Raw genomic sequence first — 56328 nt, forward strand, 5'->3', positions numbered from 1 at the left:
CCCGCATTCATCCAGAAGTTTGACAGAGTTACAGACTACCGGCAGTAGTTGGGATAATTCAATCAATAGGCAACTATTGGAAAGAAGTGCTTCACATTGGAGGCAAATAATCCCCGGTCGAGCACCAAGAAGGTGCTTGACCGGGGATTACCCGAAGAAATTTCGTGGCTTAGTCGCGGGCAGCCAGGGTAACCATGATGGCTTCCGGCGGGCAGGCGAAGCGAATCGGAGCGAAGCGCGAGGTGCCCACGCCAGCGGAAACATTCAACGGAACGGTGTTGCCGTTGTATTCCCAATCGCTCAGGCCGCGGGCGCGCCACGTAGGCAGATCGCAGTTGGAGACCAATGCGCCATAGCCCGGGATGCACACCTGGCCGCCGTGGGTGTGGCCAGCGAAAATGACATCAGCCTTCGCCTCGGTGAATTGGTCAAGAACCCGCTGGTAGGGCGCGTGGGTGAGCGCAATGCGCACGTGGGGCGCCTGGCTGCTTGAGGAGGAACCACGCGGCCAGCCAGCGAAGAGGTCCCGGTCGATGTGCGGATCATCCACGCCGGTAAGATCCAGGCGCAGGCCATTGAGCACCGTGGAATGCGCACGGTTGGACATGTTGATCCAGCCGGCTCCGCCGAAGGCCCGGTGCATTTCTTCGAACGGCAACTGGTCGCGCGGGGCAGGGTTGGGAGTTCCGGTGGAAGAAGCCAAATACCTGAACGGGTTCTTCAGCTTCGGAGCGTAGTAGCAATTGGACCCGGGAACGAAGGCGCCAGGGAAAGCCATCAGCGGTTCCAGCGCCTTGATCAAAGCCGGCACGGCCTTGCGGTGGCTGAGGTTATCCCCGGTGTTGATGACAAAGTCGGGCTTCAGATCAGCCAGACCGCGCAGCCACTGGGTTTTGGCTTCCTGCCCTGGAACCATGTGGATGTCCGAAAGGTGCAGGACCTTGATGTCGCCGTATCCGCGGGGCAGGACCTTAAGCGATTCGTGGCGCAGCCCGAACTTCTGGGCCTCCAGCATGCCATAGCCCACCAGAGCTCCGCCGATGGCCAGAGCGCCGGTGGCGGCAAGGGCCGCAGTACCGCTGGCATGACGTAATGCCGAAGCGAAATTATTCTGTTCAACCATGACTTCTGTGCCATCGTCCTTTCAAGCCCGGAGGCAACTTCTGGTGGAGTTCTCCTATGCCAATCTAAACCGAAAGGCCGCGTCCAACCAAAGTTGAACGCGGCCTTTCGAATATTCAGCTAGTCATCGGACTTCTTGCCGTTGCCGTTTCCATTGCCGTTTCCGTTGCCCTTGTTATCGGAGTCGGGCTTCGGCGAGGATTCTTCCTTAGGCTTGGAATCTTCCTTCGACTCTTCCTTGTCATTGTCCTTCTCATCCGAGTCGGACTTGGAATCGTCTTCTTCCTTCGGCTTTGGCGGAGGCGGCTGGCGACGGGCCGAACCGAAGTTGTTCCGCTCGTATTCGTGCACGGCCTCCTCCATGAAGTCCACCCACAGCGGGGCGGCGAAGGTCGAGGAATCGACCATCCAAGGGGCCTTCTTGTCGTTGACCATCGCGCCGTGCATCTGGTTCTTCTCTTCGCCGGCCTTGCCCTTGAGTCGGCCGACCCAGGTGGCGGTGGAAATTCCGGTGGTGTAGCCGACGAACCAGGTCGAGGACGCGTAGTTGTTGGTACCGGTCTTGCCAGCGATTGGGCCGTCGACGCGGCCCTTGGAGACGCGGTTGGTGGCGATCTTCTTCAGGGTGCCGTTCAGATCGGCAACGTAGGTCGGGTCGATTTCCTGGGAGCAGGATTCCTTCTTGACCTTGTACTCGTTGCCGTCCTTGTCGGTCACGCTGTTGATGGCGCGTGGTTCGCAGTACTCGCCCTTATTGGCGAATGCAGCGAATGCGGCGGCCTGGGACAGCGGGGTGATTTCTGCCGAGCCGATGATGAACGAAGGGTTCGAAGGCGAGATCGGGGCAGGGCCGCCCTTGGCTCCCTGATCCAGTACGCCAAGCTTCTTGGTGTAATCGGCGATGGTGCACAGGTCGGTCTTGTAGGCCTCCTGCACGGTCGCGGTATTGATCGACCAGTACAGGCCGGTATCCACGGTCATCGAGCGGTAGAAGCCTGGCGATGCATTCTTCGGTTCCCAATTAGAACCAACAGTTGTCGTTCCTCCGGGAAGGCAAGATGCCCGCCACTTGGAGCCGGGTACGAAAACCTGCTTCTTGGCATTGATCTTGTCGTACATGCGGTTGCCTTCGGACAGCCAGCCCAAGGTGGTGTACGGCTTCATGGTAGAACCACCCTGGAACCCGCCAGCGCCACCCAGGGAACGCTCGACAGCGAAGTTGTAATAGGTGTTCTCGCCCGAGTTCTTGACTTCCGGACCGTAGGTGGTGTTCTGCGCCATGGTCAGGATCTTGCCGGTGCCCGGCTCGACCGAAACGATCGAGGAGTAAATGTCGGTGTTGGACTTGGCCTTTGGATCGATAGCCTTCGCTGCGTCCTTGGCGGCCTTCTTGTTCAGCTTGCTGTTCAGAGTGGTCTTGACGGTCAAGCCGCCACGGTACAGCAGGCCTTCGCGATCTTCCTTGGTCTTGCCATAGGTGTCATCGGAAAGGATCAGATTGGTGACGTAGTCGCAGAAGTAGGCATTTTCCTTGGCCGCGGTGCAACCGGAAGGGGACGTGCGCGGATCCAGTTCCAGGTCCGACTTCACCGCCTTGTCGTATTCCTTCTTGGTGATTGCGCCGGTGCGGTACATGTTGCCCAGCACCTTGTTGCGGCGGTCGATGGATCGCTCAGGGTTGTTGATCGGGTTGTAGACGTTTGGCAGCTGGACCATGCCGGCAAGCATGGCCGACTGCTGCACGTTCAAGTCCTTGGCATCGGTTGAGTAGAAGTGCTGAGCGGCAGCCTGCACGCCGTACTCGCGACCCGAGAAGAGCACCAGGTTCAGGTAGCCCTCCAGGATCTGGTCCTTGGACATTTCCTTCTCGATGGCCACCGCGTACTTCAGCTCGCGGATCTTATCCGAGTAGCCCTTCTGGCCGGAAACAGTGGATTCGTCCGAACCGGTGAGCACCTGGTTATTCACTAGCAGGTTGTTCACGTACTGCTGGGTCAGGGTGGAAGCACCAGAGCGGCTCGAAGAGGTGAGGTTGCCAACTACTGCACGGGCGATGCCCTTGGGGTCGATGCCCTTGTGCTCGTAGAAACGCTCATCTTCCACCGAGATGATCGCCTTGCGCATGTTTGGCGAGATGTCATCTAGCTTCACAGGCTGGCGATTTTGCTGGTAGAAGTTCGCAATGGCCTTGCCATCAGCGTCAAGGATCGTGGAAGGCTCCGGGATGGGGAGCTTTTCAAACGAGCTCGGGAGCGCGCTGACGATGTTGTTACCGGTGGTCAAACCGGTTTTTGCGATAGCGGCAATGGGCACGAGCATGCCTGCTGCGAGCACACCACACAGGGCGCTGATTCCGAAGAATGCAACGACTTTTCCCAGGGTGGTAGCGGTATCAAAAAAAGGGGACTTCTTGGCTGCCATACCCACTAGTTTACAAGGACGCGCTAACGTATCGAGTATGACTAAATGGGAATACGCCACTTTGCCGCTTTTGATTCACGCTACGAAGCAGATTTTGGACCAGTGGGGTGACGATGGCTGGGAGCTGGTAACCGTGGTTCCAGGCCCCAACGGCTCATCTCCAGTGGCCTACATGAAGCGTCCGAAAGCGTAACTAGCAACAACATTTACTGAAGGAGAAATCCCATGCAAGAAGCTACTTCCTCGCGTGTCGAGGCTCGTCTGGCCGAGCTCGGTCATGCCTTGCCAGCTGTGGCAAAGCCGGTAGCCGCCTACCTGCCAGCCGTTACCACCGGCAACTATGTCTACACCTCCGGCCAGCTTCCGCTGATTAAGGGTGAACTCACAGCCGTTGGAAAGGTTGGTGCCGAGGTTTCGGCCGAGGAGGCGAAGGCCCAGGCGCAGACCGCTGCGCTTAACGCGCTAGCCGCCATCAAGGCCGAAATTGGTGATCTAGATCGCATTAAGCGCATCGTGAAGGTTGTCGGTTTCGTGTCGTCGGCACCGGACTTCACCGGACAGCCAGGCGTCATCAACGGGGCATCGGAGTTCTTCGGCGAGGTACTCGGCGATGCAGGCTTGCACGCACGCTCGGCCGTCGGCGTTGCCGTTCTGCCGCTGGATGCACCTGTCGAGGTCGAGGTCATCGCCGAATTTGAGTAATTCAAGCCAGATTCCTGCTGCGCGGTCCCGACGGGCATTCCCGGCGGGGCCGCGCAGCGGTATGGTGCGCCGGCTCTTTGATTTGCCGCCGCATCAAATTGCCACCGCCGAAAACTGGTTCTCTTTCGGTTCGCGCACGCCGCGCACCCCGCGGCGCGCGTCCTCCATCTGCCTTGTGAGGGATTCTTCCCACGGCGTGGAGACCTATCTGACTTATCGCCCCGGGGGCTCCCCACTGGGCAACGTGGCCTTTCCCGGCGGCAGCCACGAGGCGAGCGACCGTGCCACCTACCAATGGTTCGGTCCAAGCCTGTCCCAATGGTCCAAGCGCATGGACATGCTGGACCAGCAGTTGGCGCAGGCATACATCGTTTGCGCCATTCGCGAGCTTTTCGAAGAGACCGGAATCCTGCTGGCCGGCACCGATGAGCAATCCGTGGTCGAAATGACCGATGCAGAAGACTGGATGACCGCCCGCGAAGCAATCGCCGGACAGGACCTGGCCTTCGACGAATTCCTGCGCCGCCGCGGACTGGGCTTGCGCACAGACCTTTTGCGTCCGGTATCCCACTGGCTCAACCCGAACTTTGCCCTGCGCCGCTTCGACACCTGGTACTTCACTGCCACCGTGCCCAACCGCCAGGAGGCTGCCTTGCTGCGCGGCAAAGGCAAATGGGGGCGCTGGTGTGCCGCCGGGGAAATATTGGCCAAACGCAGCACCAGCGAGCTGGGGGACAGCGTTGGCCAACCCAACACAGTGAACCTCGCGCTCTCGGAGATTAGCTACCCGGCGGTGGAAATGATCCTGGAAGCCATGGCGGAGGCCAATGGAGTGGTCGCCTACCTTTCGCGGGCCCGTTCGTTGAATCTCAAGCATCCGGACCTGCTGGTGCGCGATGGCATTTACTATCTGGAAGTCCTTGGCTCCATGAGCGCTGAATCCTCCCGCCCATGGCAGACTACTGCCGGGCACTGAGAGCAGAACTTAAACAAAGCAGGCCGGGAATCCTTGAAGGATTCCCGGCCTGTTTGCATCACTGCGGTTTAGCGCGAGCGCTGGCGCAGACGCTGGATATCCAGGATCACGACGGCGCGTGCTTCCAGGCGCAGCCAGCCGCGCTGCACGAACTCGGCCAGAGCCTTGTTCACGGTTTCGCGGGAAGCACCAACGAGCTGAGCCAGCTCTTCCTGAGTCAGTTCGTGGGCAACCAGGATGCCGTCGGTAGCTGGGCGACCGAAGCGGTCAGCCAGATCCAACAGAGCCTTGGCAACACGGCCAGGAACGTCAGAGAAGACCAGATCGGCCAGGGACTCATTGGTACGACGCAGACGTGCAGCCAGAGCCTGCAGCAGCTGGATCGAGACCTCAGGGGAGTTCAAGATAGCCTTGCGCATGTTCTCGTGGCTCAGGCCCGCCAAGCGGGTCTCGGACACGGCGGTTGCAGTTGCGTTGCGTGGGTGTGGATCGAACAATGCCATCTCGCCAAACAGTTCGCCTGGGCCAAGAACAGCAATCAGGTTCTCGCGACCATCCGAAGAGGTGCGACCCAGCTTGATCTTGCCCGAAACGATGAAGTACAGACGGTCACCCTGATCGCCTTCACGGAACACCGATGCGCCGCGGGAGAGATCAACCTCGGTCAATTCTTCGGTTAGCGCGGCGAATACTTCATCACCAAGCGACGCAAACAGTGGCGCGCGACGCAGTACCTCGATATCCATTAAATCTCCTGTCAACAGTAGTAGGCGCTTACTTCATTGTGCCGTATTCGGTAACAATGTGACAGTTTCCACACGTGGTTTAACCAAGAAAATGTTGAAAATCACGCACATTCGACTAAAACTCGCGAATCTGCTCGCAGAAATCCATCAGCTTCTAAGGGTACCTTGGGTCTATACGAACTTTATGAATGAACTGGGGTCTTGGTGCTCGGAATTTTCAGCTGGCTCGACGTAGTCATCTGCGCTGTTTTGCTGACGTTTTTCGTTGTTGGAGTTCGTCGAGGTTTTCTGCTGACCATTGGCGACATGCTCGGCCTGATTGTCGGCGGCGTCGCCGCATTCTTCGCCATCCCGCTGGTTTCCACCTTCGCCACGAACCCCTGGTGGCGGGTCGGCCTGATGATAGCTACCGCAGCCGTGCTGATCATTCTCGGGCAAGCTCTGGGACGGGTGATTGCAACCCGCATCCGCCACTGGATGAATGTCGATTTCCTGCGTGCCGCGGACCGCATTGCCGGTGGCGTGCTGTCGGTGTTCATTACCGCCACAATCATCGGTGGCTTGGCCTTTTCCACTTCAAGCATGGGTATTCCAAGGCTTTCGCTGGAGATCAGCAAGTCCAAGATGATCGACTCGATTCGTGGCCTGACACCCGAGTTTGTCGATGCCGCGATTTCCACCGCACGCTCCAAGGTGATCGCCGAAACCCTCCCCGCATTCCTGGAGCCTTTCGCGCCCCCGGTCCAGGCGCCGGCCAACACCGAATGGGCAGCTAACGACCTGCAGCTGGCCGCTGCCCAATCGGCCGCCAAGATCTCCGGTACCGCGGTGCAATGCGGTGTGAACCTGACCGGCTCAGGCTTCGTTGTCGACCACGAGCTGGTCATGACCAACGCGCACGTGGTCGCCGGATTGAGCGCGGCAACCGTGGAGGTCGGCGGTGACGAAGTTCACCGCGGAAAGGTTGTTTATTTCGATCCCAAGGCCGACATCGCGCTGCTTTACGTCGAAGGGCTGGAGGCAGAGCCTATCGACCTCGCCGCTGATGACCTGATGCGCGGCGACTCGGCAACCTTTGTCGGGCACCCAGCGGGCGGCCCGCAGCAGATCCGCGGAGCCTTGATCGCTTCCCGTGCCTTCGTTTCCATTGCCAATATCTATGGCGCGGACCCATCTCGAATCTCTGTCTACCAGCTCACCGCGGAAGTAGCCCAGGGCAATTCCGGCGGACCGCTGCTGGATGAATCCGGCGACGCGGTGGGCTTGATCTTCGCCAAGTCGCGCAGCGATGACGAGGTCGGCTTCGCCCTGAGCCTCGAAGAGATCGAGAACGCCATGGAGCTGGGCGGCGATCGGCGCACCAGCATCAAAACAGGCGACTGCGTCACCGGCTAGGGCTTGCGGCTATTTGCCCAGCAAATGCGCGAGCTGCTGAACCGCCAGCTTGTAGCCGTGCACGCCCGCACCGATGATGATCGAGCTGGCTACCGGCGAGATGAAGGAATGGTGGCGGAACGCTTCACGCTTGTGCACGTTCGAGATGTGCACCTCGATGGCTGGCAACTGCACGCCGCTGATGGCATCGGCAATAGCCACAGAGGTATGGGTGAATGCGCCGGGGTTCATGATGATGCCGGCTGCGGTAGTGCGGGCCTCGTGAATCGCGTCGATGAGCACACCCTCATGGTTGGACTGCAAGGCGCGCAATTCGAAGCCGAGGGCCGCAGCGGTTTCCCGGGCCAGCTGCTCAACATCGGCCAGGGTGTCGTGGCCATAGATTTCCGGCTCGCGGGTGCCCAGCAGATTCAGGTTGGGGCCGTTGAGCAGCAAGATGGTGTTCGATGCGTTCTCAGTCATGAACTCAAATCTATTACACAACCGGGAAATTCCCGCCCGAATTCTTTGGCCCCGTAATACAAGAAGCCGCCGTTCGTCCACACCAGCGGTGTGGACGAACGGCGGCTTGCTGCACTGGGGCGTGCTGAGGCTATTTGCCCATGGACTGCGCGATCTGGCTCATCACCGTTGAATCGGACAGCGTGGTGGCATCGCCGACCTCGCGGCCCTCGGCCACGTCCTTGAGCAGGCGGCGCATGATCTTGCCCGAGCGGGTCTTAGGCAGTTCCGGAACCACCAGCACATGCTTCGGCTTGGCGATCGGGCCGATGTCCTTGCCCACGTGGTTGCGCAGGGTCGCCAACACATCCTCGCCTTCCGCCGGCTCGGTTTGCAGGATCACGAAGGCCACCACGGCCTCGCCGGTGGTCTCGTCCTTCGCTCCCACCACGGCGGCCTCTGCCACGTATGGGTGGGCGACCAGCGAGGACTCGATCTCGGTGGTGGACAGGCGGTGCCCGGAGACGTTCATCACGTCATCCACGCGGCCCAGCAGCCAGATATCGCCATCGGCGTCCTTCTTCGCACCGTCGCCAGCGAAGTACATGTTCTCGAACCGCGACCAGTAGGTGTCCTTGTAGCGTTCCATGTCGCCCCAGATGCCGCGCAGCATCGCTGGCCACGGCTCGCGGATGACCAGGAAGCCGCCCTCGCCGTCGGCCACGGATTCGCCAGCTTCATCCACCACGTCAATGGCGACGCCCGGCACGGCCACCTGGGCCGAACCCGGCTTGGTTGCGGTGACGCCCGGCAGCGGAGCGATCATGTGCGCGCCGGTTTCGGTCTGCCACCAGGTGTCCACGATCGGGGCCGGGTGTTCCTTGCGTTCGCCGTTCTTGCCGTTGTTGGTGCCGATGGCATCGCGGTACCACATCCATGCTTCCGGGTTGATCGGTTCGCCCACCGAACCCAGCACGCGCAGGGAAGACAGGTCGTAGCCATCGGGGATCTCGCGGCCCCACTTCATGAAGGTGCGGATTGCGGTGGGCGCGGTGTACAGGATGGTGACGCCGTACTTTTCCACCAGTTCCCACCAGCGGCCCTGGTGCGGGGTATCCGGGGTGCCCTCGTAGATCACCTGGGTGGCGCCGTTGACCAGCGGCGCGTAGGTGACGTAGGAATGGCCGGTCACCCAGCCGATGTCCGCGGTGCACCAGTACACGTCGGTTTCCGGGTGCAAATCGAAGGTGTCGCGGTGGGTCACGGCGCCCTGGGCCAAGAAGCCGCCGGTGGTGTGCACAATGCCCTTGGGCTTGCCAGTGGTGCCCGAGGTATACAGCACGAACAACGGGTGCTCGGAGTCGTGGGCTACCGCAGTGTGCTCGGTGGCGGCGGTGCCGACGACGTCATCCCACCACTTGTCCAGTGCGCCGAATTCGGTGGGCTCGCCGTTGCGCTTGACCACCAGCACGTTTTCCACGGTGTGGCCCGGTGCTTCCAGCGCCGCATCCACTGCCGGCTTCAGCGAGGACGGCTTGCCGCGGCGCCAGGTGCCATCGGCGGTGACCACGAGCTTGGCGTCCGCATCATCGATGCGGCTGCGCAGCGCGTCGGCGGAGAAGCCGCCGAAGACCACCGAGTGGATGGCGCCGATGCGGGCGCAGGCCAGCATGGTGATGACGGCTTCCGGGATCATCGGCAGGTAGACGGCCACGCGGTCGCCCTTGGCCACACCCAGGGATTCGAAAGCGTTGGCGGCCTTCTTGACCTCTTCGGTCAGCTGCGCGTAAGTGTAGGTGCGGGTATCGCCCGGCTCGCCTTCGAAGTAGATTGCGACGCGGTCGCTCAGGCCGTTTTCCACATGGCGGTCCAGCGCGTTGTAGGCCGCGTTGAGCTTGCCGCCGACGAACCACTTGGCCACCGGTGCCTGCGACCAGTCCAAGGTTTCAGTAAAATCGGTGTCCCAGGTCAGTACCTGGCGTGCCTGGTCCGCCCAATAGCCCAAGCGGTCTGCCTTGGCTGCGTCGTAGCGGGCCTGCGTTGCGATGGCCTGATCGCTGAAGTCCTTGCTCGGGGCAAAGGAACGGGTTTCGGTCGACAGGTTATCCAAGGTTTTCGAATCACTCACTGTGTTCGCGTCCTTCCGCGTAGTCACAAATATTTCCCTGTGATCAAAGTTACATCCTCCAGCAGGGCCGGTGTGCTTTGTGTCACCGGGAAAGGGGAAATGGGGTAATTTGTGCGCCGAGCGGTTAGCTGCACGCGATGAACAGCACGCCAAGATGGTGTCCAAGGGTGAAAACTTCACGCCCTCATGACACGATCTAAAGCGTGGCGAAGAAATTGGACAACGAAACCGAGCTGGGGCTGAAGCGCCGGGCACGCAAGATCAACCGGGAACTGGCGAAGGCCTACCCCTACGCGGTGCCCGAACTGGACTTCGAGAACCCCTTCGAACTGCTGGTAGCCACCGTGCTCTCCGCGCAGACCACCGACGTGCGGGTCAATGCCATCACTCCAGCGCTCTTCGCCCGTTTCCCGGACGCCCACGCAATGAGCCAAGCCGAACGGGGCGAGCTTGAGCAGCTGATCCGCCCCACCGGTTTCTTCCGCGCCAAGACGGACTCCCTGCTCGGGCTATCCGCCGCCTTGGTTGAACGCTTTGACGGAGAAGTGCCAGCCAAGCTCGAAGAGCTGGTGAAGCTTCCCGGGGTGGGACGCAAAACCGCCAACGTCGTGCTGGGAAATGCCTTCGGTGTTCCCGGAATCACCGTGGACACCCACTTCGGGCGCCTGGCCAACCGCTTTGGGTGGACCGATGAAACCGATCCGGTCAAGGTCGAGCACGCGGTGGGGGAACTGTTCGAAAAACGCGACTGGACGATGCTCAGCCACCGCGTGGTCTTCCATGGCCGCCGCGTCTGCCACTCGCGCAAACCTGCCTGCGGGGCCTGCGCCATCGCCAAGCTTTGCCCCTCGTTCGGCATCGGCGAGGAAATACCTGCCAAGGCCACAGCGTTGCTCAAGTATGAGCTCGCACCAGGACGGGAAGAATTGCTGGCGAAAATGATCGCCGGCGCAACCCGCCGCGAGCTGAGGGCTGAAGGATACGGATTGGACGCATGAGCGCGCGCTTGGAACTGGAAAAAGTAATTGCCCGCCACACGGCACAGGTCGGGGCAACGCAGAAACTGCCCAGCGAATGGGTGATGAGCGATATCGAGCTCGGTGCTGCACGCCGTGCCGCGGTACTGATCCTGTTCGGTGCTGCCGGCGAAGCGGCCCTGGAGCCGCACTCCCGGGCCGGCGATCTGGACGTGCTGTTCGTGGAGCGCGCCGCGACCCTGCGCAAGCACGCGGGCCAGATCGCTTTCCCCGGAGGCGGGATCGACCAGGAGGATTCGAGCGTTGCCGACGCCGCCTTGCGCGAGGCGTGGGAGGAAACTGGCGTGGACACCTCCGGGATCGAGGTCCTGGGCACCTTGGGGGAAACCGAATTGCCGGTTTCGAACTTCCTGGTCACCCCGGTGATTGGCTGGTGGCATACCGAATCCAGGGTTTATCCGGCTGACCCGGCCGAAAGCGCCGGCGTATTCCGCGCCCCGGTGGCGCACCTGCTGGAGCCGAGGAATCGCCTGACCGGCGTGGTGCAGCGCGGCAATCAGAAGTTCAAGTCCCCGGCCTTCGATTTTGAAGACCGGATCATCTGGGGCTTCACCGCGATCGTGCTGGACAGGCTGTTCAACGAGCTGGGTTGGACCCAGCCGTGGAACAACCGCCGTGAACTGCGCATGGCCTGAAGCCGGCTACTTCGCATCCGCGTAGTTCCCGGAGATCGCAACACTGACCGGGAAGCGCGGCGAGGCCTGGCCGAACAGGGAACGCCCGGCGAGCATGGCCGCATGCCGGATGAGCTCCTGCAGTTGCCCAGCCAATTCGGTGGGGCATTCAAAGACGATTTCGTCATGGACAAAGAACACCTGGCGGCAGGTCCGGCTCCACCCGGCCTGATGGATCAGGTGCCGTGCGTGGCCCATCCACACCAAAGCCCACTCCGCGGCGGTCGCCTGTACGACAAAGTTCCTGGTGAACCGGCCGCGGGCTCTCGCCGCGCCGTCAGCAGCCCGCTGCGATGCTTCATCGTTGGTAGCTTTCTGCGCCTGCAGCCACTGCTCATCGGCTGGCGGGCAGCCGCGGCCGAGGAAACTGCGCACGCCTTCACCTTGCTCGCCGGCAAGAGCTGCCTGTTCGACAAAACGCATGGCGGTGGGAAAACTGCGGGTCAGGGCCGCACCCACTGCACCTGAAGCACCGCCGCCACCGCCGTAGATGACCGAGAGCATGCCCAGCTTGGCATCATCTCGGGAAGCCACGAGCTGGGCATCGAGCAGCCACTGGTACAGGTCATCTTGCTGGCCTGCTTTTTGCAATTGCTGGTCATTGGAAATAGCTGCCAGGATTCGAGGTTCCAGTTGCCTCCCGTCGGCCACCACAAACGTCGAGCCGGGACGGGTGCGCACGACCTGCCGGATGGAATGCGGCAATTGGAGCGCCCCGCCACCAGAAGCGGCCCAGCGTCCTGAAGTCACCGTTCCCAGCACATAATGCGGATGGAAGCGGCCGCCTTTCACCCATTGATCCAACCACGCATCACCATGGGTGCTGGCAAGGCGCGAGAGTTTCTTGTATTCAAGAGCCTCAGAAATCAATGGATGCTTGATCTGCTCCAGTTCCCAGGCCCGCACCGAGCTCACCGCAAAACCGGCCTTATGCAGGGCGCGCAACAGCTCCTGCGGCGAATCCGGGTTGAGCCCGGGACTGCCTAATGCCTTGGCCAATTGCTGGGCCTTGGCCGCGAGTTTCGGCGGCCGTCCATAGTCGGATACGCGTTCGCCCAATTGCTCGCGCAGCAGGGCGCGGTGTCCGGCTTCATCCCACGACAAACCGGCCGCTTCCATCTCGCAGGCAATCAACGCACCTACCGATTCGGCGTGGATCAATAATTCCAGACGCTGACGGGTGCTGGGATCCTGCGGCAACGCCTTGCGCTGGGCAACGTACATGGCTACGAGCTCGGAAAGGGATTCGCCGGAGGTCGGGGCGGCAAAGAGCGCATCCTGGTTGGCCCTTTCGTGAGCCTGAACTGGTCGTTCAAGATCGAAGTCTTCGAGCTTTTCCTCACTCAGCGGCGAGCGGTGCAAGATGCGTTGGGCCAAGGAGAGAATGCAAGCCTTGGCCAGATGAACACCGGCAGAAACAAGCGGCTGCATCCACGGGGTGGTGCGGAGCATGGCCCATCGGGGCGAATGCCGTGCTTCGATTTCGGCAACAAATCCGGCAAAATCATCCCGGGATACCGAGGCGACCGGCTGCAGCGAGTTGCCAGAGTACTGGTCGCGAAGATCGATCAGGGCATAGCCATCAGGATCGGCAGCAAGGAAAGCGATGGCACTCATGGATCTATTGTGCCGTGCCAGCGGCCGATATCCCCAGTTGGTTGGCGAGCGGCACGCAAATGATTGGGCAGATGCCACGCTCGATGCATGAAATGGCTATCAGAGTCCTCATCGGCTAAACCGCTGAAGAACACCCAACGATTCGTGATGACTGAACTGGATTTCGCGCAGGCGCCTCCGAACAGCACCAGGAGGCCGGCAGCGGCTGACCGCACGGCGGAAGATGAACCGATCTGCACCATCGTGAGCAACGATGCACGGATTATTGAGCGATGCGCAGTGATCGCGGTCGGCGCGGCGGTGAGAATCAACAAATGCACCGACCCGCAGCTGCTGCCCGCCGATGGTTCTGGGCCGGTGCTGTGGGGCAGCGACATGGCAGCACTAGCCGAAAACACGAGCCGGCCGGTGGATGTCCTGGTCGGTCTGGAAGATGGCGAGGCCATCGTGTGGAGCTTGGCCAGCAGAATTCCCAAGGCAAGGGTGGCAGTTTTGCCCTCGGCCAGCCAATGGCTCGGCGAGTACCTGGGTCTATGGGCCATGAGGGCAGGGCATGGACACACACTGGCACTGCATTCCACAGCAGGCGGGCTGGGAACAACGACCCTGGCCCTGTTGCTGGCGCATGCCGGGACATTAAGTGGTCTTCGCAGCGCCATGATTGATCTGGATCCGCATTCCCAGGGCGCTTGGCCGCTGGTTTGCACCCAACCGCCAACGGGAATTGGATGGGAAGAATTGCGGCAATCCGGTGGCGCGCTTGCTGCTCATCAACTGGCTGAAACGCTGCCGAAGCTTCGCGATACCGCGATCTTGACCTGGTCCCAGGCAAGCAGAACGCATGAGCTGGAGGACCAGCTGGTGATCCGCCTGCTGGCCGCCGCCCGGCAAGGATTCGATCTGGTCGTAGTGGATGCCGGGCGCGCACCGCATCCGCAACGGCTGGCACTGAACCAATTCATAGACCGGAATATCGCCACTGCCAGTTCGTTGACCGTGCCAGCCTCTGGGGAAGTGGTGCTGTGCGGGGAACAGAAACTACGCAGCACCCCTGCGGGTTTTCCTCAGATTCTTGGTGCCTTCCCCGATTTTCCCCGGATCAGCAAAGCGATCGAGCGCGGCCAATTATACGACAGTTTCAAATCCCGGGCATTGCGCCAGCACCTGTCCAACCTCTGCCTGATACCGCAAATGAAGGAGCAGCACCCATGAGCCCGGGCCGGCATAGCCACAACGCCAACCCATCAACGGGCGGGCCTGTGCTGGATGCCAAAATCCTTGAATCCGTGCGTGAACGCGCATTGCTCACCGGCGGGCAGCTTGATGCGATTGCCTTGGCAGGAGCTGTTCACGACTCCGGCGCGGCTCTGGGTTCCCAAGGTGCCGCACAATCGCTGGAATCGCTGCAGAACGAAGTGGCAGGAATATCAATCCTCGAGCCTTTCGCACAGCGGCCCGAGGTGACCGATGTCCTGGTCGACGGGCAAGGGATGGTCTGGACGGATTCTCCGGCCGGCCTGCAGCCCACCGAATTCCGGTTTTCTTCCCCAGAGCAGGTTCGGACCCTGGCCGTCCATCTTGCAACCCTTGCGGGCCGACGGCTCGATTCAGCTAGCCCGTTCATGGACATGAGCTTGAAGAATTACCGCGTCCACGCTGTACTGCCTCCAATTGCCACAGCCGGACCGCTGATCTCGATTCGCGTCAAGCGCAGTGCCCAGCTCGAACTGGGCACCGTCCTGGAAGGATCGAACGGGTTCTGGCTACCGCTGCTTCAAGCCATCGTGGAACGCCAGATGAACTTCCTGATTACCGGAGGAACCGGCAGCGGCAAAACTACCCTCCTGCAAGCCATGCTTGCCGAAGCCAATCCGCGGCACCGTCTGGTCATCGTGGAAGACTCGCAAGAACTGCATGTGCCGCACCCGCATGTTGTGTCCTTGCAAACCCGGTCGGCCAACGTCGAATCTGCCGGCCAGGTGCGGCTGAAGGACTTGGTTGTCCAAGCCCTGCGCATGCGCCCTGACCGACTGGTCGTTGGCGAATGCCGTGGGGAGGAAATACGCGATTTTCTTGCAGCCATGAACACGGGGCATCAGGGAGCCGCAGGCACCATGCACGCCAACAACCCGCAGTCAGTTCCGGCCCGCTTGGCGGCGCTGGGTGCGCTCGCCGGATGGAGCGTGCAGGCGACTTCGTTGCAGGCCTCCAGCGCCTTGGATCTTGTCATTCACATGAACAGGGGGAGCCAAGGGCAGCGCGGACCGGTGGCCCTTGGACGCTTGGACACCGGTAGCGATGGCCAGATGCACATGCGGCGCCTGATAGACCTGGACGCCGCCGAACCGCTGGCCGACTACGGGCAAAGCTTCCTGGCGAACAGATTTGGCCCATCGCTCACGCGCACCATTGCCAAGGCGCTAGGCGATGAGCACGCCAAGGAGCGTTGACCAATGCTGATCCTCATCTTTGGCGCACTGGCCTTGTGGCTGTGGATCCCCGCGCACCCGGCAAGCAAAATCAAAGCGGGTTCCCTGCGCAGGCTCCGGGATCGCGGGGCGGAACGCCACACGGACGATGACCAGGTACTGAGCACCGATGCCCGCATCATTCGTGAACTCTCGGCGCTGCTCCGAAGCGGATTGGATTTCCATCCCGCAGTTGATGCGTTGCTGGAGGCCGAGGACGACAGCGGGAACATCATCCGAGCGCTCAAAGACCTCCAAGCAACGCATCGGCTAAACAACAGCGCTCCCGGACCCGGTCTTCCGGCGGAGCAGGGACAAGGTCCAGCGGTGCGACGACTGCACTGGTGCCTGGAACTCTCCGAACGCAGCGGCGCAAGCCTTGCCGATGTGCTGGAACGGCTAGCCGAAGACCTCGAATGCGCCCTAGTAGCCCAGCAAGCATTCGAGGCGGCTATGGCTGGCCCGAAAGCAACGACTAAGTTGCTGACATGGCTTCCACTAGTCGGGTTTGGATTCGGTCTGCTTGTGGGCATTGATGTTCTGGGCACGATAGGCCGATCATGGGCGGCGCAACTCAGCGTGCTCATTGGAGCATTGCTGTGGATCGCCAACCGGATCTGGTGCCGGCGGCTCATGCAGGCAACCACTAGCCAGGCACTGTCATGATCGTTCTGATTCTGCTTCTAGGGGCGCTTTCCATCGCTTTGGCATTAGGACGGCCCAACTCGAAAAGTCGAGAAGGCAAGGCGCCGCAGTGCCTTGGGAAAAGACGGCAGGAAGATGAAAAACCTGTCGAGCTGATCCTGGATCTGAGCGCCAGCCTGTTGGACTCGGGGATGCCCATCACCGAGATCCTCGATCTGCTCGGTCACAGCATTGAACAGTGCGCGGTGCTGCGCAGCGTAGCGCGCTGCTTGGAAATGAACATGGCGTGGGACAAAGCCTGGGAAGCCGCTCCGCCCTGGCTCGACCCGCTGCGGAGAGCACTGCACTTTGCCCACATGACCGGAGCGCCGGCAGCCAATCTGCTACGAAATACCGCGATTCTGCAACGCCGTGAACATGCACAGAAAGTCGCGCGCCTCGGAGCGCAATTCGGTACCAGGCTCGTACTGCCTCTAGGGGCCTGCGCACTGCCGGCTTTCATCGCCCTGGGCGTGGTTCCACTGATCATCGCGCTATTCCCCAGCTACCAGTAATCCCCGGCCGAAGGTTATGCCCAGCTCGTAGGAAACCCATGTTGCTGCCCGCGGCGCTCGCCGATGGTAGAAGCACAACATCCACGGTATCGACGCCGGGGATGACAGTCTAGAAAGGACAACACAATGAACCGACGGTTCCGGGAAATCAGGGATCTGCTGCGAGAAGAGCAGGGATCCACCACCGCCGAATTTGCTATGGTCACGCTGGCTGCCGTGGCTTTTGCCGGCTTGCTGATCAGCATCCTGTCCAGCGGCGACGTACGTGGCATGCTGATGGGCCTGATTACTAAAGCGCTGTCGCTGTAGGCCATGAGCTTCAGCGACGAATCGGGTAGCAGCACCGCCGAATTTGCGGTGCTGCTACCCGCGGTTGCCATGATGCTGTCCTTGGGTTTGTGCTTGGGTGTCGTCGGGATCCAGCAGATCCAAGTTCAGCAGGCAGCCGGGGCCATGGCCAGGGAATTGGCCCGCGGCGAGGACGATGCAACCGCTCGCGCCAGCGGCGTGAGGCTGGCAGGAAGCCAAGCCCGTTTCTCGCTCTCAACAGCCAACGGCTACTGGCAGGTTCACGTCAGCAAATCGGTGAGCCTTCCAATCGTTGGCAGCCTTCAAATCCATGGACAAGCCAGCGTGGCCGTCGAATGAAAAAGCGGCGGAGCCTTCGAAGCGAACAGGGTAGCGGAACGGTCATGGCAACAGCGCTCGTGGTTGTTGCACTGCTAATTGCCGGTGCCGTCTTGGCATGGGTTGCAGCAACCCGAGCCGCGATGCAGGCTGCCAGCGCCGCCGATCTGTCGGCGCTGGCTGCTGCGGATACGGCCCGCGGGTTGCGCAGCGGGGACCCCTGCACAGTTGCGGCGTTGTTGGCCGAATCCAACGGTGCACTGCTGGCAGCATGCATGGTGGAACCCGACGGCCAGTCGGTGCGCGTTACGACGAACGTTCCTGTCGGATTCCGTGCCATGGGCATAGAACTGTATCTGGCCGAAGCCCAGGCACGGGCGGGAGCACCGCCACTGGATGCACCGGGGCGGTGAGCATGGCGGAAGCGGTTAGCGGTGGTGCGCTGGCTCCACGTCGTCAAGCACGGCCGTCAACAGCAAGATCGCTCCAGCCTTGTCCAATGGATTATTGCGGTTACCGCACTTGGGGGACTGCACGCAGCTTGGGCAGCCGTGCTGGCATTCGCAGGCCTCGATGGCATCCCGGGTGGCCCGGATCCAATCGGTGAAGCGCTCGAAACCACGCTCGGCGAATCCAGCACCGCCAGGCTGCGCGTCATAGACGAAAATTGTCGGATGGCCGGTATCCATGTGCAGCGCAGTGGATACTCCGCCGATATCCCAACGGTCGCTGGTAGCAACCAGCGGCAGCAACCCGATCATGGCATGCTCGGCAGCATGCAAGGCTCCGGGGAACTGATCTACCTCCAAACCAGCTCGAAGCAATCGCTGCTCGGTCAGGGTGAACCAAATGGACTTGGTATTCAGATCCCGGGCTTCAAGCTCCAACGGTTCTTCGGACAGCACTTCATTAGAAGCCACCGACTTCCGCTGGAAAGACACGACCTGGGTGGTCACAGTGACTTCACCGAAATGAATCGTCAGTTCTCGGTGGTTACGGCTGCGTTCCTCGGAATCAATGGCAACCGTGGTGAGATCACGCGCCGTGGTGTAGTAATCCGGATTCACCCGAGTCACGATCACCACGTGGTTCTGCTCATCAAGTTCTTCCACATGGTAGCTGGCACCCTGATGGACGTAGATGGCCCCGGGATGCGCCTGATAATGCGTTTGCGGGGAATCCATCGTGCCTAGCAGAGCGCCGGTTTCCGCATCGATGATGTCCACTGGTCCACCGCCATCGGCCCGAATGGAGAACATCCCTGCCGCATGTTGCGGATGCGTCCAGAACCATCCAGCCGGGCGCCGGCGCAAGTAGCCGCGTTGCACCAGCGAATCCAGAAGCTGTTCGGTCTGCGGACCGAAAATTTCCAACTCCTCCGGGCGCAGGGGAGATTCTTGCGCGGCGGCGCAGAGGTGGCCGCTAAGCACATACTTATTCTGCGGATCAAAGACTGTCGCTTCGACACCCAAATCGAAGATGGCTTCGGGATGATGTGCCAGGTAGGTGTCCAACGGATCTTCAGCTGCGACAAAGATCGCCAGCGCATCCTGGCCCGAACGTCCGGCACGGCCGATTTGCTGGAAGAACGATGCGCGGGTGCCTGGCCACCCAGCCACCACTACCGCGTCCAGCCCCGCAATATCGATGCCCAGTTCCAGTGCCGAAGTTGAGGTGACACCCAGCAGCTCGCCACTGCGCAATTGCTTTTCCACCTCACGGCGTTCATTAGGCAAGTAGCCCGAGCGGTACGCTGCAAGCCGGACGGATAGATCCGGTGCAAATTTTTCCAGATGCTTGCGGGTGAGCGTTGCGATTGTTTCAGCACCGCGGCGGGACTTGATGAAGACAATGGTTCGAATATGATCAGCCATCAGATCGGTGAGGATCGAAGCGCTCTCGGCGATGGCGGTACGCCGTACCGGCGCACCATTTTCACCGCGGTGATCACTCATCGGAGGTTCCCACAAGGCCATCACCAGTTCACCGCTGGCGGAGAAATCGTTGGTCACCGCTTGAGCTGGCGCCCCAATGAGACGCCCGAAGGATGCTTCGGGGTCTGAGCTCGTCGCGGACGCACCGATCAAGACCGGGCAGCTGCCGTAATAGGCGCAAATGCGACGCAACCGGCGCATCAGGTTGGCTACGTGTGCGCCAAAGACCCCACGGTAGGAATGGGCCTCGTCGATAATGATGTAGCGAAGGCGCTTGAAGAATCTGGACCAGGCCGGATGGTTGGGCAGGATGCCGCGGTGCAGCATATCTGGGTTGGTGAAGACGAAGTTGGCGTGCTGGCGTACCCAAGCACGGGTGGCCTGGTCGGTATCGCCATCGTAGGGAGCGGCTCGGACCCCGGGAACGCCTAGGGACTCCACAGCGGAAAGCTGGTCGGCTGCCAGTGCTTTGGTTGGGCAGATATAAAGCACCGATGAACCGGCATCAGCATCGTTGAATCCGCTGTCCTTCGCCTGGTACAACTGTTCCAGACTTGGCATCAGGTAGGCCATGGACTTGCCTGAGGCGGTACCGGTGGAAACTATGGTGTGGTGGCCCTCGTGGATGAGGTTGGCTGCTTGGGCCTGGTGCAGCCAAGGCTGCTGGATGCCCAGTCCCTGGAATATCCCAACTAGTTCAGCGCTGAGCCACGCTGGCCATTGGCTGGTGATCTCGTCTTTGGCAGCCCTGGTGCGGCGGTGCACCACAGCATCGGGATCATTGGTCCGGTCATAGGGATCTAAGAGAGAACGCACTGACTTCACGAGGACGCCTTCCGGACCGAGAACTGCTGGAGTTAAAGACTATCGCCGTGCTTGACGCGGAAGCGTCAAGCACGGCGATAAGAGTAATCTTGGAGGCCCTAGGCCTTGAACATGACAACCTTGCCCAGCGAAGTCCAGCCCAGCGAAGCGTAAAGCTGCTGGCCATCGACCGAAGCGATCAACAGGCCTTCATCAACATCGTGTTCTTGAGCCAGCGAAGCCAGCGCACGCATGATCAGGGTACCTAGGCCCTTGCGGCGGAAATCGGCGCCGGTGATGATGCGGTCGAAGATTGCGTATCCGCCAACTGCTGAGACATGGCCGGATGCCGCAACGACTTCCTGGTTGTCCTCGGGATGCAGCGACACGTAGGCATGAGTGCCATCGCGTTCAATCTGGAAGACGAAGCCGTCTGCAGGCAGTGGGACCTCGACGTCGTGCACGGCTAGTTCGGTGACCATCAGTGCTTCGTCATCGGCAGTGACCTGCAGGCCTACTTCAGCCGCAATGGCAACCAGATTCTCGGCGGAGTCGTCGAAAGCCGTCAGCCGACGGTTCGGGTGCTTCGTCAGGGTCTCGGCTACTGCTGCGAGTTCCTCTTTGGAGGGACCATAGATGACGTATTCCCAGTCTTCAGTGGTGTCGTGGCGCAGCGCAGCGTGGACCCGTCCTTCGTTGCGGGTTTCATAACCACGAGCCCCAGCCCAGCCTGCTACCCAGGTGCCAATCAGTTCATCGCTTGCGTTTGATGCCATAATTTGACCCTACCTTGTCTTTCCTAGGAATTAGCTGACATTGAACTAATCGTTGCCTACTTGGAACTATTGCACTGGCCGAGAGCTCGATATTTTCGGGAAAGATCAATGTGACATTGCTCTTTTCCTCGGCGTTTCGCGGCCAAAAGCTACTAACATTGTAGGGTGGCCATTCATCGTATTGTTCTGTATTACGCTTTTACTCCGCTCCCAGACCCGGAGGCAATCCGCCTTTGGCAGCGCTCGCTGCTGGAGCGCTGGGGCTTGCGCGGACGCATCATCATCTCCAAAGACGGCATCAACGGCACCGTTGGTGGCGAGATCTCCGCAGTCAAGGCCTACGTCAAGGCCACGCGAGAACTGCCAGCTTTCAAGAAGATGGATATCAAGTGGTCGGAAGGTTCGGCAGAAGACTTCCCGCGTATCTCCGTCAAGGTTCGCGACGAGATCGTGACCTTCGGCGCTCCTGGCGAACTGGAAGTTGACGAGAACGGTGTTGTCGGCGGTGGCACCCACTTGCGCCCCGAAGAACTTCACGAGCTGGTTGACAACAAGAAGAAGACCGGCGAGAAGGTCCATTTCTTCGATGGCCGCAACGCATTCGAAGCGCAGATCGGCAAGTTCAAGGACGCGATTGTCCCCGAAGTGGACACCACCCGCGATTTCGTTGCCGAGCTGGATTCGGGCAAGTACGACCACCTGAAGGACCAGCCGGTGGTCACCTACTGCACCGGCGGCATTCGCTGCGAAGTGCTTTCGGCTTTGATGGTCAAACGCGGATTCCAAGAGGTGTACCAGATGCAGGGCGGCATCGTCCGCTATGGCGAGAAGTACGGGGATGAAGGCCTATGGGAAGGCTCTCTCTACGTTTTCGATAAGCGCATGCATACCGAATTCTCCGAAGACGCTGTCACCATCGGTGAATGCGTGGGCTGCCAAGGTCCAACCAACAAGTTCGAGAACTGTTCGGACCCGGCCTGCCGCAACCTGCGCCTGTTCTGCGAGGACTGCGCAAAGGACGAAGCACTGCGCCGCTGCCCAGACTGCAGCACCGTAGACGCCTAACTTCAGCTTTCACCAACCGCGGCCTGGACTTTCCATAAGTCCAGGCCGCGTTTTCTATGCGGTCACCTTCGGCCACATTCCGCGCGACGCATCCTTGACGTCGACCTGTTCCACCTCGGTCCGGTAGATTCTCAGCCCTCGCGCCTGGTAGTTCGGTAGCGCCGCCGGTCCGTCCAGTGAGCAGGTATGCAGCCATACCCGGCTGACCTCAGGCAGCTGCGGCCATCGTGAACCCAGGGCCCAGGCCTGTTGCAGTGCTTCGCTGAGCAGCACCCCGCCAAGGCCGCGGCCGGTAGCTTCGGGAAATAAGCCGAAGTAGAAGATCTCGACCTCGCTGCCGGCGTCCGCGACTTCCGTGACGAGCTCCACGTACCCCTGGGGAGCACCGTGCTGGTAGAGCACCCAGGTTTCTGAGCCCGGGCGTCGGAGCACTTCGTCCCACTGGTCTCGGGTCGAACCCAGGCGGTCAGACCAGTTCAATTCGCTGCCCACGCTCTGATACAGAAACCGCGAAAATTCCGGGGTGATCTCCTTGGCCAGCTCGATCCGGGCGTCCTCGGGCAAGGACTTGGCCGAGCGAATGACATCAGCGGAGTCGAGTTGCTGGAGATAGGTCACCGTTACTTGGGTCATGCCCACATCATAGGTCGCCGTAGTTTGCCTGGCCTAGCTATCGCCCGTTGAGTTACTCGGTAGACTTGGAGGTGTGAATGCTGCTGAATTTTCTTCCATTGATGACGCTCCCCAGAGCTACAATCAACTGCTCATCGACTCGCTAGCCAAAGACCTCACTGATGTCGGGTACAACTATGAAAATGTTGCGGGGCTGCTTGGTGAGGAAGCTGCGGCAGCATTTGCCCGCGACCAGCTCCACCCTGCCTTGCGAAACCTGGATCGTAGCAGGCCAGATAGCTCGCTTGCCTGTGTGGTTCGCCTCTTCCAAATGGGCCAGACCCAGGAAGACGCGGCCATCAATGCCGCCTTCCCGACATTGAAGACCGACGGATTGCTCAAGCTGGGCCTGATCGAGTCCTGGGCTACCGGTTACCGGGCCAAGATTGCCCTGGCGCTGCATTCCTCCGATGCTGACGGTGAATTGTGGGTGGCCCACGACCTGGGTGCCCACCAGCGTCCCGGCGTGTTGCGCACCGACCATGTGCTGGGCATTGGCCAGGCGTCCCTGACCCTGGCGCAGATCACGATCCGCGAAAAGGTCGAGCGCGCACTGGACTTGGGTACCGGCTGCGGCATCCAGCTGTTCCATCTGCTATCGCACGCGGAGCATGTTACGGCCACAGACCTGTCGGCCCGAGCCCTGGGCTTCACCCGCTTCAACCTGATGCTCAACTACCAGGCCCTGGAGCTGGATCCGGATAACCTCGAATCGCGGGTCACCCTGCTCCAGGGAAGCCTGTTCGATCCGGTGGCTGGATCCACTTTCAACCTGATCGCCAGCAACCCGCCGTTCGTGATTACCCCGCGAAGCAGCAACGAGCGCGCCAAGGACCGGTTCACCTACCGTGATGGCGGGATGGCCGGCGATACGCTGGTGAGCACCTTGATCGAGCAGGCTCCTGGCTTCCTGGCGCCGGGTGGCTGCATGCAAATGCTGTCAAACTGGGAGATTCCTCGCCTAGATGATGAATCCAACCAGCCGTGGGATGCCCGCGTGCGCCAGTGGTTCGGCGACCAGCTGGACGTATGGGTGATCGAGCGCGAGCAAACAACGCCAAGCGGCTACGCCGAGACATGGCTGCGCGACTCTTCCCAGACCGAGGACAGCACTTCATACATCTCCGCCTACAACGCATACCTCGATGACTTCGAGTCCCGCGGCGTGGGTGCCATCGGCTTCGGTCTGGTGTACTTCCGCCGTCCAGCCGCAGGCCATCCGGTACTGCAGCGCTACGAGCAGATCTCGCACCAGGTGGAACAGCCGCTGGCCCCGACCCTGCAGCGGGACATTGCCATGTCCGACCAGCTGGCCGCCGCCAATGAAGGGTTCAAGGATTGGCACCTGCTGGCGGCCGAGGATGTTACTGAGGAGCGCCATCAGCGTCCGGGGGCGGAGCACCCCGGCGTGATCTTGCTGCGGCAGGGGGCAGGGCTGCGCCGTACTGAATTGCTTGATACCGCGCAGGCAGGATTTGTTTCCGCCTGCGATGGTGATTTGTCGGTATCGCAACTAGTCAACGCGTTGGATTCCTTGATTGGAGAAGGGCAAGAAGACTTCGCGGACCTGCTTTATGAAGCAGTGAAGCGACTCTTGCGACATGGCCTGCTTCAGAAAATGTGAAACAAGCGCTAAAGTTTTTCCCTATGACACGGAACACAATTGAGGAACAAGGTGGGGCCGCCTCGCGCGATGAGGCGGAAATCCCACAAGTTGTCTCGATCACTGACCCCCAGGCGATTCGAGCGTTGGCCCATGACGCTCGACTGATCGTCTTGGATGAGCTCTTTGCTTCGCAGACCACCCGCACCGCTACAGAACTTGCATCCTTGTGTGCGCTGACACCTAGCGCCATGAGCTATCACCTCCGGGCCCTGGAGAAGTACGGGTACGTGATTCGTGCTGCCAGCGAAGGAGACGCACGCGAGCGGCGGTGGCGAGCGGCTGGTGAACGGCTAGAGCTGAACACGCAGATCGACTCGGCGAACGCCAAAACTGCGTACTTGAACGTGCAATTGAACGCATTCCGCACCCGGCTCAATGCTGAAGTCCAGCGGCGCGAGGCAGAAGCGAAGACCGGAATCGCTCCGGACCCGGATCGTCCGCCGATGCTGACTAGCGGTTTGGTCTTCCTCTCGGAAGCCAAGCAACGCGAGTTCAACCGCAGAATGCTGGATCTGGTCTACGAATACGAGGCACAGGCAACAGCCGAGGAACGCAGTATTGATTCGCGGCGTATGTTCTACTTAATCTCATTGCTTCCCGAATACCAGAGCATGGGGGAGGCATCATCATAAGTATGCCCGGCTCAGGGAGCGCAGATTCTTCGGTGTAAGATCATCGGGAAATGTGCTTATAGAGTAGGCATGAAGAACGAAGCTGCGATGGCGGATCGATCAGGGCCCGGAAATGGGTGTCCAAGGTCCGTGTTGTCTAAAGGAGTGCTGTGCCCCCCAAGGCCAAGGAAAAGACTGGTAAGAAACTCGTAATCGTGGAGTCTCCTGCCAAGGTGAAGTCGATCGCCAAATATTTGGGTGAAGGCTTTGACGTGGATGCCTCAGTGGGCCATATCCGCGACCTTCCGCAGCCCTCAGAACTGCCAACCGAGCTGAAAAAGACCTCAGTAGGCAAGTTCGCTGTCGATCTGGACAACGACTTTGAGCCTTACTACATGGTCTACCCGGACAAGAAGAAGCGCGTTTCCGAACTGAAGGCGAAGCTCAAAGAAGCTGACGAACTTTACCTCGCAACCGATGCGGACCGCGAAGGCGAAGCCATCGCGTGGCACCTGCTGCAGGTCCTGAAGCCAAAGGTTCCGGTACGCCGCCTGGCATTTACCGAAATCACCAAGGAAGGCATCGCCCGCGCACTGGAAAACATGCGCGAGCTCGATACCGACCTCGTCGACGCCCAGGAAACCCGCCGTGTCCTGGACCGCCTCTATGGTTACGAAATTTCACCGGTGCTCTGGCGCAAGGTGGCTCGCGGGCTGTCCGCAGGCCGCGTGCAGTCCGTGGCAACCCGTTTGGTCGTCGAGCGCGAACGCGAACGCATGGCCTTCATCCCCGCCGGATACTGGGATGTGAAGGGCAACTTCGCCACCAGTGAAGGCGAAGGCTTCGCAGCGAAGCTCTCGGCAGTGGACGGCGCCCGTGTCGCCTCCGGCCGTGACTTCGATGACCGCGGCCAGCTGAAGACCACCCGCAATAAGCTGGCCCACCTGGATCAGGAGTCGGCCCAGTCGCTGGTGGCGAACCTGTCGGACACCGGCTTTGCGGTGACCTCCGTCGAGGACAAGCCGTACACCCGTCGTCCGGCCGCCCCTTTCACCACCTCCACGCTGCAGCAGGAAGCATCCCGCAAGCTGCGCTGGAGCTCCAAGATCACCATGCAGATCGCTCAGCGGCTGTATGAAAACGGCTACATCACCTATATGCGTACCGATTCGGTCTTCCTCTCAGGCGAGGCAGTGAATGCCGCGCGCAAGCAGGCAACCGAACTGTATGGCGCGGATTCCGTTCCAGCCAAGCCGCGCGTCTACAAGGCGAAGAACGATGCCGCGCAGGAAGCCCACGAGGCAATCCGCCCGGCCGGTGACATGTTCCGCCGCCCGAAGGACGTGCGTTCCTCGTTGTCCAAGGACGAGTACGCATTGTACGAGCTGATCTGGAAGCGCACCGTCGCCTCGCAGATGGCCGATGCCAAGGGCTTCACCGCCACCATCAAGCTGCAGGGCACCGCCAGCGATCAGCGCGTGGCCGAGTTCTCGGCCTCCGGCACCGTAATCACCTTCCGCGGTTTCCTTTCCGCCTATGAGGAGGGCAAGGACGAACAGGCCCTGGAAGCCGCGGCAGAGAATGCCGAAGCCCGCCTGCCGCAGCTGGCTGTGGGCCAGCAGCTGGCCGGCGATGAACTGACCGCTCTGGGCCACGAAACCTCCCCGCCGGCTCGTTACACCGAAGCTTCGATCGTGGCCGAGCTGGAAAAGCGCGAGATCGGCCGCCCGTCGACCTACGCGCCAACCATCTCCACGATCATGGACCGCGGCTATGTCACCAAGCGAGGCGGCGCCCTGGTGCCGAGCTGGATCGCCTTCTCGGTGATCCGCTTGCTCGAAGAGCACTTCGCGAAGTACGTGGACTACGATTTCACCGCCCGCCTGGAAGATGATCTCGATGAGATCGCCAAGGGCCATCGTGCCCGCACCGACTGGCTGAACCTGTTCTACTTCGGCAAGGGCGCGGAGACCGAATCCGAAGGCTTGAAGCATGTGGTCGATAACCTCGGCGACATCGACGCCCGTGCGATCAACTCGATCAAGGTCACCGACGACATCACCTTGCGTGTGGGCAAGTTCGGCCCGTACCTGGAACGTGCCATCCCGGAAGGCGCCGAGGAAGGCACCGAGCCGCAGCGCGCCAACGTGCCTGAGGATCTGGCCCCGGATGAGCTGACTGCCGAAAAGGCAGAGGAGCTCTTTGCCAACTCGCAGGTCTCCGAAATGCACTTGGGCATTGATCCGGAAACCGGTCGCCAGATCGTAGCCAAGGATGGCCGCTACGGCGCCTACGTCACCGAGATCATCCCGGAGCCAACCGAAGAGGAATTGGCGGCCCAGCCGGTCGAGTACTACAAGAATGGCAAGCCGAAGCCGCCGAAGAAGCCAACCAAGGTCAAGCCGCGCACCGCGTCGCTGTTCAAGTCCATGACTGTCGAATCAGTGACCTTGGAAGATGCCCTGAAGCTGATGAGCCTGCCTCGTGTACTGGGTGCTGACGCTGACGGCGAAGAGATCACCGTGCAGAACGGCCGCTTCGGTCCGTACCTGAAGAAGGGCAGCGATTCGCGCTCGATCGAGAGCGAAGAGCAGATCTTCACGATCACCTTGGACGAAGCGCTGGCGATCTACGCGCAGCCGAAGCAGCGTGGCCGTCGTGCCGCGGTACCGCCATTGGCCGAGTTCGGAGTGGACCCGACCAGCGAGAAGAACATCGTGGTCAAGGATGGCCGCTTCGGTCCATACATCACCGACGGCGTCACCAACATCACCGTTCCGCGCACTACCTCCCTGGAGGAACTGACACGCGAGCAGGCTATCGAGCTGCTGGCCGACAAACGTGCCCGCGGACCGGTGAAGCGCACGGCAAAGAAGGCGCCGGCCAAGAAGCCAGCAGCCAAGAAGACCCCGGCGAAGAAGGCTACGGCCAAGAAGACGACCGCGAAAAAGACTGACTAGTCTTTCTTGCCAGGCCTAACGAGGAGCGCACCATGAGACTCGGTGTATTGGATATCGGTTCGAATACCGTTCACCTGTTGCTCGTCGATGCATATCCGGGAGCCCGCCCGGTTCCCTATGCCTCGCACAAGCGACCCTTGTCCTTGGTGCGCTACCTCAATGAGTATGGCGCCATAACTGAAGAGGGCCAGCGCGAGCTGATCTCCTTCATCAAGGAAGCCGCCAAGTTCGCCGAAAACCACCAGGTTGAGGACTTCATGGCTTTCTGCACTTCAGCGATTCGCGAATCCTCCAACGGTGCTGCCGTCCTGGAACGCGTCGAAGTCGAGACGGGCGTGAGCTTGATGGAACTGACCGGCGAAGAAGAAGCCGGCATGACCTTCTACTCCGTACGCCGTTGGTTTGGCTGGTCTTCGGAATCCATCCTGAACCTGGATATGGGCGGAGGCTCGCTGGAGCTGGCCTTGGGCGTTGACGAGTTCCCGCAAACAGCCTTTTCCGTGCCCCTGGGCGCCGGCCGTCTGACCCGCGAATGGCTTCCTAACGACCTGCCGTCCATTAAGGAAGTCAAGGAACTGCGTACGTACGTGCGCGACGTTCTCACGGACCCGACTACCGAGCTGCGCCAGTATGGCAAGCCCACCTTGGCCACCGCTACTTCCAAGACTTTCCGCTCGCTGGCTCGCATCACCGGAGCCGCGCCGAGCACGGAAGGCCCCTATGTTAAGCGCGTGCTCAATCGTGACGCATTGAAATTGTGGACCAACCGATTGACCGCGATGAGCTGGGCTGAACGGGCAGAACTGCCCGGTGTCTCGGAGATTCGCGCCCCGCAACTGCTTGCCGGGGCGATTGTCGCTCACGAAGCGATGAATGCCTTGAAACTGAAATCTGTGCGGATTTGCCCTTGGGCGATTCGTGAAGGCTTGATGCTGCGACGTTTTGATCACGTGATGTTTGACTCTGCGACACCGCTCAGTAGTAGCGTTGGAGTTGGGGAAGTAGCTCTGGATAACGAGAAGTACAAATTTCTCGCCAAACCCAGCAGCTAACCTTCTTGGCTAAGCGGTGCCCGCACAGTGGACACGGTAACAGGAGGCAAGAGCATGGAAGACCAGAAGAGCACAATGAAGGTGCCAGTCACCCTCTCTAGCGCGTCAGTTTATCCGCTGACCGTCCATGACGCCTTCGCGATGGCCAAGGACGTGGGATACGACGGGCTGGAAGTGCTGATTACCGGCAACGCAGCCAGCCAATCTGCGACCGCGCTCAAAGCCTTGATGGACAAGTACCAACTGCCGATCATGGCCATCCACGCACCGACATTGCTGCTCACCCAGCAGGTGTGGGGCTCTGCTTGGGCCAAGATCGAACGTTCGGTCATCCTGGCCCAAGCGGTCGGCGCAAATGTGGTTGTCGCCCATCCGCCATTCAGGTGGCAGGGCGCCTACGCCGAAGAATTCGCCGAAGGCGTGCAGCGATTGGTTGAGACCACGGGGATGAAAATCGCCGTGGAAAACATGTACCCATGGCGTGCCCGGGGCCGTGAAGCGAAAATGTACCTTCCGCACTGGAACCCAGTCCCGCAGCACTACCAGCATGTGACCTGGGATTTCTCCCATGCGGCGATTGCCAATATGGATTCGCGCCAAGCCGTCGAGGACCTGGGCCAGCGACTGGCGCACGTTCATCTGTGCGATGGTTTGGATAACGGCAAAGACGAGCACCTTGTGCCAGGCCTGGGCACCCAACCGGTGGCCGAAACGCTGCAATATCTGCGTGATGCCAATTGGAGCGGAACCGTAGCGGTCGAGGTCTCCACACGCAAAGCTCGCAACACCGGGCAAAAAGAAGAATGGCTGGGAAAGACCCTAGAATTTGCCCGCCAGCACTTAACAGTCGGCAGCGACCCCAAGCCAATGACACAATAGCCATATGAGTGAAGCAACAAAGAATCTGTCCCTGTCCTTCCTCGGCGCCGGCTCCATGAACGGCGCCATCCTGCGTGGCATTATCGCCTCGGGCCATGACCCGCAGCTCATCACCGCTACCGTGCGAAGCGATAACCGCGTAGCGGAACTGCGCGAATTGGGCATCAACGTCTTGGTCAGCGAGGAAGATCCCGAAGCCAACCGCCGGGCTGCCGCCAGCGCAGACATTATCTTCCTGGGCGTGAAGCCGGTAGGCATCACCGAACTGTGCGAGGAGATTTCCGGATCGCTGGACGCGCAGAAGGTCGTTGTTTCCGTAGCCGCCGCTATCACCCTGAGCAGCATGCAGTCTCATCTGCCAGCTGGCCAGCCGGTCATCCGTTCCATGCCGAACACCCCTTTGATGGTCGGTGCCGGCGTGGTGGGAATCAGCCCGGCGGCAAGCGTGAGCGACGAGCAGACCAAGTTGGTCACCGATCTGCTCTCCGGATCCGGCGACGTGCACGTCATCGACGAAGAGCAGCAAAATGCGCTCTCGGCAATTTCCGGGTCCGGTCCGGCCTATGCTTTCTACCTGGCTGAGGCCATGGCCAATGCCGGTGTGGCCATGGGCTTGGATGAAAAGCTTTCAATCGCGCTGGCACGTGCCACTGTGGCCGGTGCCGGCAAGATGCTCTCGAACCCTGACGCGGATCCCGCGACCCTGCGCAAGGCGGTAACCAGCCCGAAGGGCACCACCGAGCAGGCTATCGCCACCTTCGATGAGCAGGGAATTCCAAAGATTATTGCTGCGGGCACGCAAGCGGCAGCCGCCCGTGCAGCGCAGCTGAGTGAAGAGCTCGGCTAGGAACGAGCATTCAATACGGCGGTGGCCGGCAACCGATTGGTTGCCGGCCACCGCCGTATTCACGATCCTCGTGCCCTACGGGCGTGCTGCGAAACGCTCGAGCAGGTCCACGTGCCCCGAGACGATCAGGACATCTCGGCGAGTCACCATGGTATCCGGCATGGCGTAGGTGAAATCCTCGCCCGGGGACTTCACACCAACGATCGTCACCCCGTACTTGGAGCGGACTTGGGACTGGGCCAAGGTGAAGCCCTGGGTCTCCTTCGGAGGGTACATCTTCACGATGGCGAAGCCGTCATCGAATTCGATGAAGTCGAGCATGCGGCCACCGACCAGGTGCGCGGCACGCACACCGGCATCGGCTTCCGGGTAGATGACGTGGTTGGCACCAATGCGGGTAAGAATCTTGCCATGGGAGGGCGTAATGGCCTTGACCCACAGATGCTCAATGCCCAGATCCACCAGGTTCACGGTGATCAGCACGGATGATTCGATGGAGGTACCCACGCCCACGACGGCAGAGGAGAATTCCTGGGCGCCGAGCTGGCGCAGGGCGTCAATATTGGTCGCGTCGGCCGCGACCACGTGGGTCAAGGTGCTGGCCCACTGCTGAACGAGCTCCGGGCTGCGCTCAATGGCCAGCACTTCGCGCCCCTGCTTGACCAGCGTTTCAGCGACAGATGCACCGAAGCGGCCCAGGCCGATAACCAGCACCGGGGCATTGTGGTCTATGTTCTTGTCAGCCAATGAGCGGCCTTTCTTCTGGGAGTCTGAACAGCGTATTGCGGTGGCGCATGGTCAACGCGCTGGCGAGCGTAATACTGCCGATGCGTCCGGCAAACATCAACGCGCTGAGCACATACTTGCCGGCCGGAGGCACTTCTTGCGAAACCCCGCTACTCAGGCCCACGGTAGCAAAGGCCGAGATCGACTCGAACAGGGCTCGCGAGAAGCCCACCGATTCGTCGATGGTCACGAGTGCGCCGGTAGCGACCATCACCAGCGAAGCACCCATGGCGACCACGGAGATGGCCACGCGCATGGTGCCTTGCGGAATCTGCCGGCCAAAGGCCTTCGCGTCAGTATCGCCACGGACCTCGGCCAAGATCGCCAAGAACATCACGGCAATGGTGGTGACCTTGATGCCGCCAGCAGTAGAAGCTGAACCGCCACCGGCGAACATCAATGCGTCGGTCAACAAGATGGTCACCTGGTGGATGTCGTTCTGATCCACCAGGTTGAAGCCGCCAGAACGGGTCATGGTGGAGGCGAAGAAGCCATGAATGAGCTTGTCGCTGATGGATAAGCCACCGATGGTCTTGGGATTGGCCCATTCGAAAATCAGCCACAGGAAGGATCCGGCAAAGAGCAGGATGGTGGTGGTGAGCATGGTCAGCTTGGTGTGCAGGTTCCACTTCTTCATATTGAACTTGTGCGCCAGCAGCACCATGATCACCGGGAAACCCAAGGAACCGGTGAACACGCCGGCCATCAATGGGCCCAGGATCCACAGGTCGGTTTCGTAGGGAACCAATCCGTCGGAGTGCGGGGTGAAGCCTGCATTGTTGAAAGCCGAGACGGCATAGAAGATTCCATGCCAGATGGCGGACAGGACGCTTTCACCCAGAATGTAGAAGCGCGGGATCAGAAAGAGCGCGATGACCGCCTGCAGGCTGATCGCTGTGAGGATCACGATGCGCAGCAATGAGCTTACTTCACCCAGCGCTGAGGCTCCAGAACTGTTCATCGAATTCTGCGCCATCAGCTTGGCTCGCACGCCCAGCTTGCGGGATACCGCCAGGGACATGATGGAGGCCAGGGTCAAAATGCCCAGGCCGCCCATGAACGTTGCGACCAGCATGATCAGCTGACCGGCGAATGACCAGTGCACAGCGGTGGAGACGGTCGTTAGGCCAGTAACGCAAACTGCCGACACAGCGGTGAATAATGCGTCATGCAGCGCGGTGGCTTCCCCTGTGGCCGAGGAAAACGGCGCCGCGAGCAGGGAGGTGAACAACGTGATAGCCAGCAAGAAGGCGCCAAGAGTCAAGCGCGCGGGGGAGCGCACGGTGAAGTCCGCAACTGCGATGCGAACGGTCAGCCATTTCTTGCGTCGCTGTTCGCGCATTTCAGCTGCCCGGGCGCTGGGGCCCGATGCACTGGCTGTGCTCATTTATTACTCGCCGTTTCCTGGGGAACAGTTCTTTGCCATGAGGATTTGAAGTCCTTCTAGTAATTTACGCGTTTCCACCGCTAAACGCTTGTGTTGCCCGGCTAAAGACCCGACAAGCCGCGCAAACTGCCATGAATTCATGAGTTGGGTCACTATCGGGTAGCCTGAAATCGTGTTAGATCCGCAGCATGCCCCACGGCCCACCATGGTGATGTGGGATGAAGAGTATCTGAAGTACAAATTCAGCGACTGGCATCCCATGCACCCTTCACGGCTAGAACTGACCTATCGACTCAGCGATGAGCTGGATATCTTCGATGCGCCGAACGTCACGATACAGGCTCCGGATATTGCCGACGATGCGGTCATCGGCTCCGTCCATGACCAGAGCTATATCGATCAGGTGCGGCGGGTGAGCCAGGATCCAACACTCGTTGCCGAAGAATTCGGCTTGGGCACCGAAGACGACCCGGTATTCGCCGGGATGCATGAAGCCGCCGGGCGCATTGTTGGCGGTTCGGTAGCAGCGGCCCAAGCCATCATGGACCAAGAGGTGGTCCGTGCGGTGAACTTCGCCGGCGGCATGCACCACGCCGCGAAAAGCAAGGCCAGCGGTTTCTGCATCTACAATGACGCTGCTGCCGCGATCCATCGCATGCTGGAACAGGGTGCCCAACGCGTGGTCTACATCGATGTGGACGCGCATCACGGGGATGGCACCGAGTCGATCTTCTGGGATGACGAACGCGTGCTGACCATTTCCATCCATGAATCCGGGCTGTCACTGTTCCCCGGTACGGGATTCGCCAATGAAATTGGCGGCAAGAACGCCGAAGGCAGCGCAGTAAATGTTGCTCTGCCGGCAATGACCGGGGACTCCGGGTGGATGCGTGCCTTCCATGCGATCGTTCCGCAGCTGGTACGCGCCTTCAAGCCCGAAATCATCGTCTCCCAGCACGGTTGCGATGCGCACCGTGATGATGACATGACCAACTTGAAGCTGTCTGTTGATGCGCAACGCCAGGCGGCCCTGGACATATCCCAGTTGGCAGATGAGCTGTGCGAAGGCCGGTGGCTGGCTACCGGAGGCGGGGGATACAACGTCACCGCCGTCGTGCCGCGTACCTGGACCCATCTGACGGCGATTGTTGCCGGCAAGCCGGTGCCGTTGCGTACCTATGTTCCCGAGACCTTCCGCCGCTACGTTCTGGAAAGGTACGGCCGTGCCATGCCTTACCTCATGGGCGATGACGCCCAGCTGTGGTGGCGCAATTGGGAAGTCGGCTATGATCCGGCCGATCCGGTAGACCGAACCATCATTGCTACACGCAAGGAGATATTCCCGCTTTTCGGGCTCGATCCATGGTTCGACTAGCCTCGCATGGCTGCGGCCAACGGAGACAGAGGCGAGACCTCACAGCATTTTAGGCATGGAAATCGATTGCCAACCGTTCATATGCCGTTAGGGTTATGTGTGTGGCAATTGATGAAGTGTTTTCGGCGTTGGCTGAACCAACCCGACGAAAGATAATAGAAGCGCTCAAGAACGAGCCGAAAGCAGTGGGCACTCTGGTCACTGAACTGGAGATCTCGCAGCCGACTGTTTCCAAGCACTTGAAGGTGCTGCGCGAAGCTGAACTCGTGAGCATGGCCGCTGCCGGGCAGCGGCGCATCTACAGCATTGATACCTCAGCGCTGGAAGATCTCGTGCGCTGGTGCGCCGATTTGGTACCTGCCCAACCGGAGGGCCAGGAGCTGGCAACCACGCAGGCCGAAGCCGAGGGGCAGCTGGCAGCGGTATCGAATCCAACGGCTCAGCAGATCGGGCGGCGCGTTGGCCAAGGCCTGGAACAAGTTACTGGACGTGCGCAAGAGTTTTTCGAGAAACTTCCGCGGTTCGGGCGTCGGCGCTAGCTCTTGTCCAGTCTTCGGCGCTGCAACCGTGCAATATGGTCAATCTTTTAAGTTACGCGCGCAATCCTGTTTTATAACATGAAAATTTTGTTCAGAATGCCCAGCATGGCATTCTCGTGTGCGGGGCAGTGACGCCGGCAATGAGGCCCCTTGTGCGCCTGTGCCTGCCCCAAGTGATGAGGAGAAAAACTTGGATAAGCACTTAGCGACGATTCGCGACGAAGTCTTCCGCCGCAATCCCGGCGAAGCAGAATTCCACCAGGCCGTCACGGAAGTATTCGACAGCCTTGAAGCTGTATCGGTCAAGCATCCTGAATACGCCGAAGCCGCAATCCTGCAGCGTTTGTGCGAACCTGAACGCCAGATCATCTTCCGAGTGCCATGGGTTGACGACGAAGGCCGCGTGCAGATCAACCGCGGCTTCCGCGTTGAATTCAACTCGGCTCTGGGCCCATACAAGGGCGGTCTGCGTTTCCACCCATCGGTTTACCTTGGCATCGTCAAGTTCCTGGGCTTCGAACAGATCTTCAAGAACTCCCTGACCGGCATGCCCATCGGCGGCGGCAAGGGCGGCTCGGACTTCGACCCGCGCGGCAAGTCCGATGGCGAAGTCATGCGCTTCTGCCAGTCCTTCATGACTGAGCTCTACCGCCACATTGGCGAATACACCGACGTGCCAGCCGGCGATATCGGCGTTGGCGGCCGCGAAATCGGTTACCTCTTCGGCCAGTACAAGCGCATCACCAACCGCTACGAGTCCGGTGTGCTGACGGGCAAGGGCTTGAGCTGGGGCGGTTCCCTGGTTCGCCCGGAAGCCACCGGCTACGGCGCAGTGATCTTCACTGAAGAAATGCTCAAGACCCGCGGCCAGACTTTCGATGGCCAGCGCGTGGTCGTTTCCGGTTCGGGCAACGTGGCAATCCACGCCATCGAGAAGGCGCAGGCACTGGGAGCGAAGGTCGTTACGGCTTCCGACTCGGCCGGCTTCATCGTTGACGAGGGCGGCATCGACCTGGATCTGCTGCGTCAGATCAAGGAAGTTGAGCGCGGCCGCATCTCCGAGTATGCCGAACGCCGTGGCACCAAGAAGGTGAAGTACGTTGCCGGTGGCAGCGTCTGGGACGTTGCAGGCACCGTGGCGCTGCCCTGCGCAACCCAGAACGAATTGGGCGCTGAGGCCGCAAAGAAGATGGTTGCTGCTGGCACCATCGCAGTGGCCGAAGGCGCCAACATGCCTACTACCGCTGAAGCGACCTCGATCTTCCAGGATGCAGGGGTGCTCTTCGGCCCGGGCAAGGCAGCCAACGCTGGTGGTGTTGCTACCTCCGCTCTGGAGATGCAGCAGAACGCCAGCCGCGATGCATGGAGCTTCGAGCACACCGAGCGTCGCCTGACTGAGATCATGGTCGGCATCCACACCAGCTGTGCTGCTACTGCAGACGAGTACGGCATGCCGGGGAACTACGTCGCCGGCGCCAACATCGCGGGCTTCGTGAAGGTCGCAGACGCAATGCTCGCACAGGGCGTCATCTAATAATCTGCAGCGCTGCAATCCGCGTGAATTCATTGGGGACCCGGTGAAATCACGCGGATTGTCTCGTTCAGGCATCAAAAAATGTGATTCAGATGGTCACGTGTGTGTTTCGTGATGCAAAAGTTACAAAAGTGCGATTAGACTAGTACAAAGCGAACGTGAACCTGAACCGCCGATGTTGATCCAAAGTCGTGTAAGTTCATCTTCGCTAAATTAACGCGACGAATAAGAGATCAGCGTCAGGAGAATATCCCGCATGACGGATAAACAGAATTTTGCCGGAGCCCGTTTCATGACTGTGGCCGAAGTGGCCGACATGATGCGCGTTTCCAAAATGACCGTTTATCGGCTGATCCACGCCGGTGATTTGCCTGCTGTTCAGTTCGGTCGCTCCTATCGCGTTCCGGAAAACGCCGTGGAATCATATCTGAATGCCGCGGCCATTGATCCGCAGCACGGTACCGGTTCTTACGGTCGATAGTCCGCGCGATGGTCAGAGCATGACCGAAAAGCGGGTAATCTGTTAAGGAACGTTTAACGTCCGGTCAACCTTGTCCTTGGGCTCGCGCGCAAGCAGGCATTTGGGGTTGACGCATTTATTTAGTTTGTGAGGAACCACTATGGGCTCTGTTATCAAGAAGCGCCGCAAGCGTATGTCGAAGAAGAAGCACCGCAAATTGCTTCGTAAGACCCGCCACCAGCGTCGTAATAAGAAGTAAATCTACTTCTGAGCATTTGCCGCTTGGCAATCATCGCCACCGCTTCACAGTGAAACTGTTGAACGGTGGCGATTGCTTTATCCAAAGCCGCCCAGCGCCGGCCTAAGAGCCGGAACGGCGCAGAATGGACCGTCGCGCCGCCCAGAGCGCACCAAGCACTCCAGCGGCCTTCAGGCCTAGTTTGGCAGCTCGCTGGCCGGTGCGGAAATCGTAGACCTGCCAGCCGCGGCGCTTGGCGTAGGCGCGAAGCCGCGCATCGGGATTGATGCATACGGGGTGTCCCACAGCTTCAAGCAAGGGAACATCATTGTAGGAATCCGAGTATGCCCATGATTTCGACAGCGAGATGCCGCGAGCCTTCGCCAGGGTGCGCACCGCTTGCGCTTTTTCCGCAGCGTGCAGGATCGGGCTGGCCAGCGCTCCGGTGTAGAAACCGTCTTCGCTGGCCACTACAGTGCCCAATGCACCGGTAAGTTCGAGACGTTGCGAGATGACATTCGCCACTTCCAGGGGAGTGGCAGTGACTAGCCAGACTTCACGGCCCACCGTCCGATGCTGGCGAGCAATGGCTACCGTACCGGTCCATAGCTTGGGTTCGATGTATTCGTCATAGATCTCGTTGCCGATCTTCTCGATCTCGGACACCGGGATCCCTCGGACCATCATCAACGCACGGTCGCGAATCTGGTGAATGTCCCCTAGGTGCTCACCGCGCGCGGCGAAGCGCAACTGCTTGAGCGCGAACCAGAGGATTTCGCGGAATTGGAAGAAGCGGCGCTCATGCAGTTTCCGGGCCAGCAGATACAGCGATGCACCGCGCACAAGGGTGTTATCTACATCGAAGAAAGCGGCGACCGTGTCCGGAGCCAGGGCGGAATTCGGGCTGGGGTGATGATCGATGGAAGACATTTGATCCAGTTTATTTCATTGCCAAGTTTAAGGGCGGTTACGGCTCGTGAGATTATAGGCAGGTGAGTACTTTGAATCAGATCCAGCTGTTGGTTCGAGAAGGCTGCCACCTGTGCCAGGCCGCACGCGCAACCGTGGCCGAGGTGACTGGCCGGTTGAATATGGAGTTTTCCGAACTGGATATTGACCAGCACCCTGAATTGCTGGCCAAGCACCACGAGGAAGTGCCGGTTCTGCTGATCAACGGAGAAGTCCGCGACTTCTGGCACATCGACGCACAGCGTCTGGAACGACTACTGAGCAGCTAGCCGCTGCCGAATAAATGAAAATGCGTTGTGCTCTTCAAGAGCACCGAAAAGTGCGGGAGAACGAAGATGTCAGAGCTTGAAGCCCGGGTCCTGCCTGAGGCCACGCTGGCTCGACTGACCCAGTACTTGCGCGCGCTGAACGCCTTGGAAGCCCAGGGCCTGGAACGCACCAGTTCCGGGGTGCTGGCCAAGGAAGCTGGAGTGAACCCCTCCATCCTGCGCAAAGACCTTTCCTGGTTGGGTTCCTACGGAACCCGCGGGGTGGGCTACGTGGTCCGCGAACTGGCAGAACATATCAGCCGCACCCTCGGCCTGAACCAGGACTGGCGTGTGGCCATCCTCGGCGCCGGTAACCTGGGGCGCGCGCTCAGCGGATATGCAGGCTTCAGGACTCGTGGCTTCAACGTCAAGGCGATCCTGGATATCGACCCCGCACTGGTCGGCAGCCCGGTCGGCGAGCTGCACGTGGAAGCGATCGCGGACTTGGCCGCAGTGGTTGAACGCGAAGAAATCAACATCGCTGTTCTGGCAATTCCGGGCGATGCTGCGCAGGACCTGGTCTACGAACTGGCCGCGCTTTCGGTCCGCTCGGTGCTCTCGTTCGCACCGATGCCGCTTCGCGTACCCGCGGGCATGAACCTGCGGCGCGTTGATCTTTCCACTGAATTGCAGATCCTGGCATACCTCGCCGTTCAAGGCTGAAGCCGCGCAGACGAGAAAAGGCGTAGCCGCGTCATCCCTTGGGTGGATGGAGCGGCTACGCCTTTATTGTCCCTGCAGGGCCTCGCGAAGAGGCTCGGCCATGCGTTTAGCGGAAGCCGGCCAGGCGAGCCTGGCGGCGCTGCGCAATGTATTGCGAAGAAGGGCGCAACCAGGCGAAGACCACGCCTGCAATGCCCAACAAGATGCCCACAACGTAGACAGCGTTGATAATTCCGGCTTGAGTGTCAGCGAACATGCTGATCATTGGAACGATAGTCACCAGATTCAGCAGTGAAAGCGCACCGAGGATCGTGGCGATAATTCGCATGGCGCCCACGCCGCGGCCAACGAAGAAGCCCACCAGGAAATACAGGGCCAAGGTGATGATCATGGAGATAATCACGAAGGTCGACATCATGGAATTGACCTGGGCCATGAAGGCCTCAGGGCTTGCCATCATCTGTTCAACCAGTGGATCCTGCTCCATGCCCGGGGTGCTCTGCATCTGGTTCTGGAACTCTTCTTGCACCAGCGACCACTGCTGGCCAATCATGTTGGCCATCATGTTGGAGTTGGTCATCAGCCAGCTGGCGAGGGCACTGAAGATGCCCGCGAGCATGATCAAGCCAAAGGCGATAGCCAAGGTCCGTGGCCGCTCGGTCGGCGGCTGCACGCCGGCGTAACCTCCCTGCTGGGCATACTGGTCGTAGCCCGGTGCCTGCGGTTGCCCGTAAGGATTCGGATTCTGGCCGTACGGGTTCTGGCCGTACGGCGAGGGCTGCTGGCCGTAGGGGTTTTCGCCGTACGGGTTCTGCGATGAACCCTGGCCGGAAGGGCCCGGGTTGTAGGGCTGGCCCGGCTGGTTAGGATCGTTGTCGCTCATGATGCGTCCTTCTGGTCGAACTGTCTTATTGACTAAGCGTAATGGCAGTCGATTGTGAGAAACCCCTCCGAAAGGATGGTTTTTCCATATGGGATTCCAATGCGTGTCCTGTGAATAGTTGACGGTGGCCACAATATGGCTAATTTGCACCGAATATTTGAGACACTGGAGGCATGCCTTTATCGACCGTCCATTTGTTGCGCCACGGGGAAGTTTTCAACCCTGACCGTATGCTCTACGGCAGGATCCCCGGCTTCGGGCTCTCGGAACTCGGATTCCAGATGGCCGATGGGGCAGGAGAATATTTTGCCAAGCGCCAAGCAGAAGGCGGCAACGTGGTGCGTCTGGTGGCCTCACCGCTCCTGCGAGCCCAGCAGACAGCCGCGCCGACCTCCAATGCTCTGGATCTGCAGGTCCACACCGACGAGCGGGTTATCGAAGCCGGCAACAAGCTGGAAGGGCTGTCCAAGGTTGCGGAGCACCTGCGTCAGCCGAAGTACTGGCCGCTGCTGGTCAACCCGCTGAAGCCTTCATGGGGCGAACCATATGCCCAGCAGGTTGCTCGCATGCGCCTGGCCATGGATGAGCACCGCAAGGCCGCCCTCGCCGAGCACGGCGAAGGAGCGGAAGTCATTATCGTCAGCCACCAGCTGCCGATCTGGGTTACGCGCCGCGCCGCCGAGAAGAAGCCGCTGTGGCACGATCCGCGCCAGCGCGAGTGCACCCTGGCTTCCATCACCAGCTTTGATTTTGAGGGAGACGAATTGGTCTCCGTGCGTTACACCGAACCGTGCCCCGAGCTGCTTGCCGGCGCGGCGAATATCCCTGGAGCCTAAAGCAAAATGACAGATCCTGTGCCTAATCCTCGCCACTTGAGCCGCCGCACCATGTTGCGTTCGCTCATGGTTGCCGCCGCCGTGGTGCCCTTGGCTGCCTGCAGCGGCAAGGAAGATGCGCTGACCGCGCAAGCAAACAGCGGCGACGGCAAGAACTACATCGCTGGCGACGGCGCCGTGGAAGAGTACGAAGTTTCCAAGCGCAGCGAACCGGTTGCCCTCAAGGCCACCACCTACCATGGCACCGATATCGACTTCACGCAGTGGCAGGGCAAGCCCGTAGTCATGAACTTCTGGTATGCCGCCTGCGCTCCGTGCCGCATCGAGGCACCGGATCTGAAGGAAATCGCTGAAGGCTTCGGCGAGAAAGTCGAATTCATTGGCGTCAACGTACGCGATGAAGCCGAAGCGGCGAAGGCCTTCGAGCGCACTTTCGAGATTCCCTATGAGTCGGTACAGGATACCTCCGGGGACATCCAGCTGGCGATGACCAAGTACGTCCCGTTGCAAGCGGTTCCATCCACCTTGGTGCTGGACCGCCAGGGCCGTGTCCGTGCCCGCGTGATCGGTGCCGTAGAGCCTGGCACCCTGAAGTCATTGATCGACTCCGCTCTGACCGAAGAGTTGTGAGCTGATCAGTGACCACTAATCCCTTTGCCGACATCGTCCTGGACGGGTCGTTGCTGCTGGCTGCCCCAGTAGCACTGCTGGCCGGGCTGGTCTCCTTCCTTTCGCCTTGCGTCCTGCCGCTGGTGCCGGGCTACCTCGGTTACGTCACCGGGTTGACTGGTGCGGATCTGAAGGAGCACCGGCGCGGCCGCGTGGTCTCCGGCGTACTGCTCTTTGTCCTGGGATTCTCCGTGGTCTTCATCGCAGCGGGCGTGCTTTTCAGCCAGGCCTCCGCGTGGCTCAGGTTCAACGGCTCCTGGGTCACCCAGGCATTGGGCCTGGTCGTGGTCTTCATGGGCATCGTGTTCATGGGCGGCTTCTCCTGGATGCAGCGTGACCGCAAGATCCACAGGAAACCGCCTGCAGGCCTGTGGGGTGCCCCGGTTCTGGGGCTGACCTTCGGCCTGGGGTGGGCACCGTGCATCGGCCCCACCTTGAGTGCGGTACTGATCATGTCCACCGGTGTGGACGCGAACGTAGGGCGTGGAACGCTCCTGACTGTGTTCTATTGCCTCGGATTGGGTTTGCCCTTCATCCTGATTGCAATGGGGTTGCAGCGCGGCATGCAGGCGCTGGCGTTCTTCCGCAAGCACCAGGTTTTCATCATGCGTTTGGGCGGGGTACTACTCATTGCCTTGGGACTGGTCATGGTGACCGGTCTGTGGGGAACATGGGTAGCAGAACTGCAAAACTGGTTTGCCAATGAAGTGAGGTTGCCAATTTAATGGCGAAACAACAACGGAATTCCAAGGGAACTGGCGACGCGCCTGCTCTGGGATTCATGGGTTCCATGCGTTGGATCTGGACCCAGCTGACATCGATGCCAACAGCCTTGTTCTTGCTGTTGCTGCTCGCCGTCGCTGCGGTACCGGGATCGATCTTCCCGCAACGCGACGCCAACCCCGAATCTGTAGCCCAGTACCTGGAACAGCACACCACCGCTGGTCCATGGCTGGATCGCTTCCAGATGTTCGAAGTGTATTCATCGGTGTGGTTCTCCGCGATCTACATCTTGCTGTTCGTCTCGCTGATTGGCTGCATCATCCCGCGTGTGAAGAAGCACGCCAAAGCCTTGCGCACCCCGCCGCCGAGGACCCCGGTGCGCCTGGAACGACTTCCCCAGTACAGCTCGCATGAAATTCTGGAAGGCGAGACGGATACGCCCGATGACCAGCAGGTCATCGAGGATTCGTTCAGGATCCTGAAGAAGCGCGGCTATCGTGTCGAGCGCCGCGAGGATGCCACCGGGGCCTCGGTTGCCGCAGAGCGCGGGTATACCCGCGAAATCGGCAACCTGCTCTTCCACATCTCGCTGATGGGCGTACTGGCTTCGGCCGCGATCGGCGGAGCCCTGGGCTACACCGGGCAGCGCGTGGTTGTCGAGGGGGAGACCTTCGTGAATTCGCTGGTGGCCTACGACTCCTTCACCCCGGGCACCGGCTTCAATGCCGATAATTTGCCGCCCTTTGCTGTGACGCTGGACAAATTCGACATCATCTTCGACCGCGAATCCAAATCGCATTTCGGACAGCCGCTGGACTTCACCGCCCACGTCAAGGTGCGCGAATCGCCCGATGCCGAGCCAGTGAAGCAGGAGCTGAAGGTCAACCATCCGCTGCGGATCAGCGGCGGTGACGTGTACCTGGTCGGCAATGGCTACGCCCCGGTGATCACCGTCAAGGATGGCAACGGCAATGTCTCCTATTCCGGCCCGGCGGTTTCCATTCCGCAGGATTCGGTCTACACCTCGATGTTCGTGCTGAAGGTTCCGGACGCCGAGCCATCGCAGCTGGGCTTCCAGGGCTTCTTGCTGCCAACCGCACTGGTGGATGAGAACGGCTTCGGCATCTCGGGCGATCCCAACGCCATCAACCCCCAGCTGCACCTGAACTCGTACTTCGGGGATCTGGGCCTTGACGACGGCAACCCGCAAAACGTGTTCGTGCTGGACACGGAGAAGATGGAACCGCTGAACAGCCGTGATTTGGATGCCGGCGGCATCATCCTCGAAGCGGGGCAGACCTACGAGCTGCCCGACGGCAAGGGCTCGATTACCTTTGACGACCTCAAGCGCTTCGTTGCATTGGACATCAATCATGACCCGGGCAAGCTGCCAATCGGCATTTTCTCAGGTCTGGCGCTGATCGGCCTTGCAGTCTCGCTGTTCACCCCGCGTCGCCGCGTCTGGGTGAAGCTGAAACAAGAAAATGGCAAGCGCAGTATCGAGTACGCACTGCTGGCACGTGGCGAGGATCCGCGTCTGGAACGCGAAGCTGCAGAACTACAGAAGATCTTTGACAAGGCTTGGCCATTGGCAAGCCAGGAGCAGAACCAAGGAGCAGTAAATGGATAACGCTGGGGCATTAGCGCCAATCAATGAAACGCTGGGTGAATACAGCCAGTTGTTCATGCTGCTGGCCGCCATGGTCTACGGAGTGGTCTTCATCATTTTCGCCTTGGACCTGGCAAAGACCAACAAGTCCATCAGCGAAATGGATTCCGAAGCGCTCAAGCGCGACGAGGAACTGCTGGTTAGCGCCGGCGGCGCCGTGGGCACCAAGCCCCGTTCGCGCCGGGGTGCCGCTGTGCGTGCCGACAACGTCGGCGAGCATATCGTGACCGACAAGATGGAGTACACGCAGTTGTCGGCCAAGCGCCCCACGGCTCGCATTGCCGTGGTGCTGATGTGGCTGGCCGCTGCCCTGCACGGCGGTGCCGTGGTTTCCCGTGCGATAGCCGCGCACCGAGTGCCCTGGGGCAACATGTACGAATTCCTGTCCACCGGTGCATTCCTGGTGGCTCTGGTCTTCTTGCTGGTGCTGATCTTCAAGGACCTGCGCTTCATGGGATCCTTCATCTCCGGCCTGGTCACCTTGATGCTGTGCGGTGCCACCATCGGCTTCCCGACACCGGTTGGCCACCTCGTTCCTGCCCTGCAGTCGCCATGGATCGTCATTCACGTCTCCATCGCCGTCCTGGCGTCGGCACTGTTCGCCATCAGCTTCGCCATGAATGTGCTGCAGCTGGTACAGCATGCTCGCATGAACCGGCTGGCCGCTGGCCAGGACGACAAGCTGCCCTTCATGCGCGTGGTGCCAGGTGCCGGCGCATTGGAGAACTTCGCCTACCGCATCAACACCATCGGCTTCGTGATGTGGACCTTCACTGTCATCGCTGGTGCGATCTGGGCTGAGGCCGCTTGGAGCCGCTACTGGGGCTGGGATCCAAAGGAAGTCTGGTCCTTCGTGATCTGGGTTGTCTACGCAGGCTACCTGCACGCCCGTGCCACCGGTGGCTGGACGGGCCCACGCTCGGCCTGGTTGTCGATCATCGGCTTCCTGTGCGTGGTCTTCAACTTCACCATCGTGAATATCTTCTTCGACGGTCTGCACTCCTACGCCGGCGTCTAGTTCCTAAGAATCCAGCACTGCGAGCGGTTTCCCTTTAGCGGGGAGGCCGCTCGCAGTACTTTAAGCGTTCGTTGCAGGCCCTGGTACTCAAGTGCAGGGGCACAGACCGGCGCCTGCCCCCGTCCGCCCCTCCAGCGCCCGTAGAGGAAGCCCCGCGTCCCTGGCCGCCTGCAAGAGTGCCCGAAGTTTCCACGAGGCATGAAAAAGCCCAGCGGCGCTGGTACGCGTGCTGGGCTGGTTGCCGGGATCCCGGCAGTACTAGGGGGTTATTCGGTTTCAGACGAAGAGCTGTCGGTGCCTTCTGGCTTGTTCTTGCGTTCTGCACCTGGCTTCGGTTCCTTGGCCTCAGGCTTGGCTGGTTTCTCGCCATCGGCCTTCTGCACGTCTTCACGTTTAGTGAGGTCTTGCTCACGCGCTTTCGAGTCGGCTTCACGCTGTTGCTGGCGGCGCCAGACCTCCAGCTGGCGCAGGAAATCCTCATCGTCGTCCGGAGCCATGGACTTCTGCGCAGGGGTGCCATTTGACGCAACAGGGCGACCTAGGAGGAACCACAAACCGGCTCCGATTAGCGGAAGGAGGATGACGACCGCAATCCACGCAGGCTTAGGCAATGAACGAATGCTGCGGCGCTCTGCACGAGCGCATTCGATCAGGGTATAAATCGTCAAAGCAACCGAAACCACTGCGGCGAAAATCAATAAGCGGACCATGCTTCCATTCTAGTGATAATCCTGTTCACAGGTTCACCGGTAGAATTGAGACTATGCAGTTTGTGAAATATACCGTTATCCGCCTAGGCATATTCCTAGCCGTTTTCTTGGGCCTCTGGTTAGGTATGAAGTGGCCAATCTTCGTTTCCGGAATCATTGGCCTGGTCGTGGCCTTCGCGGTGGCCTACCTTTTCTTCAATAAACTTCGGCTAAAGGCGAACGAAGATATCCGCAACGCTTTCAGCAAGACCTCGGCAAACAAGACCAGGATGCAGCTAGCTGATGAAGCCGTTGAGGATGAATTCGACGAATCACAGCGCAAGCAGACCCCTGGCGCCGAGTAAATTTCCCCACGCAGGTTCACCTCGAACTGCATAGCCAGCCATTCACGCATGGCCGGCAGAACAATTAACGAGATGGGCTGGCCGGATCAATTGATCCGGCCAGCCCATCTCGTTTTTCCTTCTGCAGCGGTGGCTAGGCCAAAACCTCGATGGCGATAGCCAAGGAGAAGAGCACCGCATATACGACATTGACCATGCCGGTCTGCTTGAGCACCAGCACCAGCTTTGGCAGCTGCTGCTCGCGAAGCATCAGCAGCGATGGAGCCACTGCAGGAACGAAGGTGAGCAGGATCAGCCACATCCACGGGAAGGCGCTGGTGGCCAGCAAGGGGAGCAGGATGGCTACCGTCAGCATCAGCACGTAGCTCAAGCGGGCATTGTGTTCGCCAAGGCGCACAGCCAAGGTAATCTTTCCCACCTCTTTATCGGTAGGAATGTCTCGCACGTTATTGGCCATCAGCAGGGCGCAGCCAATCAGGCCGGTGCCGATGGCACCCCACAGCGAAGCCATGGTCAGCTGGTTGATCTGGGTGAAGGTGGTACCCAAGGTGGCGACCAAGCCGAAGAAGATGAAAACGTAAATATCGCCCAAGCCACGGTAGCCGTAGGGGTTCTTGCCGCCGGTGTAGCCCCAAGCGGCGAAGATCGCGGCGACGCCTACCAGCAGCAGCGGCCACGAGGAAGAAATGATGACCAGGACCAGACCGAAGATGGCGGCTAGCCCGAAGCAGCCGAAAGCGGCATTGCGCACGTTCTTCGGCTCGGTGAGCTTGGAACCGGTCAGGCGCAGCGGGCCGACGCGTTCGTCATCGGTGCCTCGGATGCCGTCCGAGTAGTCGTTGGAGTAGTTCACTCCGACCTGGAGCAGCAGGCCCACCAGCAGAGCCAAGACGAAACGGAACCAATGAACGGTTCCAGTTTCGCCCAGCGCGGCTGCGGTACCGATGACAACCGGGGCAATGACGATAGGCAAGGTGCGCAAACGCGCCCCAGAAACCCACTGGGAAAGTGTGGCCACTTTCTGTCCTTTCAGGGCAAGCGGAAACTCGTACCCTCTAGTTTCCCGCGATTAGGCGTGCAAGGCGAATCGAGACTAGTCGCGAACGCCTAGTTCTTCGATGACCAGTTGTCGATTGAACTTGCCATTAGGCAGCTGCGGCAAGCCAAGAGGGTAGTGGCGCACGTGCTTGGGCACCGCTTCCTTGCCCAAGGTCCGGCGCACCGCTTCGAAGGCATCGGCGGTATTGGTCGGGCCCGCATAGGCCAGGCCAACGCTGTGGCCCCATTGCGGATCGGGCACCGGGACCACGATTGCCTGCGTGAAGAATTCTTCCAGCAGCCCTTCAATCTTCGATGCCGAAAGCTTGATGCCCCCGGTATTGATCACATCATCGATGCGTCCAATGATCTTCAAGCGCTGTTTTTCAACGGTGCCCAGGTCATCGGTGACGTACCAGCGGACACCATCGCGTTCAATGAAGTGCTCGGCGGTGGCTTCGGGGGAGTTGGCGTATCCGTCGGCGAGCATGGGGCCGGCGACCCAGATGCGCCCCTCATGCGCTGCCAGCTGCACGCCGGGAAGGGCCGTGCCGTTGTAGACCAGGCCGCCGGAAGTTTCCGAGGACCCATAGGTCTGGAAAATCTTCAGCCCATGGTGTCGGGCGCTAACCAGCAGGTCCTTGCTGGCTCGCGCGCCGCCCAAGAGGATGGCGTCGAAACGCTTCAGCGCCTGCAAGGTTTCCGGCGCCGGGTTATCCAGCAGCCGGGCAAGCTGGGTTGGAACCAGCGAGGTGATCCGGCGGGAGTCGATCATTTGATTGGCGGCTTCGGTGAATGCCGTGGCCGAGAAGCTGCCCTCGGTGTCCATCACCACGGGCTTGGTGCCGGCGAACAATGAACGCGTCAGCACGCTCAGTCCCGCGACATAGTGCACCGGCAAGGCCAGCAGCCACTGGCCTTCGAAGCCGAGGAACTCGGCCGTGGCCTGCGCACTGGATGCCAACGCCGAAACGCTGAGCACCGTGCGCTTGGCCCGGCCGGTGGAACCGGAAGTCCGCACCACTGCCATGGGCTGCTCGAAACCTGGCAGGTCCTGTGGTGCCAAGTACTCGATGCGCCAGCCGTTGGGGTTGCTCTCATCGAGCAATACCTCAACGGCCGGCCCCCCGTCATTGGCCGCCGTGGCCAAGGCTGCGAGCAGTTCAGAGAGTTGTCTGTCCATATCCGGTCCTCGTTCCGTCGCGGAAGATTAGAAGTAGTAAGGGTAGTTGGACCAATCCGGGTCGCGCTTGCCCAGGAACGCGTCGCGTCCTTCTACTGCCTCATCAGTCATGTACGCCATGCGGGTGGCTTCGCCAGCGAAGACCTGCTGGCCGGCCAAGCCGTCATCGGCCAAGTTGAAAGCGAACTTCAGCATGCGGATGGCCTGCGGGGACTGGCGGGCGATGTCGGCTGCGTACTCCAGGGCCACCTCTTCGAGGCGTTCGTGCTCTACCGACTCGTTGACGGCGCCCATGCGGACCATGTCATCGGCCGAGTACTCGCGGGCAAGGAAGAAGATTTCGCGGGCGGTCTTCTGCCCGACCTGGCGGGCGAGCAATGCCGAACCGTATCCGGCATCGAAGGAACCGACGGTAGCGTCGGTCTGCTTGAACTTGCCGTTCTGCTTCGAGGCAATGGTCAGATCCGAGACCACGTGCAGCGAATGGCCGCCACCGGCAGCCCAGCCGTTGACGACGCAGAGGACAACCTTGGGCATGGTGCGCATCAGGCGCTGGACTTCCAGGATGTGCAGGCGCCCGGCACGCGCCGGGTCGATGGATTCGCGGGTCTCGCCTTCGGCATAGCGGTAGCCGTCACGGCCACGGATGCGCTGGTCGCCGCCGGAGCAGAATGCGTGTCCGCCGTCCTTTTCCGAGGGGCCATTGCCGGTCAGCAGGACAGTGGCCACGTCGCTGGTCATGCGGGCATGATCCATGGCGCGGAACAGCTCGTCCACGGTGTGCGGGCGGAAGGCGTTGCGCACCTCGGGGCGGTCGAAAGCGATGCGCACGGTCGGAAGGTCGCGCACGATGCTTCCATCCGCCGCTCGCTGGACCTGGCGATGGTAAGTGATGTCGGTGAAGTCGAATCCCTCGACCACGCGCCAGCGCGTTGGATCGAAGACATCGGAGACCTTCTCGGGCAATGCGGAATTATTCAGGCTACTCACCCTATGAATGCTAGTCGGTTTCGTCCGGAACTCTAAGAAAGGAGGAGTAGACTTTTCACGGCCCGACTCGCGGTTGCGCGTGGAATCCCCGCCCGTACGGCTTGGACCATCCAGTGAATCACCGGATTCATTTCACGATTTTTGCACGGATTCATTGAACGCGTCCGTAGGTCAGGAGTTCATCTATGCCATCTGGTCAGCATCGCCCGGCAACCCCGGAAATCAGTGCCGAGGGCTACAAGAAATCCCTGAGCCGCCGCCACGTCCAGATGATCGCGATCGGCGGAGCCATCGGTGTGGGCCTGTTCATGGGCTCCGGCGGGCGCCTGGCCTCGACCGGTCCGGCGCTGGTGCTGTCCTATCTGGTAGCTGGCGCATTGGCCTACCTGCTGATGCGGGCACTGGGCGAACTGATCATGTACCGCCAGACTTCCGGTTCCTTCGTCTCGTATGCGGCTGAGCTCTTCGGCCCCAAGGGCGCCTTCATCTCCGGATGGATGTACGTGCTGAATTGGATCATGACCGGCATTGCCGAGCTGATCGCCATCGGCCTGTACTTCCAGTATTTCTTCCCGAATGTTCCGGTAACCGTTTCCGCGTTCTGCGCGTTGCTGCTGCTGGTGGCCATCAACCTCTTCAGCGCCAAGGCTTTCGCAGAATTCGAGTTCTGGGCAGCTTGCATCAAGGTGACCGCGATCGTCCTGTTCCTGGCCGTGGGTACATACATGGTGGTGACCAACGCACAGGTGGGAGACCATACCGCGTCGGTGGCCAACCTCTTCATCGGCGATGAGAACGGCGAGGGCGGAATGTTCCCCCGTGGTTTCTTCGTCAGCATCCTGGTCCTGAACTCGGTGATCTTCGCCTATAACGCCATTGAACTGGTGGGCATTGCCGCCGGCGAGATGGAGAACCCGGAAAAGGAAGTTCCATCGGCAATCCGTGCGGTGGTCGTTCGCATCCTGGTCTTCTACGTAGGCAGCGTCTCCCTGCTGGCCATGGTGCTGCCATGGAACGAATACGAATCCGGGGTCAGCCCGTTTGTCACGGTCTTCGAGAAGATGGGCCTGGGCTGGGTTGGCAGCGCGATGAACCTGGTGGTGATTACCGCTGCGCTGTCCTCGTGCAACTCGGGCCTGTATTCCATCGGCCGCATCCTGCGCACCATGAGCGGCAATGGGCATGCTCCGCAGTGGCTCGCGAAGATGAACAAGCACTTTGTTCCCTCGACCGGCATTATCACCGTGGGCGTGGTCTATCTTGCCGGCGTCATCCTGAACATCTGGCTCGGAGATTCCTTCGCCTTCGACCTTGCCTTGAATACCGCATCCATCGGCGTGCTGTTCACCTGGGCCTCGATTTTCGGATGCCAGCTCATGCTGCGCAAGAAAAAGGGCTCTGTTTCCTCGCTGCCCATGCCCGGGTCGCCCATTACCGGTTGGGTCGGATTGATTTCCTTGCTGGTTATCACCGTCCTGATTTCTTTCGATACCTTGACCGGGGAAAACGGCGAGGTCTTCCCGGTGGGGCTGTACACGATCGCCACAATTCCGGTGTTCGCCTTGCTGCTGTGGGGCGGATGGCATTTTGCTCGCAAGCACGCCCGGCCGGGCATTGATTTCTAGGCCGCCAGCGATTATGCGCCAGCCGCCAAGGGGAGCAGCTCAACTGATGCGCCCCCTTGGCGGCTGGATGGCTCAGGACGTTCGGTTTTCATCGCGCTGCACCGCAGCGAGGATGCCGGTGTCCAAGGCATCGGGAATCGCGGTGCCGCGCAGCGAAGCGCCGGCGGTCTCCGGCATGAACTTGATGGCGATCGCACCAATCACGCACGCTGCCATCATGTAGATGGCCGGGAAGAGCAGGAAACCGGTGGCATTGATGGCCGCTTCATTGACCATCGCGGCGGTGCCGCCGAAGACCGCCGTAGCGATGTTGTAGGTAATCGCGAATCCTGCGAAGCGCACCTGCGAAGGGAACATCGCCGGGAACGTCGCGGTAATCGTGGCCAACTGCGGAATGTAGAGCAGACCCAGCACGGCGAAGCCGACAATGGCCCAGGCGAAGGACTTGCCCATCAGCCAGAACATCGGTACTGCCAAGACGAACAGGCCAATGACTGAGGCGTACCACATTGGCTTGCGTCCGACCTTGTCCGAAAGCGAGCCCGCAAATGGAATTACGGCCATCATGGCCACCTCGCCGATCAGGATGGTGGCCAGCGAAGCGTTGGGGTCCAGCCCCAACTGGGTTTCCAGGTACGTCGGCATGTAGCTGAGCAACGTGTAGTTCACGACGTTCAGCGCAATGACCAGTCCGGTCATGGTCAGCATGGGGCGCCAGTAGGTGAACACCAGTTCCTTGAGCGACCCGCCCTGCTGGGCTTCGCCGGATTCTTCCATCTCCTGGAAGACCGGCGTGTCCTCCAATCTGCTACGCAGGTACAGGCCGATCAGGCCCATGGGCAAAGCGAGGAAGAATGGGATGCGCCAGCCGTAAGCCATCATGGCTTCCTCGCTGAGCACCACCTGCAGGCCCAGCATCACGGCGGTGCCGAGGGCGAAACCGCCCAAGGTGCCGAATTCCAAGAAGGAACCGAAGAAGCCGCGTTTGCGATCCGGCGCATACTCGGCCATGAAGGTTGCCGCGCCGCCGTACTCGCCACCGGTGGAGAAGCCCTGGATCATGCGCAGCAGCACCAGCAGGATTGGCGCGGCGACGCCAATGGCTTCGAAGGTTGGCAGGATGCCGATGAGGAAGGTGGCCAGCGACATCATGATGATGGTCAAGGCCAGGATCTTCTTGCGCCCCAGCTTGTCGCCCAGCGGGCCCCAGACCAGGCCGCCAATCGGGCGGACCAGGAAGGAGAGGGCGAAGGTGGCCAAGGCCATGAAGGTGCCGCCCTCGGTGGGGAAGAAGTGGGCGGTGATGTAGGTGACGGCCACGGCATAGACACCGTAGTCGAACCACTCGGTCATGTTGCCCATGGCAGATGCCGCAGTGGCCTTGCGAACTTCTTGCCGGCCGTCTTGCGTGTTCATGTCCGGCCCGATGTCATGGTCCAGGTCGGGAGCGAAATTATGTGCATTCGAGTTGTCGTTTGGCTGGCTATGTTCCGGTTGCATTGCTGCTCCGTTGTTTTCAGCTTTCCGTCGACCGATCGCCCTAAGGCCAGATAGGAATTCATCGCCTTGGCCGCGGTCCACGATCCGGGAGTTCCCCGGAGTCGGTTAAATACCAGAGGCTATTCGAATCAATTTCTAAAATCAACCACTGACATGGAATTGATTGCCCGCAATTGCGGACAGAACGGGGGTTGGCCCGTGGCCCGGCCATGTGGTCCCGGCGGCCTGGAAATGCTCAATTGTGAAAATCCGGCGACCCGCGACTTTATTATTGAACGAATGGTCGGTAAGTTTAGGTGTTGAGGGTCACTAATCATTTTGGCATAAGGAGCACAGATGACCGAGGCATTTCTCGTAGGTGGAGCACGCACGCCGGTAGGCCGTTATGGAGGTGCGCTCAGTGCTGTGCGCCCCGATGACCTGGCCGCGCTGACTATTCGCCGAGTCATTGAAGACGCGGGCATCGATCCGGCCGACGTTGATGAAGTCATCTACGGAAACGCCAACGGCGCGGGCGAAGAGAACCGCAATGTTGCCCGCATGGCTGCGCTGCTGGCCGGCCTGCCCGTGACCGTCCCGGGCATCACGGTCAACCGCCTCTGCGCCTCGGGCATGAGCGCCATCACTATGGCCAGCCACATGATCAAGGCCGGCGCCGCGGACATCGTGATCGCCGGCGGCACCGAATCCATGTCGCGGGCACCTTGGGTCATGGAAAAGCCTTCCAAGGCCTTCGCCAAGCCGGGAGCAACCTTCGACACCTCCATCGGCTGGCGCTTCACCAACCCGCAATTCCTCTCCGGCCAGTACTCGCGCGATGGCAAAGCCACCTTCTCGATGCCGGAAACCGCCGAGGAAGTCGCCCGCGTCTACAACATCTCGCGTGAGGATTGCGACCAGTTCGCCGTCGAATCCCACGCCAAGGCCATTGCCGCCATCGAGGCCGGGCATTTCCGCGATGAAATCGTTCCGGTCACTGTCAAGGGACGCAAGGCAGAGAGCATCGTGGACACCGACGAGGGGCCACGGCCAGGGACCACCATGGATGTGCTTTCCGCCCTGCGCCCAGTAGTCAAGGGAGGAAGCGTCGTCACTGCTGGCAATGCGTCGACGCTGAACGACGGAGCGTCGGCAATCCTCGTGGTCTCCGAACGGGCCATCAAGAAGTACGGACTGGCGCCGCGCGCCCGAATCGTCGACGGGCAGGCCGCGGGCCTGGAACCAGAAATCATGGGCATGGGACCGGTCCCGGCGACCCGCAAGGTGCTTGAACGCGCGGGACTGGGCATTGACCAGATCGGTGCCATGGAAATCAATGAAGCCTTCGCCAGCCAGTCCCTGGCCAGCATGCGCGAGCTGGGGGTCGATGCAGGAATCGTCAACCGCGACGGCGGCGCCATCTCGCTGGGCCATCCGCTGGGTTCCAGCGGTTCCCGCATTGTCATCACCCTGCTGGGCCGCATGGAACGGGAGCTGGCTTCCGAGCAGCGCAAGCTGGGCATTGCCACCATGTGCGTTGGCGTGGGCCAAGGCACCGCGATCTTGCTGGAAGGCGTCTAGAAGTGGGCGATTTGAACAGCGGGTTCACCACCCTCAAGCTGGCGGAAACCGATGACCGCCTCTGGGTGCGCCTGCACCGCCCAGCGGTCCGCAATGCCATTGACCAGGCCATGGTCGACGAGCTGCACACCATCTGCGATTATCTGGAGAAGAATCCCAAGATCCTGATTATGGCTGGCACCCCCGCAGAGGCAGCGAGCGAAGCGAATCCCAAGGGGCGCAAGGGCATCTTCGCTTCCGGAGCCGATATTTCCCAGTTGCGCGAACGCCGCCGGGATGACGCGCTCGCCGGGATCAACTCGGGCATCTTCGACAGGATCGCCAAGTTGCCGATGCCGGTGGTTGCGGCATTGGACGGCTTCGCCCTGGGTGGGGGCGCCGAACTGGCTTACGCCGCGGACTTCCGCATCGGCACCCCCGAGCTGCGCATGGGCAACCCGGAAACGAATCTGGGCATCATGGCCGCCGCAGGCGCCACCTGGCGGCTGAAGGAACTGGTCGGCGAGCCGCTGGCCAAGGAAATCCTGCTGGCTGGCAAGGTGCTCACCGGCGAGCAATGCCTGGCCGCCAACCTGGTGACCGAACTGCATCCGGCTGCCGAGCTGGATGCCGCCGCCGATGCACTGGCAGATCGCATAGCAGCCCAGGATCCGCTGGCGGTGCGCATCACCAAGTCCGTCTTCCATGCTCCGCGCGAAGTCCATCCGGTGATCGATACCTTGGCCCAGGGCATGCTTTTCGAGTCCCAAGCCAAATTCGACCGCATGCAAGCATTCCTAGATCGAAAGAAGAAGTAACCATGAGTGCACAAACCAGCTTCACCACCGGAGCGTTGCCGCAGCAGATGGGCGTGCTCGGCGGCGGACGCATGGGTGCCGGCATCGCCCACGCCTTCTTGACCAGCGGCAGCGCCGTTCTCGTTGTTGAACGCGACGACGAGGCGGCGCAGGCGGCCTATGAGCGCGTGGCCGGATCCGTGGACAAGTCCATTGCCCGTGGCCAGATCAGCGAAAGCCGCGAAGAGCTTTTGGCCCGCTTCTCCACCAGCACCGACTACGAGCAGTTCGCCAGCGCGCAGCTGGTGGTTGAAGCCGTTCCGGAAATCTGGGATCTGAAGGTTTCTTCCCTGCAGGCCGTGGAGCAGGCGCTGAACGCCGAGGCGGTGCTCGCTTCGAACACCTCGTCGCTGTCGGTCAGCGGCTTGGCCAAGGAATTGCAGCGTCCCGCGAACTTCCTGGGCTTGCACTTCTTCAACCCGGTTCCCGCCTCCACCCTGATCGAGGTCGTGATCGGCAAGCAGACCGATAAGACCCTGGTGGACGCATCGCGCGGATGGGTTCAAGCACTGGGCAAGACCGCAGTGGTGGTCAATGACGCTCCCGGGTTCGCTTCTTCCCGCTTGGGCGTGGCTATCGCCTTGGAAGCCATGCGCATGGTCGAGGACGGCGTAGCCAGTGCCGAAGACATCGATAACGCGATGGTCCTGGGATACAAGCACCCTACCGGCCCGCTGAAGACCACCGACATTGTCGGTTTGGATGTGCGCTTGGGCATTGCCCAGTACTTGCACGAGACTCTGGGGGAGCGTTTCGCTCCGCCGCAGATCCTCAAGGACCTGGTGGCCCAGGGCAAGCTCGGACGCAAGACCGGCCAGGGCTTCTACAGCTGGTAAACGGCTGAAGCCAGTTGCGACGCCCGTAGCCCGGGCCCGGGGTCCCCGGAATGGCCATCTAGGGGATCAGGCCCCGGCTGCGAGCGCGCAACACCACATCAAAGCGATTCGTGGCACCCAGCTTTCGCACGGCTGAGGCCAGATAGCTTTTGACGGTGCTTTCGGCTAATCCCAGATGCGTCGCAATCAAGGCGTTGCGCTTGCCCAGCGCCAGATGGGAAAGCACATCCAGCTCACGCGGCGAAAGGTTCGAGGGGCCGTCGATTGCCTGCGGCGCTGGCCCCTGCCCTGGGCGCAGCATCGTGCCGGCCGTGCTGAGCCGTGCGGCGAGCTCCGGATCCTGCACCATCCGCGCAATATCGCGCAGCTCGGTGTAAAGCGCATTGAAATCTTCTTGGCTCAATGCCATCTCCGAGGGGTGCGCGGCCTGCGGTTCGTAGGCACTGAGCACCGCCATGCGCCTCTGGGTCTCTTCATGGACCGATAGTTCCCAAGCGAGCCGGCGGGCCTCTGCTGCGGCGGCGGACAGCATTCCATCGGTCAGCTGCCGGCGGTTTCGCAGTCCGGCATAGATCAGCGCGCGCACCTGGTCGTCAACCACGACCGGTACTGCCAGCAAGACCAGTATTCCCTCGCCGCCAATTTCCCGGTCATAGCTGTGAATGATTTCCGGGGTCTCATGGTACGAATCCGTGGCAGCCAATTGACGCCGCGATAGCGCCAAGCCGCCTAGGCCCTCACCGGGCTTGACCACCAGGCCACGCAGCGAACCGGTACGGGTTCCTGCGAAACAAGTCAGCTTCGTACCCGTGGACCGGGCGAAACCGCCA

The 56328-nt window shown here is 60.6% G+C and carries 56 protein-coding genes (1 of these 56 running past the window's edge); 37 read left to right on the forward strand and 19 right to left on the reverse strand.

Annotated features, from left to right (window positions below; translation table 11 throughout):
* Positions 1-169: 169 nt before the first annotated feature.
* Positions 170-1123 carry a metallophosphoesterase gene (locus CQ012_RS14590; protein WP_105662533.1) on the reverse strand — a complete coding sequence of 318 codons (954 nt, stop codon included), beginning with the start codon at positions 1121-1123 and terminating at the stop codon, positions 170-172.
* Between the two features lie 119 nt (positions 1124-1242).
* Positions 1243-3543, reverse strand: a complete 2301-nt coding sequence (locus CQ012_RS14595) for a transglycosylase domain-containing protein (protein WP_105656983.1) — start codon at positions 3541-3543, stop codon at positions 1243-1245.
* A 37-nt stretch (positions 3544-3580) separates the two neighbouring features.
* Between CQ012_RS14595 and sp36 the strand changes: the two genes are divergently transcribed.
* From sp36 to CQ012_RS14605, 3 genes are all read left to right on the forward strand, one after another.
* A complete protein-coding gene (sp36, locus tag CQ012_RS18065) occupies positions 3581-3736 on the forward strand; it encodes a Sp36 family protein (protein ID WP_013349841.1) in 156 nt (51 codons plus the stop codon).
* A 32-nt stretch (positions 3737-3768) separates the two neighbouring features.
* A complete protein-coding gene (locus tag CQ012_RS14600; RefSeq protein WP_105656982.1) occupies positions 3769-4245 on the forward strand; it encodes a RidA family protein in 477 nt (158 codons plus the stop codon).
* A gap of 61 nt (positions 4246-4306) precedes the next feature.
* Positions 4307-5221, forward strand: a complete 915-nt coding sequence (locus tag CQ012_RS14605) for an NUDIX hydrolase (RefSeq protein ID WP_105656981.1) — start codon at positions 4307-4309, stop codon at positions 5219-5221.
* Between the two features lie 68 nt (positions 5222-5289).
* Here the strand turns inward: CQ012_RS14605 and CQ012_RS14610 are convergent, their stop codons facing one another.
* Positions 5290-5967 carry a Crp/Fnr family transcriptional regulator gene (locus tag CQ012_RS14610; RefSeq protein ID WP_022874282.1) on the reverse strand — a complete coding sequence of 226 codons (678 nt, stop codon included), beginning with the start codon at positions 5965-5967 and terminating at the stop codon, positions 5290-5292.
* 204 nt (positions 5968-6171) lie between these two features.
* On the opposite strand from CQ012_RS14610, the gene CQ012_RS14615 reads away from it, so the two are divergent.
* Positions 6172-7362 carry a MarP family serine protease gene (locus CQ012_RS14615; RefSeq protein WP_286134139.1) on the forward strand — a complete coding sequence of 397 codons (1191 nt, stop codon included), beginning with the start codon at positions 6172-6174 and terminating at the stop codon, positions 7360-7362.
* A 9-nt stretch (positions 7363-7371) separates the two neighbouring features.
* Here CQ012_RS14615 and aroQ read toward each other — a convergent pair whose 3' ends face one another.
* The gene (gene aroQ / locus CQ012_RS14620) at positions 7372-7824 is read right to left on the reverse strand and encodes a type II 3-dehydroquinate dehydratase (protein WP_105656979.1); all 453 of its coding nucleotides are present in this window, start codon (positions 7822-7824) and stop codon (positions 7372-7374) included.
* 130 nt (positions 7825-7954) lie between these two features.
* Positions 7955-9931, reverse strand: a complete 1977-nt coding sequence (gene acs / locus CQ012_RS14625) for an acetate--CoA ligase (protein WP_105662534.1) — start codon at positions 9929-9931, stop codon at positions 7955-7957.
* Between the two features lie 203 nt (positions 9932-10134).
* Here acs and nth point away from each other — a divergent pair, with 203 nt between their 5' ends.
* Both nth and CQ012_RS14635 read left to right on the forward strand, forming a co-directional pair.
* Positions 10135-10929 (forward strand): endonuclease III, encoded by a 795-nt coding sequence (nth, locus tag CQ012_RS14630; RefSeq protein WP_105656977.1) that lies wholly within the window; start codon positions 10135-10137, stop codon positions 10927-10929.
* Positions 10926-11603 (forward strand): NUDIX hydrolase, encoded by a 678-nt coding sequence (locus CQ012_RS14635; protein WP_105656976.1) that lies wholly within the window; start codon positions 10926-10928, stop codon positions 11601-11603. Before nth ends, CQ012_RS14635 begins: the two co-directional genes overlap by 4 nt.
* A 6-nt stretch (positions 11604-11609) precedes the next feature.
* Here the strand turns inward: CQ012_RS14635 and CQ012_RS14640 are convergent, their stop codons facing one another.
* Positions 11610-13259, reverse strand: coding sequence for a bifunctional 3'-5' exonuclease/DNA polymerase (locus CQ012_RS14640; protein WP_105662535.1), 1650 nt, complete (start codon positions 13257-13259; stop codon positions 11610-11612).
* A gap of 87 nt (positions 13260-13346) precedes the next feature.
* On the opposite strand from CQ012_RS14640, the gene CQ012_RS14645 reads away from it, so the two are divergent.
* From CQ012_RS14645 to CQ012_RS14675, 7 genes are all read left to right on the forward strand, one after another.
* Entirely contained in the window at positions 13347-14471 is a 1125-nt protein-coding gene (locus tag CQ012_RS14645; protein WP_146112244.1) for a CpaE-like family protein, read from the forward strand.
* Entirely contained in the window at positions 14468-15709 is a 1242-nt protein-coding gene (locus tag CQ012_RS14650) for a TadA family conjugal transfer-associated ATPase (protein WP_105656973.1), read from the forward strand. The genes CQ012_RS14645 and CQ012_RS14650 overlap by 4 nt, the downstream gene beginning before the upstream one ends.
* A gap of 3 nt (positions 15710-15712) precedes the next feature.
* On the forward strand, positions 15713-16393 hold the full coding sequence (locus CQ012_RS14655) for a type II secretion system F family protein (RefSeq protein WP_105656972.1): 681 nt from the start codon (positions 15713-15715) through the stop codon (positions 16391-16393).
* The gene (locus CQ012_RS14660) at positions 16390-16926 is read left to right on the forward strand and encodes a type II secretion system F family protein (RefSeq protein ID WP_105656971.1); all 537 of its coding nucleotides are present in this window, start codon (positions 16390-16392) and stop codon (positions 16924-16926) included. The genes CQ012_RS14655 and CQ012_RS14660 overlap by 4 nt, the downstream gene beginning before the upstream one ends.
* Before the next feature lie 126 nt (positions 16927-17052).
* On the forward strand, positions 17053-17235 hold the full coding sequence (locus tag CQ012_RS14665; protein WP_105656970.1) for a DUF4244 domain-containing protein: 183 nt from the start codon (positions 17053-17055) through the stop codon (positions 17233-17235).
* Between the two features lie 3 nt (positions 17236-17238).
* Complete coding sequence (locus tag CQ012_RS14670; RefSeq protein WP_105656969.1) at positions 17239-17574, forward strand: TadE family type IV pilus minor pilin; 336 nt, start codon at positions 17239-17241, stop codon at positions 17572-17574.
* Positions 17571-17966, forward strand: a complete 396-nt coding sequence (locus CQ012_RS14675) for an Rv3654c family TadE-like protein (protein ID WP_105656968.1) — start codon at positions 17571-17573, stop codon at positions 17964-17966. The genes CQ012_RS14670 and CQ012_RS14675 overlap by 4 nt, the downstream gene beginning before the upstream one ends.
* Before the next feature lie 15 nt (positions 17967-17981).
* Here CQ012_RS14675 and CQ012_RS14680 read toward each other — a convergent pair whose 3' ends face one another.
* Together CQ012_RS14680 and CQ012_RS14685 are read right to left on the reverse strand one after the other, a co-directional pair.
* The gene (locus CQ012_RS14680) at positions 17982-20312 is read right to left on the reverse strand and encodes a DEAD/DEAH box helicase (RefSeq protein WP_105656967.1); all 2331 of its coding nucleotides are present in this window, start codon (positions 20310-20312) and stop codon (positions 17982-17984) included.
* Between the two features lie 98 nt (positions 20313-20410).
* Positions 20411-21067 (reverse strand): GNAT family N-acetyltransferase, encoded by a 657-nt coding sequence (locus CQ012_RS14685; protein ID WP_105656966.1) that lies wholly within the window; start codon positions 21065-21067, stop codon positions 20411-20413.
* 165 nt (positions 21068-21232) lie between these two features.
* Here CQ012_RS14685 and trhO point away from each other — a divergent pair, with 165 nt between their 5' ends.
* Positions 21233-22132 carry an oxygen-dependent tRNA uridine(34) hydroxylase TrhO gene (gene trhO / locus CQ012_RS14690; protein WP_105656965.1) on the forward strand — a complete coding sequence of 300 codons (900 nt, stop codon included), beginning with the start codon at positions 21233-21235 and terminating at the stop codon, positions 22130-22132.
* A 54-nt stretch (positions 22133-22186) separates the two neighbouring features.
* Here trhO and CQ012_RS14695 read toward each other — a convergent pair whose 3' ends face one another.
* The gene (locus CQ012_RS14695; RefSeq protein WP_105656964.1) at positions 22187-22765 is read right to left on the reverse strand and encodes a GNAT family N-acetyltransferase; all 579 of its coding nucleotides are present in this window, start codon (positions 22763-22765) and stop codon (positions 22187-22189) included.
* Positions 22766-22838: 73 nt separating this feature from the next.
* Here CQ012_RS14695 and CQ012_RS14700 point away from each other — a divergent pair, with 73 nt between their 5' ends.
* The 6 genes from CQ012_RS14700 to proC all read left to right on the forward strand — a co-directional run bounded on the left by CQ012_RS14700 (position 22839) and on the right by proC (position 30819).
* The gene (locus CQ012_RS14700; protein ID WP_105656963.1) at positions 22839-24428 is read left to right on the forward strand and encodes a DUF7059 domain-containing protein; all 1590 of its coding nucleotides are present in this window, start codon (positions 22839-22841) and stop codon (positions 24426-24428) included.
* 23 nt (positions 24429-24451) lie between these two features.
* Positions 24452-25102 carry an ArsR/SmtB family transcription factor gene (locus tag CQ012_RS14705; RefSeq protein ID WP_105657083.1) on the forward strand — a complete coding sequence of 217 codons (651 nt, stop codon included), beginning with the start codon at positions 24452-24454 and terminating at the stop codon, positions 25100-25102.
* A 149-nt stretch (positions 25103-25251) separates the two neighbouring features.
* Positions 25252-28041 (forward strand): type I DNA topoisomerase, encoded by a 2790-nt coding sequence (topA, locus tag CQ012_RS14710; protein WP_105656962.1) that lies wholly within the window; start codon positions 25252-25254, stop codon positions 28039-28041.
* Positions 28042-28073: 32 nt separating this feature from the next.
* Positions 28074-29093, forward strand: a complete 1020-nt coding sequence (locus tag CQ012_RS14715) for a Ppx/GppA family phosphatase (protein ID WP_105656961.1) — start codon at positions 28074-28076, stop codon at positions 29091-29093.
* Positions 29094-29147: 54 nt separating this feature from the next.
* Positions 29148-29972 (forward strand): sugar phosphate isomerase/epimerase family protein, encoded by an 825-nt coding sequence (locus CQ012_RS14720; protein WP_105656960.1) that lies wholly within the window; start codon positions 29148-29150, stop codon positions 29970-29972.
* A gap of 4 nt (positions 29973-29976) precedes the next feature.
* Positions 29977-30819 carry a pyrroline-5-carboxylate reductase gene (gene proC / locus CQ012_RS14725; protein ID WP_105656959.1) on the forward strand — a complete coding sequence of 281 codons (843 nt, stop codon included), beginning with the start codon at positions 29977-29979 and terminating at the stop codon, positions 30817-30819.
* A 75-nt stretch (positions 30820-30894) separates the two neighbouring features.
* Here proC and CQ012_RS14730 read toward each other — a convergent pair whose 3' ends face one another.
* Both CQ012_RS14730 and CQ012_RS14735 read right to left on the reverse strand, forming a co-directional pair.
* On the reverse strand, positions 30895-31533 hold the full coding sequence (locus CQ012_RS14730; protein WP_105657082.1) for a potassium channel family protein: 639 nt from the start codon (positions 31531-31533) through the stop codon (positions 30895-30897).
* Positions 31534-31558: 25 nt separating this feature from the next.
* A complete protein-coding gene (locus CQ012_RS14735) occupies positions 31559-32992 on the reverse strand; it encodes a TrkH family potassium uptake protein (RefSeq protein ID WP_105656958.1) in 1434 nt (477 codons plus the stop codon).
* A gap of 205 nt (positions 32993-33197) precedes the next feature.
* On the opposite strand from CQ012_RS14735, the gene CQ012_RS14740 reads away from it, so the two are divergent.
* The 5 genes from CQ012_RS14740 (at position 33198) to CQ012_RS14760 (ending at position 37159) form a co-directional block, all read left to right on the forward strand.
* On the forward strand, positions 33198-34367 hold the full coding sequence (locus tag CQ012_RS14740; RefSeq protein WP_181148815.1) for an acetoin utilization protein AcuC: 1170 nt from the start codon (positions 33198-33200) through the stop codon (positions 34365-34367).
* A 95-nt stretch (positions 34368-34462) separates the two neighbouring features.
* On the forward strand, positions 34463-34906 hold the full coding sequence (locus CQ012_RS14745) for an ArsR/SmtB family transcription factor (RefSeq protein ID WP_353615988.1): 444 nt from the start codon (positions 34463-34465) through the stop codon (positions 34904-34906).
* A 190-nt stretch (positions 34907-35096) separates the two neighbouring features.
* Complete coding sequence (gdhA, locus tag CQ012_RS14750) at positions 35097-36440, forward strand: NADP-specific glutamate dehydrogenase (protein ID WP_105656957.1); 1344 nt, start codon at positions 35097-35099, stop codon at positions 36438-36440.
* Between the two features lie 256 nt (positions 36441-36696).
* Positions 36697-36921, forward strand: coding sequence for a helix-turn-helix domain-containing protein (locus tag CQ012_RS14755; RefSeq protein WP_013349804.1), 225 nt, complete (start codon positions 36697-36699; stop codon positions 36919-36921).
* A gap of 139 nt (positions 36922-37060) precedes the next feature.
* Positions 37061-37159, forward strand: coding sequence for a 30S ribosomal protein bS22 (locus CQ012_RS14760; protein WP_005504750.1), 99 nt, complete (start codon positions 37061-37063; stop codon positions 37157-37159).
* Positions 37160-37261: 102 nt separating this feature from the next.
* Here CQ012_RS14760 and CQ012_RS14765 read toward each other — a convergent pair whose 3' ends face one another.
* Positions 37262-38068: an HAD family hydrolase gene (locus CQ012_RS14765; RefSeq protein WP_105656956.1), complete on the reverse strand. Its 807-nt coding sequence runs from the start codon at positions 38066-38068 to the stop codon at positions 37262-37264.
* Between the two features lie 62 nt (positions 38069-38130).
* On the opposite strand from CQ012_RS14765, the gene CQ012_RS14770 reads away from it, so the two are divergent.
* Both CQ012_RS14770 and CQ012_RS14775 read left to right on the forward strand, forming a co-directional pair.
* The gene (locus tag CQ012_RS14770) at positions 38131-38376 is read left to right on the forward strand and encodes a glutaredoxin family protein (RefSeq protein WP_332485935.1); all 246 of its coding nucleotides are present in this window, start codon (positions 38131-38133) and stop codon (positions 38374-38376) included.
* Between the two features lie 27 nt (positions 38377-38403).
* Entirely contained in the window at positions 38404-39078 is a 675-nt protein-coding gene (locus CQ012_RS14775) for a redox-sensing transcriptional repressor Rex (protein ID WP_286134124.1), read from the forward strand.
* A gap of 106 nt (positions 39079-39184) precedes the next feature.
* Here the strand turns inward: CQ012_RS14775 and CQ012_RS14780 are convergent, their stop codons facing one another.
* Positions 39185-39961, reverse strand: coding sequence for an AI-2E family transporter (locus tag CQ012_RS14780; RefSeq protein WP_105656954.1), 777 nt, complete (start codon positions 39959-39961; stop codon positions 39185-39187).
* A gap of 173 nt (positions 39962-40134) precedes the next feature.
* Here CQ012_RS14780 and CQ012_RS14785 point away from each other — a divergent pair, with 173 nt between their 5' ends.
* From CQ012_RS14785 to ccsB, 5 genes are read left to right on the forward strand one after another with little or no spacing between them, the layout of a single operon-like run.
* Positions 40135-40797, forward strand: a complete 663-nt coding sequence (locus tag CQ012_RS14785) for a histidine phosphatase family protein (RefSeq protein ID WP_105656953.1) — start codon at positions 40135-40137, stop codon at positions 40795-40797.
* Positions 40798-40833: 36 nt separating this feature from the next.
* On the forward strand, positions 40834-41427 hold the full coding sequence (locus CQ012_RS14790) for a TlpA family protein disulfide reductase (RefSeq protein ID WP_332485937.1): 594 nt from the start codon (positions 40834-40836) through the stop codon (positions 41425-41427).
* 8 nt (positions 41428-41435) lie between these two features.
* On the forward strand, positions 41436-42191 hold the full coding sequence (locus CQ012_RS14795) for a cytochrome c biogenesis CcdA family protein (protein WP_105656951.1): 756 nt from the start codon (positions 41436-41438) through the stop codon (positions 42189-42191).
* Complete coding sequence (gene resB / locus CQ012_RS14800; protein ID WP_105656950.1) at positions 42191-43819, forward strand: cytochrome c biogenesis protein ResB; 1629 nt, start codon at positions 42191-42193, stop codon at positions 43817-43819. Before CQ012_RS14795 ends, resB begins: the two co-directional genes overlap by 1 nt.
* On the forward strand, positions 43812-44876 hold the full coding sequence (ccsB, locus tag CQ012_RS14805; protein WP_105656949.1) for a c-type cytochrome biogenesis protein CcsB: 1065 nt from the start codon (positions 43812-43814) through the stop codon (positions 44874-44876). Before resB ends, ccsB begins: the two co-directional genes overlap by 8 nt.
* Positions 44877-45142: 266 nt before the next feature.
* On the opposite strand, the gene CQ012_RS14810 is transcribed toward ccsB, so the two are convergent.
* Entirely contained in the window at positions 45143-45586 is a 444-nt protein-coding gene (locus CQ012_RS14810) for a PLD nuclease N-terminal domain-containing protein (protein ID WP_105656948.1), read from the reverse strand.
* Between the two features lie 53 nt (positions 45587-45639).
* Between CQ012_RS14810 and CQ012_RS14815 the strand changes: the two genes are divergently transcribed.
* On the forward strand, positions 45640-45930 hold the full coding sequence (locus tag CQ012_RS14815; RefSeq protein WP_105656947.1) for a DUF4229 domain-containing protein: 291 nt from the start codon (positions 45640-45642) through the stop codon (positions 45928-45930).
* Between the two features lie 133 nt (positions 45931-46063).
* Here the strand turns inward: CQ012_RS14815 and CQ012_RS14820 are convergent, their stop codons facing one another.
* The 3 genes from CQ012_RS14820 to CQ012_RS14830 all read right to left on the reverse strand — a co-directional run bounded on the left by CQ012_RS14820 (position 46064) and on the right by CQ012_RS14830 (position 49141).
* A complete protein-coding gene (locus CQ012_RS14820) occupies positions 46064-46948 on the reverse strand; it encodes a 1,4-dihydroxy-2-naphthoate polyprenyltransferase (RefSeq protein ID WP_105656946.1) in 885 nt (294 codons plus the stop codon).
* 75 nt (positions 46949-47023) lie between these two features.
* Positions 47024-48151 (reverse strand): AMP-binding protein, encoded by a 1128-nt coding sequence (locus CQ012_RS14825; protein ID WP_105656945.1) that lies wholly within the window; start codon positions 48149-48151, stop codon positions 47024-47026.
* A gap of 27 nt (positions 48152-48178) precedes the next feature.
* The gene (locus CQ012_RS14830) at positions 48179-49141 is read right to left on the reverse strand and encodes a 1,4-dihydroxy-2-naphthoyl-CoA synthase (RefSeq protein WP_181148809.1); all 963 of its coding nucleotides are present in this window, start codon (positions 49139-49141) and stop codon (positions 48179-48181) included.
* Positions 49142-49326: 185 nt separating this feature from the next.
* Here CQ012_RS14830 and CQ012_RS14835 point away from each other — a divergent pair, with 185 nt between their 5' ends.
* Entirely contained in the window at positions 49327-50766 is a 1440-nt protein-coding gene (locus CQ012_RS14835; RefSeq protein ID WP_105656944.1) for an amino acid permease, read from the forward strand.
* A 72-nt stretch (positions 50767-50838) separates the two neighbouring features.
* Here CQ012_RS14835 and CQ012_RS14840 read toward each other — a convergent pair whose 3' ends face one another.
* Positions 50839-52266 carry an MFS transporter gene (locus CQ012_RS14840; RefSeq protein WP_105656943.1) on the reverse strand — a complete coding sequence of 476 codons (1428 nt, stop codon included), beginning with the start codon at positions 52264-52266 and terminating at the stop codon, positions 50839-50841.
* A gap of 336 nt (positions 52267-52602) precedes the next feature.
* Here CQ012_RS14840 and CQ012_RS14845 point away from each other — a divergent pair, with 336 nt between their 5' ends.
* From CQ012_RS14845 to CQ012_RS14855, 3 genes are read left to right on the forward strand one after another with little or no spacing between them, the layout of a single operon-like run.
* Positions 52603-53826, forward strand: coding sequence for a thiolase family protein (locus CQ012_RS14845; protein WP_105656942.1), 1224 nt, complete (start codon positions 52603-52605; stop codon positions 53824-53826).
* Positions 53827-53828: 2 nt separating this feature from the next.
* Positions 53829-54623, forward strand: coding sequence for an enoyl-CoA hydratase/isomerase family protein (locus CQ012_RS14850; protein ID WP_105656941.1), 795 nt, complete (start codon positions 53829-53831; stop codon positions 54621-54623).
* A 2-nt stretch (positions 54624-54625) separates the two neighbouring features.
* Positions 54626-55498, forward strand: a complete 873-nt coding sequence (locus CQ012_RS14855) for a 3-hydroxyacyl-CoA dehydrogenase family protein (protein ID WP_105656940.1) — start codon at positions 54626-54628, stop codon at positions 55496-55498.
* A gap of 58 nt (positions 55499-55556) precedes the next feature.
* Here CQ012_RS14855 and CQ012_RS14860 read toward each other — a convergent pair whose 3' ends face one another.
* Positions 55557-56328: the 3' portion of a helix-turn-helix transcriptional regulator gene (locus CQ012_RS14860; protein ID WP_105656939.1), read on the reverse strand. Its footprint extends 86 nt past the window's final position; 772 of the gene's 858 nt are visible here — the last part of the coding sequence; its start codon lies beyond the right edge, outside the window — the gene reads right to left on this strand; its stop codon occupies positions 55557-55559.

The sequence above is a fragment of the Arthrobacter sp. MYb214 genome, assembly GCF_002979865.1.
GTDB lineage: Bacteria > Actinomycetota > Actinomycetes > Actinomycetales > Micrococcaceae > Glutamicibacter.

What these genes read in the sequence shown, in the direction of transcription:
- CQ012_RS14610 (WP_022874282.1), bottom strand. Translation starts at nt 5,967, where the DNA reads ATGGATATCGAGGTACTGCGTCGCGCGCCACTGTTTGCGTCGCTTGGT.
- CQ012_RS14705 (WP_105657083.1), top strand. Translation starts at nt 24,452, where the DNA reads ATGACACGGAACACAATTGAGGAACAAGGTGGGGCCGCCTCGCGCGAT.
- CQ012_RS14645 (WP_146112244.1), top strand. Translation starts at nt 13,347, where the DNA reads ATGAAATGGCTATCAGAGTCCTCATCGGCTAAACCGCTGAAGAACACC.
- ccsB (WP_105656949.1), top strand. Translation starts at nt 43,812, where the DNA reads ATGGATAACGCTGGGGCATTAGCGCCAATCAATGAAACGCTGGGTGAA.
- CQ012_RS14595 (WP_105656983.1), bottom strand. Translation starts at nt 3,543, where the DNA reads ATGGCAGCCAAGAAGTCCCCTTTTTTTGATACCGCTACCACCCTGGGA.
- CQ012_RS14740 (WP_181148815.1), top strand. Translation starts at nt 33,198, where the DNA reads ATGGTGATGTGGGATGAAGAGTATCTGAAGTACAAATTCAGCGACTGG.
- CQ012_RS14675 (WP_105656968.1), top strand. Translation starts at nt 17,571, where the DNA reads ATGAAAAAGCGGCGGAGCCTTCGAAGCGAACAGGGTAGCGGAACGGTC.
- CQ012_RS14655 (WP_105656972.1), top strand. Translation starts at nt 15,713, where the DNA reads ATGCTGATCCTCATCTTTGGCGCACTGGCCTTGTGGCTGTGGATCCCC.
- CQ012_RS14825 (WP_105656945.1), bottom strand. Translation starts at nt 48,151, where the DNA reads ATGGACAGACAACTCTCTGAACTGCTCGCAGCCTTGGCCACGGCGGCC.
- sp36 (WP_013349841.1), top strand. Translation starts at nt 3,581, where the DNA reads ATGACTAAATGGGAATACGCCACTTTGCCGCTTTTGATTCACGCTACG.
- aroQ (WP_105656979.1), bottom strand. Translation starts at nt 7,824, where the DNA reads ATGACTGAGAACGCATCGAACACCATCTTGCTGCTCAACGGCCCCAAC.
- CQ012_RS14735 (WP_105656958.1), bottom strand. Translation starts at nt 32,992, where the DNA reads ATGAGCACAGCCAGTGCATCGGGCCCCAGCGCCCGGGCAGCTGAAATG.
- proC (WP_105656959.1), top strand. Translation starts at nt 29,977, where the DNA reads ATGAGTGAAGCAACAAAGAATCTGTCCCTGTCCTTCCTCGGCGCCGGC.
- CQ012_RS14835 (WP_105656944.1), top strand. Translation starts at nt 49,327, where the DNA reads ATGCCATCTGGTCAGCATCGCCCGGCAACCCCGGAAATCAGTGCCGAG.
- CQ012_RS14765 (WP_105656956.1), bottom strand. Translation starts at nt 38,068, where the DNA reads ATGTCTTCCATCGATCATCACCCCAGCCCGAATTCCGCCCTGGCTCCG.
- CQ012_RS14600 (WP_105656982.1), top strand. Translation starts at nt 3,769, where the DNA reads ATGCAAGAAGCTACTTCCTCGCGTGTCGAGGCTCGTCTGGCCGAGCTC.
- CQ012_RS14780 (WP_105656954.1), bottom strand. Translation starts at nt 39,961, where the DNA reads ATGAGCGACAACGATCCTAACCAGCCGGGCCAGCCCTACAACCCGGGC.
- CQ012_RS14635 (WP_105656976.1), top strand. Translation starts at nt 10,926, where the DNA reads ATGAGCGCGCGCTTGGAACTGGAAAAAGTAATTGCCCGCCACACGGCA.
- CQ012_RS14785 (WP_105656953.1), top strand. Translation starts at nt 40,135, where the DNA reads ATGCCTTTATCGACCGTCCATTTGTTGCGCCACGGGGAAGTTTTCAAC.
- CQ012_RS14855 (WP_105656940.1), top strand. Translation starts at nt 54,626, where the DNA reads ATGAGTGCACAAACCAGCTTCACCACCGGAGCGTTGCCGCAGCAGATG.
- CQ012_RS14745 (WP_353615988.1), top strand. Translation starts at nt 34,463, where the DNA reads ATGTGTGTGGCAATTGATGAAGTGTTTTCGGCGTTGGCTGAACCAACC.
- CQ012_RS14640 (WP_105662535.1), bottom strand. Translation starts at nt 13,259, where the DNA reads ATGAGTGCCATCGCTTTCCTTGCTGCCGATCCTGATGGCTATGCCCTG.
- CQ012_RS14810 (WP_105656948.1), bottom strand. Translation starts at nt 45,586, where the DNA reads ATGGTCCGCTTATTGATTTTCGCCGCAGTGGTTTCGGTTGCTTTGACG.
- CQ012_RS14720 (WP_105656960.1), top strand. Translation starts at nt 29,148, where the DNA reads ATGGAAGACCAGAAGAGCACAATGAAGGTGCCAGTCACCCTCTCTAGC.
- CQ012_RS14845 (WP_105656942.1), top strand. Translation starts at nt 52,603, where the DNA reads ATGACCGAGGCATTTCTCGTAGGTGGAGCACGCACGCCGGTAGGCCGT.
- CQ012_RS14665 (WP_105656970.1), top strand. Translation starts at nt 17,053, where the DNA reads ATGAACCGACGGTTCCGGGAAATCAGGGATCTGCTGCGAGAAGAGCAG.
- CQ012_RS14590 (WP_105662533.1), bottom strand. Translation starts at nt 1,123, where the DNA reads ATGGTTGAACAGAATAATTTCGCTTCGGCATTACGTCATGCCAGCGGT.
- CQ012_RS14755 (WP_013349804.1), top strand. Translation starts at nt 36,697, where the DNA reads ATGACGGATAAACAGAATTTTGCCGGAGCCCGTTTCATGACTGTGGCC.
- CQ012_RS14715 (WP_105656961.1), top strand. Translation starts at nt 28,074, where the DNA reads ATGAGACTCGGTGTATTGGATATCGGTTCGAATACCGTTCACCTGTTG.
- CQ012_RS14760 (WP_005504750.1), top strand. Translation starts at nt 37,061, where the DNA reads ATGGGCTCTGTTATCAAGAAGCGCCGCAAGCGTATGTCGAAGAAGAAG.
- CQ012_RS14605 (WP_105656981.1), top strand. Translation starts at nt 4,307, where the DNA reads ATGGTGCGCCGGCTCTTTGATTTGCCGCCGCATCAAATTGCCACCGCC.
- CQ012_RS14670 (WP_105656969.1), top strand. Translation starts at nt 17,239, where the DNA reads ATGAGCTTCAGCGACGAATCGGGTAGCAGCACCGCCGAATTTGCGGTG.
- CQ012_RS14695 (WP_105656964.1), bottom strand. Translation starts at nt 22,765, where the DNA reads ATGACCCAAGTAACGGTGACCTATCTCCAGCAACTCGACTCCGCTGAT.
- CQ012_RS14650 (WP_105656973.1), top strand. Translation starts at nt 14,468, where the DNA reads ATGAGCCCGGGCCGGCATAGCCACAACGCCAACCCATCAACGGGCGGG.
- CQ012_RS14685 (WP_105656966.1), bottom strand. Translation starts at nt 21,067, where the DNA reads ATGGCATCAAACGCAAGCGATGAACTGATTGGCACCTGGGTAGCAGGC.
- resB (WP_105656950.1), top strand. Translation starts at nt 42,191, where the DNA reads ATGGCGAAACAACAACGGAATTCCAAGGGAACTGGCGACGCGCCTGCT.
- CQ012_RS14840 (WP_105656943.1), bottom strand. Translation starts at nt 52,266, where the DNA reads ATGCAACCGGAACATAGCCAGCCAAACGACAACTCGAATGCACATAAT.
- CQ012_RS14660 (WP_105656971.1), top strand. Translation starts at nt 16,390, where the DNA reads ATGATCGTTCTGATTCTGCTTCTAGGGGCGCTTTCCATCGCTTTGGCA.
- CQ012_RS14815 (WP_105656947.1), top strand. Translation starts at nt 45,640, where the DNA reads ATGCAGTTTGTGAAATATACCGTTATCCGCCTAGGCATATTCCTAGCC.